Origin of the sequence: Bradyrhizobium sp. SZCCHNR1002 (assembly GCF_032381435.1) — a bacterium.
Classification (GTDB): domain Bacteria; phylum Pseudomonadota; class Alphaproteobacteria; order Rhizobiales; family Xanthobacteraceae; genus Bradyrhizobium; species Bradyrhizobium aeschynomenes.
This window is the reverse complement of record NZ_JAUHIS010000006.1, coordinates 170,402-227,188: the sequence shown is the minus strand read 5'-3', so window position 1 is coordinate 227,188 and position 56,787 is coordinate 170,402. Positions and strand designations below refer to the sequence as shown.

The 56,787-nt window shown below is 66.8% G+C and carries 51 protein-coding genes (2 of these 51 only partly in view); 24 read left to right on the top strand and 27 right to left on the bottom strand.

The genetic code is table 11. The features are described from left to right. Window positions 1-987, bottom strand: the 5' portion of a protein-coding gene (locus QX108_RS26045; RefSeq protein WP_315784450.1) for an ABC transporter ATP-binding protein/permease. 774 nt of this gene lie to the left of the window's left edge; only the first 987 of its 1,761 coding nucleotides appear in the window; its start codon is at window positions 985-987; its stop codon lies off the left edge, out of view. Window positions 988-1,309: 322 nt separating this feature from the next. Here QX108_RS26045 and QX108_RS26040 point away from each other — a divergent pair, with 322 nt between their 5' ends. After that, on the top strand, window positions 1,310-2,974 hold the full coding sequence (locus tag QX108_RS26040) for an L-lactate permease (protein WP_315784452.1): 1,665 nt from the start codon (window positions 1,310-1,312) through the stop codon (window positions 2,972-2,974). Between the two features lie 146 nt (window positions 2,975-3,120). Further along, window positions 3,121-3,528 carry an META domain-containing protein gene (locus QX108_RS26035; protein WP_315721808.1) on the top strand — a complete coding sequence of 136 codons (408 nt, stop codon included), beginning with the start codon at window positions 3,121-3,123 and terminating at the stop codon, window positions 3,526-3,528. A 329-nt stretch (window positions 3,529-3,857) separates the two neighbouring features. Here the strand turns inward: QX108_RS26035 and QX108_RS26030 are convergent, their stop codons facing one another. The 3 genes from QX108_RS26030 to groES form a co-directional block, all read right to left on the bottom strand. Further along, window positions 3,858-5,048, bottom strand: coding sequence for a hypothetical protein (locus QX108_RS26030; protein WP_315784454.1), 1,191 nt, complete (start codon window positions 5,046-5,048; stop codon window positions 3,858-3,860). Between the two features lie 138 nt (window positions 5,049-5,186). Further along, a complete protein-coding gene (groL, locus tag QX108_RS26025; protein WP_315784456.1) occupies window positions 5,187-6,830 on the bottom strand; it encodes a chaperonin GroEL in 1,644 nt (547 codons plus the stop codon). A gap of 122 nt (window positions 6,831-6,952) precedes the next feature. Beyond that, window positions 6,953-7,249 (bottom strand): co-chaperone GroES, encoded by a 297-nt coding sequence (gene groES / locus QX108_RS26020; protein ID WP_008961387.1) that lies wholly within the window; start codon window positions 7,247-7,249, stop codon window positions 6,953-6,955. 330 nt (window positions 7,250-7,579) lie between these two features. On the opposite strand from groES, the gene QX108_RS26015 reads away from it, so the two are divergent. Beyond that, window positions 7,580-8,089: a hypothetical protein gene (locus QX108_RS26015; protein WP_172112485.1), complete on the top strand. Its 510-nt coding sequence runs from the start codon at window positions 7,580-7,582 to the stop codon at window positions 8,087-8,089. Between the two features lie 113 nt (window positions 8,090-8,202). On the opposite strand, the gene QX108_RS26010 is transcribed toward QX108_RS26015, so the two are convergent. After that, window positions 8,203-8,982, bottom strand: a complete 780-nt coding sequence (locus QX108_RS26010) for a protein phosphatase CheZ (protein WP_315721805.1) — start codon at window positions 8,980-8,982, stop codon at window positions 8,203-8,205. A gap of 308 nt (window positions 8,983-9,290) precedes the next feature. Here QX108_RS26010 and QX108_RS26005 point away from each other — a divergent pair, with 308 nt between their 5' ends. Continuing rightward, window positions 9,291-10,076, top strand: a complete 786-nt coding sequence (locus QX108_RS26005; RefSeq protein WP_315721804.1) for a L,D-transpeptidase — start codon at window positions 9,291-9,293, stop codon at window positions 10,074-10,076. A 93-nt stretch (window positions 10,077-10,169) separates the two neighbouring features. On the opposite strand, the gene QX108_RS26000 is transcribed toward QX108_RS26005, so the two are convergent. From QX108_RS26000 to QX108_RS25975, 6 genes are all read right to left on the bottom strand, one after another. Beyond that, window positions 10,170-10,955, bottom strand: a complete 786-nt coding sequence (locus QX108_RS26000; RefSeq protein WP_315784460.1) for a DUF2076 domain-containing protein — start codon at window positions 10,953-10,955, stop codon at window positions 10,170-10,172. Between the two features lie 188 nt (window positions 10,956-11,143). Further along, complete coding sequence (locus tag QX108_RS25995) at window positions 11,144-11,986, bottom strand: ChbG/HpnK family deacetylase (RefSeq protein WP_315784461.1); 843 nt, start codon at window positions 11,984-11,986, stop codon at window positions 11,144-11,146. Then, window positions 11,983-13,026 (bottom strand): glycosyltransferase family 2 protein, encoded by a 1,044-nt coding sequence (locus QX108_RS25990; protein ID WP_315721801.1) that lies wholly within the window; start codon window positions 13,024-13,026, stop codon window positions 11,983-11,985. The genes QX108_RS25995 and QX108_RS25990 overlap by 4 nt, the downstream gene beginning before the upstream one ends. Before the next feature lie 71 nt (window positions 13,027-13,097). After that, the gene (hisG, locus tag QX108_RS25985; protein WP_315784463.1) at window positions 13,098-14,075 is read right to left on the bottom strand and encodes an ATP phosphoribosyltransferase; all 978 of its coding nucleotides are present in this window, start codon (window positions 14,073-14,075) and stop codon (window positions 13,098-13,100) included. Next, window positions 14,072-15,232, bottom strand: coding sequence for an ATP phosphoribosyltransferase regulatory subunit (locus tag QX108_RS25980; protein ID WP_315721799.1), 1,161 nt, complete (start codon window positions 15,230-15,232; stop codon window positions 14,072-14,074). Before QX108_RS25980 ends, hisG begins: the two co-directional genes overlap by 4 nt. A gap of 120 nt (window positions 15,233-15,352) precedes the next feature. Further along, window positions 15,353-16,099 (bottom strand): 16S rRNA (uracil(1498)-N(3))-methyltransferase, encoded by a 747-nt coding sequence (locus QX108_RS25975; protein WP_315784465.1) that lies wholly within the window; start codon window positions 16,097-16,099, stop codon window positions 15,353-15,355. Between the two features lie 238 nt (window positions 16,100-16,337). On the opposite strand from QX108_RS25975, the gene QX108_RS25970 reads away from it, so the two are divergent. The 3 genes from QX108_RS25970 to ubiA all read left to right on the top strand — a co-directional run bounded on the left by QX108_RS25970 (window position 16,338) and on the right by ubiA (window position 18,678). Further along, the gene (locus QX108_RS25970; RefSeq protein ID WP_315784466.1) at window positions 16,338-16,823 is read left to right on the top strand and encodes a hypothetical protein; all 486 of its coding nucleotides are present in this window, start codon (window positions 16,338-16,340) and stop codon (window positions 16,821-16,823) included. Window positions 16,824-17,077: 254 nt separating this feature from the next. Continuing rightward, window positions 17,078-17,749 carry a hypothetical protein gene (locus tag QX108_RS25965; RefSeq protein WP_315721796.1) on the top strand — a complete coding sequence of 224 codons (672 nt, stop codon included), beginning with the start codon at window positions 17,078-17,080 and terminating at the stop codon, window positions 17,747-17,749. Further along, window positions 17,746-18,678, top strand: a complete 933-nt coding sequence (ubiA, locus tag QX108_RS25960; protein ID WP_315721795.1) for a 4-hydroxybenzoate octaprenyltransferase — start codon at window positions 17,746-17,748, stop codon at window positions 18,676-18,678. Before QX108_RS25965 ends, ubiA begins: the two co-directional genes overlap by 4 nt. Here the strand turns inward: ubiA and QX108_RS25955 are convergent, their stop codons facing one another. Next, entirely contained in the window at window positions 18,679-19,203 is a 525-nt protein-coding gene (locus QX108_RS25955) for a DUF6101 family protein (RefSeq protein WP_315721794.1), read from the bottom strand. It lies immediately after the preceding gene. Window positions 19,204-19,487: 284 nt separating this feature from the next. Between QX108_RS25955 and QX108_RS25950 the strand changes: the two genes are divergently transcribed. The 6 genes from QX108_RS25950 to lpxK are packed head-to-tail and all read left to right on the top strand — an operon-like array spanning window position 19,488 to window position 25,066. Then, window positions 19,488-20,879 (top strand): TldD/PmbA family protein, encoded by a 1,392-nt coding sequence (locus QX108_RS25950; RefSeq protein WP_315784468.1) that lies wholly within the window; start codon window positions 19,488-19,490, stop codon window positions 20,877-20,879. Further along, the gene (locus QX108_RS25945; RefSeq protein WP_315784470.1) at window positions 20,866-21,684 is read left to right on the top strand and encodes a 3'(2'),5'-bisphosphate nucleotidase CysQ; all 819 of its coding nucleotides are present in this window, start codon (window positions 20,866-20,868) and stop codon (window positions 21,682-21,684) included. Before QX108_RS25950 ends, QX108_RS25945 begins: the two co-directional genes overlap by 14 nt. A 60-nt stretch (window positions 21,685-21,744) precedes the next feature. Next, window positions 21,745-21,984, top strand: a complete 240-nt coding sequence (locus QX108_RS25940; protein ID WP_008961403.1) for a DUF4170 domain-containing protein — start codon at window positions 21,745-21,747, stop codon at window positions 21,982-21,984. 17 nt (window positions 21,985-22,001) lie between these two features. Then, window positions 22,002-22,739, top strand: coding sequence for a lysophospholipid acyltransferase family protein (locus QX108_RS25935; protein WP_315721791.1), 738 nt, complete (start codon window positions 22,002-22,004; stop codon window positions 22,737-22,739). Further along, a complete protein-coding gene (locus QX108_RS25930) occupies window positions 22,732-24,039 on the top strand; it encodes a 3-deoxy-D-manno-octulosonic acid transferase (RefSeq protein ID WP_315784472.1) in 1,308 nt (435 codons plus the stop codon). The genes QX108_RS25935 and QX108_RS25930 overlap by 8 nt, the downstream gene beginning before the upstream one ends. Next, entirely contained in the window at window positions 24,032-25,066 is a 1,035-nt protein-coding gene (lpxK, locus tag QX108_RS25925; RefSeq protein ID WP_315784474.1) for a tetraacyldisaccharide 4'-kinase, read from the top strand. The genes QX108_RS25930 and lpxK overlap by 8 nt, the downstream gene beginning before the upstream one ends. Here lpxK and QX108_RS25920 read toward each other — a convergent pair. Continuing rightward, window positions 25,036-25,263 (bottom strand): DUF2093 domain-containing protein, encoded by a 228-nt coding sequence (locus QX108_RS25920; RefSeq protein ID WP_172112467.1) that lies wholly within the window; start codon window positions 25,261-25,263, stop codon window positions 25,036-25,038. The genes lpxK and QX108_RS25920 overlap by 31 nt on opposite strands. Window positions 25,264-25,446: 183 nt before the next feature. On the opposite strand from QX108_RS25920, the gene QX108_RS25915 reads away from it, so the two are divergent. Continuing rightward, entirely contained in the window at window positions 25,447-26,277 is an 831-nt protein-coding gene (locus QX108_RS25915; RefSeq protein ID WP_315784476.1) for a dienelactone hydrolase family protein, read from the top strand. A gap of 7 nt (window positions 26,278-26,284) precedes the next feature. On the opposite strand, the gene xseA is transcribed toward QX108_RS25915, so the two are convergent. Next, window positions 26,285-27,901 (bottom strand): exodeoxyribonuclease VII large subunit, encoded by a 1,617-nt coding sequence (gene xseA / locus QX108_RS25910; RefSeq protein ID WP_315784478.1) that lies wholly within the window; start codon window positions 27,899-27,901, stop codon window positions 26,285-26,287. 198 nt (window positions 27,902-28,099) lie between these two features. On the opposite strand from xseA, the gene QX108_RS25905 reads away from it, so the two are divergent. The 7 genes from QX108_RS25905 (at window position 28,100) to QX108_RS25875 (ending at window position 37,255) form a co-directional block, all read left to right on the top strand. Beyond that, a complete protein-coding gene (locus tag QX108_RS25905; RefSeq protein ID WP_315784480.1) occupies window positions 28,100-29,023 on the top strand; it encodes an alpha/beta hydrolase in 924 nt (307 codons plus the stop codon). 13 nt (window positions 29,024-29,036) lie between these two features. Continuing rightward, window positions 29,037-29,585 carry a hypothetical protein gene (locus QX108_RS25900; protein WP_315784482.1) on the top strand — a complete coding sequence of 183 codons (549 nt, stop codon included), beginning with the start codon at window positions 29,037-29,039 and terminating at the stop codon, window positions 29,583-29,585. Between the two features lie 4 nt (window positions 29,586-29,589). Continuing rightward, entirely contained in the window at window positions 29,590-29,904 is a 315-nt protein-coding gene (locus QX108_RS25895; protein ID WP_315721785.1) for a transcriptional regulator, read from the top strand. A 71-nt stretch (window positions 29,905-29,975) separates the two neighbouring features. Then, the gene (gene purD, locus QX108_RS25890; protein WP_315784484.1) at window positions 29,976-31,259 is read left to right on the top strand and encodes a phosphoribosylamine--glycine ligase; all 1,284 of its coding nucleotides are present in this window, start codon (window positions 29,976-29,978) and stop codon (window positions 31,257-31,259) included. Between the two features lie 174 nt (window positions 31,260-31,433). Continuing rightward, on the top strand, window positions 31,434-34,664 hold the full coding sequence (locus QX108_RS25885; protein ID WP_315784486.1) for an adenylate/guanylate cyclase domain-containing protein: 3,231 nt from the start codon (window positions 31,434-31,436) through the stop codon (window positions 34,662-34,664). A gap of 48 nt (window positions 34,665-34,712) precedes the next feature. Next, window positions 34,713-35,207: a hypothetical protein gene (locus QX108_RS25880; RefSeq protein ID WP_246739239.1), complete on the top strand. Its 495-nt coding sequence runs from the start codon at window positions 34,713-34,715 to the stop codon at window positions 35,205-35,207. Next, entirely contained in the window at window positions 35,204-37,255 is a 2,052-nt protein-coding gene (locus QX108_RS25875; RefSeq protein ID WP_315784488.1) for a cytochrome P450, read from the top strand. The genes QX108_RS25880 and QX108_RS25875 overlap by 4 nt, the downstream gene beginning before the upstream one ends. On the opposite strand, the gene tadA is transcribed toward QX108_RS25875, so the two are convergent. Beyond that, the gene (gene tadA / locus QX108_RS25870; RefSeq protein ID WP_172112460.1) at window positions 37,239-37,685 is read right to left on the bottom strand and encodes a tRNA adenosine(34) deaminase TadA; all 447 of its coding nucleotides are present in this window, start codon (window positions 37,683-37,685) and stop codon (window positions 37,239-37,241) included. The two genes, QX108_RS25875 and tadA, sit on opposite strands and share 17 nt — an antisense overlap. Window positions 37,686-37,818: 133 nt before the next feature. Between tadA and QX108_RS25865 the strand changes: the two genes are divergently transcribed. Beyond that, on the top strand, window positions 37,819-39,960 hold the full coding sequence (locus QX108_RS25865) for a pseudouridine synthase (protein ID WP_315784490.1): 2,142 nt from the start codon (window positions 37,819-37,821) through the stop codon (window positions 39,958-39,960). A gap of 9 nt (window positions 39,961-39,969) precedes the next feature. After that, complete coding sequence (gene rsmD, locus QX108_RS25860) at window positions 39,970-40,524, top strand: 16S rRNA (guanine(966)-N(2))-methyltransferase RsmD (protein ID WP_315784492.1); 555 nt, start codon at window positions 39,970-39,972, stop codon at window positions 40,522-40,524. A gap of 191 nt (window positions 40,525-40,715) precedes the next feature. On the opposite strand, the gene mutL is transcribed toward rsmD, so the two are convergent. Beyond that, window positions 40,716-42,569: a DNA mismatch repair endonuclease MutL gene (gene mutL, locus QX108_RS25855; RefSeq protein ID WP_315784494.1), complete on the bottom strand. Its 1,854-nt coding sequence runs from the start codon at window positions 42,567-42,569 to the stop codon at window positions 40,716-40,718. Between the two features lie 206 nt (window positions 42,570-42,775). On the opposite strand from mutL, the gene QX108_RS25850 reads away from it, so the two are divergent. Next, the gene (locus tag QX108_RS25850; protein ID WP_315726387.1) at window positions 42,776-43,087 is read left to right on the top strand and encodes a ribbon-helix-helix domain-containing protein; all 312 of its coding nucleotides are present in this window, start codon (window positions 42,776-42,778) and stop codon (window positions 43,085-43,087) included. Between the two features lie 422 nt (window positions 43,088-43,509). On the opposite strand, the gene QX108_RS25845 is transcribed toward QX108_RS25850, so the two are convergent. The 11 genes from QX108_RS25845 to QX108_RS25795 form a co-directional block, all read right to left on the bottom strand. Continuing rightward, the gene (locus QX108_RS25845; protein WP_315721778.1) at window positions 43,510-45,078 is read right to left on the bottom strand and encodes a GMC family oxidoreductase; all 1,569 of its coding nucleotides are present in this window, start codon (window positions 45,076-45,078) and stop codon (window positions 43,510-43,512) included. Window positions 45,079-45,114: 36 nt separating this feature from the next. Continuing rightward, on the bottom strand, window positions 45,115-45,663 hold the full coding sequence (locus QX108_RS25840; RefSeq protein WP_172112454.1) for a gluconate 2-dehydrogenase subunit 3 family protein: 549 nt from the start codon (window positions 45,661-45,663) through the stop codon (window positions 45,115-45,117). Between the two features lie 49 nt (window positions 45,664-45,712). Continuing rightward, window positions 45,713-46,108, bottom strand: a complete 396-nt coding sequence (locus QX108_RS25835; RefSeq protein WP_006610406.1) for a VOC family protein — start codon at window positions 46,106-46,108, stop codon at window positions 45,713-45,715. A gap of 1 nt (window position 46,109) precedes the next feature. Continuing rightward, complete coding sequence (locus QX108_RS25830) at window positions 46,110-46,427, bottom strand: c-type cytochrome (RefSeq protein ID WP_315784600.1); 318 nt, start codon at window positions 46,425-46,427, stop codon at window positions 46,110-46,112. Window positions 46,428-46,882: 455 nt separating this feature from the next. After that, on the bottom strand, window positions 46,883-47,302 hold the full coding sequence (arfB, locus tag QX108_RS25825) for an alternative ribosome rescue aminoacyl-tRNA hydrolase ArfB (protein ID WP_006610408.1): 420 nt from the start codon (window positions 47,300-47,302) through the stop codon (window positions 46,883-46,885). A gap of 1,021 nt (window positions 47,303-48,323) precedes the next feature. Next, on the bottom strand, window positions 48,324-49,703 hold the full coding sequence (locus QX108_RS25820) for a pitrilysin family protein (RefSeq protein WP_315784497.1): 1,380 nt from the start codon (window positions 49,701-49,703) through the stop codon (window positions 48,324-48,326). After that, window positions 49,703-51,088, bottom strand: coding sequence for a pitrilysin family protein (locus QX108_RS25815; RefSeq protein ID WP_315784499.1), 1,386 nt, complete (start codon window positions 51,086-51,088; stop codon window positions 49,703-49,705). Before QX108_RS25815 ends, QX108_RS25820 begins: the two co-directional genes overlap by 1 nt. Window positions 51,089-51,264: 176 nt before the next feature. Continuing rightward, a complete protein-coding gene (locus QX108_RS25810; RefSeq protein WP_315721776.1) occupies window positions 51,265-51,963 on the bottom strand; it encodes a hypothetical protein in 699 nt (232 codons plus the stop codon). 171 nt (window positions 51,964-52,134) lie between these two features. After that, window positions 52,135-52,632, bottom strand: coding sequence for a signal peptidase II (lspA, locus tag QX108_RS25805; protein WP_172112452.1), 498 nt, complete (start codon window positions 52,630-52,632; stop codon window positions 52,135-52,137). 191 nt (window positions 52,633-52,823) lie between these two features. After that, window positions 52,824-55,823: an isoleucine--tRNA ligase gene (ileS, locus tag QX108_RS25800; protein WP_315784502.1), complete on the bottom strand. Its 3,000-nt coding sequence runs from the start codon at window positions 55,821-55,823 to the stop codon at window positions 52,824-52,826. A 323-nt stretch (window positions 55,824-56,146) separates the two neighbouring features. After that, window positions 56,147-56,787, bottom strand: the 3' portion of a protein-coding gene (locus QX108_RS25795) for a bifunctional riboflavin kinase/FAD synthetase (protein WP_315784504.1). It continues 340 nt past the right edge of the window; the window shows 641 of its 981 coding nt (coding positions 341-981); its start codon lies off the right edge, out of view; the stop codon is at window positions 56,147-56,149.

The following is a 56,787-nucleotide window of genomic DNA, read 5'->3' as shown; positions in this document are numbered from 1 at the left end:
CAGGGTCCGGTAGGCGTTCACGAAAAAGGACAGCGCCCGCTGCACGCTCGAGAACGCGGACGCCGTCTGCATCATGCCGCCCAATTGCACCTTCTTGGCGAAATAGGCGGGGGCGACGATGACATAGGGAAAGATCGTGGCCACCTGCGCGTAGCCGCTCGTGACCGCCGTCAGCCGCTTGGTGCGGCTCATGATCTGGTAGAAATTGGCGACCACGCGGCCGTAGCGGCTCGCCAGCAGGGTCTGCTCGGCGGCCTCGCCGCGCAGCACCGCGATCTGCTCGGAGTTCTCGCGGACGCGCACCAGGTTGAAGCGGAAATCGGCCTCGAAGCGCTGCTGCTCGAAATAGAGGTTGATCAGCGGCGATCCGATCCAATGCGTCAGTGCGGTTCCGGCGATCGCATAGAGCAGAGCGGCCCAGACCAGATAGCCGGGAATATGGTACTCCATGCCGAACAGCGTGAGGGGCGCCGCTTCCGAGAGGCCCCACAGGATGACCACGAAGGATGCCAGGGTCACGACCGAACTGAGAAGATTGACGGTGATGTTGAGCGTCTGCTCGACGAACTGCTTCACATCCTCGGCAATGCGCTGGTCGGGGTTGTCGGCCGCGTCGCCCTTGAGCTGCATGCGATAGTGACTGGCGTCGCCGAGCCAGCGGTGCAGATAGGCCTCGGTCATCCATCGCCGCCAGCGGATCTGCAGCCATTGGTTGAGATAGAGCTGATAGACCGCCAGCACGATGAAGGTCGTTGCGAGCACGACGAAGACGCCGATCTCCCAGATGAAGCTGTTCCAGTCGTATTCCTGCAGCGCGTTGTAGAACCGGGCCTGCCATTGGTTCACCAGCACGTCGATCGCGACCAATGCGAGCTCGATGGCGATGACGGCGGCGAGCAGGATGCGACCGGCGACCTTGTCCTCGGAGCGGAAGTAGGGAATGGCGATCCGCCAGACGATGGCGAGGGTCGAGCGTAAATTGTTCACAGAGGGGCTGCTCCTGAGAAAGGGGCTTAACTGGCTGACATGGAAGAAGAATTCTGCAGGCTTGGATGCCTGTCTAGACGAAAGTCGTAAGGTGTCCGGCGACCACCCGCTTGTCCGTGACCTGCGTCAAACCGTAGCATGCGGTGAGGGAGAGGGATCGCCGACCCCGCCAGATGTCGCGAGAATTTGAGCATAGTTTGGCATGGCCTGCTTCGTGTTCTCGCTTTCCGTCCTTCTGCCAGGCCTCGAGGTCGTGGCGAACTGAGCTGATCCGCCCCGCCGGATCGGGTCCAACAACAAGAACGTGGGGGGAGAAGTCACGATGTGGAATCAAATCTACGACCCGTTGGGCAGCCCGGCGCTGTCGACGCTCGCCGCCGCCATCCCAGTGGTGACGCTGCTGGTGCTGATCGCCAGCGGCAAGGTGAAGGCGCATATCGCGGCGATCATCGCCGTCGTGCTGACCAACCTGATCACGATCTTCGTCTTCACCATGCCGGCCAACATGTCGCTGCGCGCCACCATGCTCGGCGTCATCACCGGCTTCTTCCCGATCGGCTGGATCGTCCTCAACGTCATCTTCCTCTATCAGGTCACGGTCTCGACCGGACGCTTCGAGCTCCTGAAGCGGGCGATCGGCGGCGTGACCGAGGACCGCCGGCTGCAGCTGCTGCTGGTCGCGTTCTCCTTCGGCGCCTTCTTCGAGGGCGCATCCGGCTTCGGCACGCCGGTCGCGATCACCGGCGCCGTGCTGATCGGCCTGGGCTTCTCGCCGCTGGCGGCCTCCGGCCTGTCGCTCATCGCCAACACCGCCCCGGTCGCCTATGGCGCGCTGGGCACGCCGATCCAGGGCCTCGCCTCGGTCACCGGGCTCGACCCCTATATCCTCGGCGCGATGGTCGGCCGGCAGCTGCCGGTGTTCTCGCTGATCGTGCCGTTCTGGGTGATCTGGGCGTTCGCGGGCTGGAAGGGCATGAAGGACGTGTGGCCGGCGATCCTGGTCACGGCCGTCTCCTTCGCTGTGCCGCAATTCCTGATCTCGAACTACATCAATCCGTGGATCGTCGACATCGGCGCCTCGCTGATCTCGATGGGCGCGTTGATCCTGTTCCTGAAGGTCTGGCAACCCCGCCAGCTGTGGCTGTCGCCGGCGCTGCGCGGCCGGGACGAATCCGCGTCCACCACGGCCGCGCAGAAGCCGCTGGACCGCACGCCGCTGACGCAAAGCGAGCTGTGGGGCGCGTTGCTGCCGTGGATCATCGTCTGCATCATCATGCTGATCTGGGGTAACGGCGCCTTCAAGACCTGGGCGAACGGCATCTTCTCCTGGAACTATCCGGTGCCCGAGCTCGACAAGTTGATCAACAAGGTTCCGCCGGTGGCCGCGAAGCCGACGCCCGAGGGCGCGGTGTTCTCGTTCACCTATCTGACCTTCACCGGCACCGGCATGCTGATTGCCGCAATCATCTCCGGCTTCCTGATGGGCGTCGGGCCGGGCAAGCTGATCGCCGAATATGGCCGTACCATCCGGCTCTGCGCGATCTCGCTGATCACGATCTCGGCGATGCTCGCCATCGGCACGCTGACCCGGCTGTCCGGCGTCGACGCGACGCTCGGTCTCGCCTTCGCCGCGACCGGGGTGCTCTATCCGTTCTTCGGCACCTTGCTCGGTTGGCTGGGCGTGGCGCTGACGGGATCGGACACCGCCTCGAACGTGCTGTTCGGCAACCTGCAGAAGATCACCTCCGAGCAGCTCGGCCTGTCGCCGGTGCTGATGGCGGCGGCCAACTCCTCCGGCGGCGTGATGGGCAAGATGATCGATGCGCAATCGATCGTGGTCGCCTCGACCGCGACCAATTGGTACGGCCACGAGAGCTCGATCCTGCGCTACGTCTTCCTGCACTCGATCGTGCTGGCCTGTCTGGTCGGCCTGTTCGTGACCCTGCAGGCCTACGTCTATCCGTTCACGGCGATGGTGCTGAAGTAGCAACACCGCCAGAGACAAAGCCCCGCGACGCCGCGGCGTCGCGGGGTTTGCTATGTTTGGAACACATTTGTGCGGGAGCCGTGCTGGCGGTGGTCACGGCCATCGCTCCCGAGGCGAGCCCCACGTGACTGGTCTGAAGAGGAACGATGCAAGTGTTGAAGCGTGGCTGCGCCGTGGCGATGGTGGCGTTGTCGATGTCGGGCCTGGCGCTCGCCGCCGCGTCGGCGGAGGAATTTCCCTTCGGCATGGAAATGACGCTCGACGCGTTGCCAATGCCCGGATCGAAACGGGTGCCGGATCTCGACATCGGCGACAATGGTGACACCGTGCTGGAGCTCTGGTGCAAGGGCGGCAAGGGGCAGTTCTCGGTCGCCGGCAACACCATCGTTTTCATCGCCGGCAAGATCGAGGACCGCAACTGCCCGGCGGCGCGCGCCCAGGCGGATGACGAGCTGATCGCAGCACTGAGCGCGGTGACCAACTGGAAGCGTCAGGGCGACCTGATCATCTTCGTCGGACCGAAGACGCTGCGGTTCCGGCTGAACACCAACTGAGACGGGATGGGCGCTTCCATAATCGCAGCTACATCGATCGAGGTGTAGGCGCCGCTGCGACCCTGCCCCTCCAGGGCAGGGCAATCGCATGCGGAAATTCCGGGCTGTCGCTACGAACGATCGTGCAAGTTAGTTACTCCGTCATGCCCGGGCTTGTCCCGGGCATCCACGTCGTTCTCAGCATGCCGGCCGACGTGGATGGCCGGGACAAGCCCGGCCATGACGACGTGGAGAGAGACGAGCACAAAACGGCGATCGCCACATGCGATTGCCCTGCGCTCCAGGGGAGGGTGAGACCGAGATCGCGGCGGCTGCGGTGATAGCTCGCCTTACTTCCAAACCGAGTTGTCCGCGTCCCAGCGCTTGGCCTTGAACACCTTGGCCAGCTCGTCGATGGCGCCGCCGTCGTCGCGGGTGTCGCCTTCCTCGTCGCCGGAGGATTCATCCGACAGGATCAGCTTGGCGGACGAGTTCTCGTCGATCGTCGTCGTCGTCGGGCTGCTGATCCATAGCATCAGCGCCTCAGTGCTGCCCGGCTTGTCGGTCGAGACCAGGCCGGTGACCTCGATGACATCGGTCAGCTCGAGCGACGGCATCAGCTGGCTAGGTCGCTTCAGGGTCAGTTTCAGCTTGCCCGTCACCGGATTCCAGACCGCGCCGGTCGGCTTGGCGTTGTAGGTCCTGGCCAGCACGTCGGAGATGGCGCCAGCCAGCTTGTCCCTGTTGATCTTGTCGCCGTCGCGCCAGTCGGCCGCTGCAAAGCGGATGGTGCGGTCCATTTCGACGGTGCCTGCGGTCCAGCCCACCGTCACGACGCCGTTCGTGGCCCGCGCCTTGGCGATCAACGCGCCGGCGCGGTCCGGGTCGACGGTCATGCTGATGGTCTGCTCGCCCGCGCGCAAGGCATCGCAGCTCACGATGAGGCTCGGCAGCGAAACCTCGACGTTCTCGCCCTTCAGGCTCTTCAGGAAGTCGGTCACCGCGTCGAGCTTGAGGCGAACGGACACCGCCTCGGGCGAGACGTCGGTGAAGTCCTTCGGCTGGGCGTTGATGCCGTCGTCGCTCGACTGGCTCTCCTGGAACTCCTTCTCGCTGACATCGGAGTTGTCGGTCGACGCCACTTCCGTCACGGTCTTGCCGATCGTGATCTGGCCGCGGAACTCGAACGTGTCGCCGGTCGGCTTGCGGTTCAGCTTCACCGTGACCGGCTCCTTGGCACCGTTGCTCTGGGTCGCGCCGGTGAGGGTCTGGCCATTGACGGTGAGGCTCACGACGAAGCGGTCCTTGCGGTCCGAATTCTTGGCCACGGGATAGCAGACGTCGAGCGTCGCGGCCGTGACGGTCTTGCCCTGGCGCGTCTCCTTCAGGATGACGTCGGCATTGCCGTCCATCAGCCCGTCGATCGCGGTAAAATAGCGAGTCTCGTTGGCGGGGGCCTTGGTCCCGCTCTTGCTCTGGGCCCAACCGAGTTCCGGCGCGGCCGCTGCAATCACGGCCAGCGCAAGCAAAATCGCGCGCATCTGAAAATCCTTGTGGGACGGAATCGGCCTTAAGCTGTAGCGCCGATTTGCAATCGCTGCACCCCCACCCGCACACTCTGCAAAAAAGAAGGCCGCCCGGAGGCGGCCTTCCTGAAGTCTTGGTGATGAACCCAGGGCTCAGAAGCCCATGCCGCCCATGCCACCCATGCCGCCGCCGGCCGGCATCGCCGGAGCCGCGTCCTTCGGCAGCTCGGCGACCATCGCCTCGGTCGTCACCAGGAGGCCGGCGACCGACGAGGCGTCCTGCAGCGCGGTGCGGACCACCTTGGCCGGGTCGATGATGCCCTTGGCGACCATGTCGACATAGTCCTCGGTCTGGGCGTCGAAGCCGAAGGTCTCGGACTTCTCGTCCAGGATCTTGCCGACCACGATCGAGCCCTCGACGCCCGCGTTCTCGGAGATCTGGCGAATCGGAGCCTCGAGCGCCTTCAGCACGATGTTGATGCCGGCCTGGACGTCCGAGTTGGCGTTGGTGATCCGGCCGACCGCCTTCTTGGCGCGCAGCAGCGCGACGCCGCCGCCGGGGACGATGCCTTCCTGCACCGCGGCGCGGGTCGCGTTGAGGGCGTCCTCGACGCGGTCCTTCTTCTCCTTGACCTCGATCTCGGTGGCGCCGCCGACGCGGATCACCGCGACGCCGCCCGCGAGCTTGGCCAGGCGCTCCTGCAGCTTCTCACGGTCGTAGTCCGAGGTGGTCTCCTCGATCTGCGCCTTGATCTGGCCGACGCGCGCCTCGATGTCGGCCTTCTTGCCGGCGCCGTTGACGATCGTGGTGTTCTCCTTGTCGATCACGACCTTCTTGGCGCGGCCGAGCATCTTGATGGTGACGTTCTCGAGCTTCATGCCGAGGTCGTCCGAGATCAGCTGACCGCCGGTCAGGATCGCGATGTCCTCGAGCATGGCCTTGCGGCGGTCACCGAAGCCCGGCGCCTTGACGGCCGCGACCTTGAGGCCGCCGCGCAGGCGGTTCACGACCAGGGTGGCCAGCGCCTCGCCCTCGACGTCCTCGGCGATGATCAAGAGCGGACGGCCCGACTGCACCACGGCTTCGAGCACCGGCAGCATGGCCTGCAGGCCCGACAGCTTCTTCTCGTGCAGCAGCACGTAGACGTCATCGAGCTCGGCGGTCATCTTCTCGGCGTTGGTGACGAAGTACGGCGAGAGATAGCCGCGGTCGAACTTCATGCCTTCGACGATGTCGACCTCGGTCTCGAGCGACTTGTTTTCCTCGACCGTGATCACGCCCTCGTTGCCGACCTTCTGCATCGCCTGGGCGATCATCTTGCCGATGGCGGCATCGCCGTTGGCGGAGATGGTGCCGACCTGGGCGACCTCGGCGGAGGAGGCGACCGGCTTGGCGCGCTTCTCGATGTCCTTGATGACGGCGGCCACCGCGATGTCGATGCCGCGCTTGAGGTCCATCGGGTTCATGCCGGCGGCAACCGCCTTGGCACCCTCGCGGACGATGGCCTGGGCCAGCACGGTCGCGGTGGTGGTGCCGTCACCGGCGGTGTCGTTGGTCTTGGAGGCGACCTCGCGCAGCATCTGCGCGCCCATGTTCTCGAACTTGTCCTCCAGCTCGATCTCCTTGGCGACGGTGACGCCGTCCTTGGTGATGCGCGGAGCGCCGAAGCTCTTCTCGATGACGACGTTGCGGCCCTTCGGGCCGAGCGTCACCTTGACGGCGTTGGCGAGAATGTCGACGCCGCGCAGCATGCGGTCGCGTGCGTCGCCGGCGAATTTGACGTCCTTGGCTGCCATTTGAAATCTCTCCTCGAGTGGACCTCGACGGCCAGGGGCGTGATCGCCCGACTGTTGCCTGAACGAGGTTGCAAAGCGCTAGTGGCCCGGGGCGGCGGCGAGGCCGCCCCAGGCGGTTCTGATCAGGCGACCACGCCCATGATGTCGGACTCCTTCATGATCAGGAGCTCCTCGCCGTCCAGCTTGACCTCGGTACCGGACCACTTGCCGAACAGCACGCGGTCGCCGACCTTGACGTCGATCGGGATCAGCTTGCCGCTCTCGTCGCGGCCGCCCGGGCCGACGGCGACGACTTCGCCCTGCGAGGGCTTTTCCTTGGCGGAATCGGGAATGATGATGCCGCCCTTGGTCTTCTCTTCGGCGTCGATGCGCTTAACCACGACGCGATCATGCAGGGGACGAAACTTCGATTTGGCCATGACGGATCCCTTTGCGGGTGCTTTGGTAGGTTGCTGTCGGAGGAAATCTGAATGCGGCCACAATTGGCGCCCAACTGGGCCACCAACCGGCGCGCAGCTTTAGCAATCGTGCCCTCCGAGTGCTAAAGACCGCTCGGGGAAATATGGCTTGCCGCTGTTCCTGTCAAGCAAAGGCCGGCGGTTAAGCCCTTCTTGAGGCTGTTAGGGGATGTTGAACCGGGCCAGACATGTTAGTGGAGCGGCGTCGTCATCCGACGTCGTTGCTCTGACGCGCGTTTTGCGCTTGGTTGCCGGACGGGGCAGCCATGATCTTGTTCCTAAGGGGATGCCATGACGAGTTCACGGTGCGCGCGGCCGATTGCCACTCTCGGTATCGCGTCGGCGCTCACGATCTTCCTGGCGGGGTGCGGCGGTGGCTTCAATCTGTCGCCGAGCCGCCCGATGGAGACCGAGGCGCCGGTCGAGCCGGAGGTGCCGGCAACGATTCGGGCCGAGGATCTCGTGGGCAAATGGGGTCTCGCGGCCTACAACAATCCCAATGACCGCGCGCGCACCGAGAAGATGGCGCTGGCGCAGTGCAAGCAGCCCTATACGATCGGGGCCGGAACGTCCGGCGGCGTCGTGATGCATCTGGCCGACCAGGCCACTCCGCAGGAACTCCGGCTGAAAGGCTCGGCCAGCGGCAAGAACTACATCGGTCCGGCCGGACCGCCCGGCGGCGAGCAGGACCGCGAGGTGGTCTCCTTCGACGGCCGGGTGCTGATCACCCGCTTCATCGACAAGGACGCGGCTACCCGTTACCAGACGATGGTCTATGTCCGCTGCGGACCACGGGCCTGAGATCCAGGCAGGGATCCCGCAACGGTCGACAAACGAAAAACGCCGGCGGTTCCGCCGGCGTTTTTGTCGGGTGCCATCTCCTGCCGGATCGCTGCCCGGCGCAGGGAATGAGCTCAGTTGAACAACGCGTCGATGTCGTCCTGCGAGGCGTGGCCGACATCACCCTCCGCCTTCGGGCCGTTCAGCAGCCTGGCGTCTCCCTCGCGGGTGTCGACGATCGGCGGCACATGCGCCTTGATGGCGTCGACGCCGCCCCAGATGTCCATCATCACCACGATGTGGTGCTCGATGAACTTCATCGTGGTCATGACCTTGTTGATGCGCTGGCCGGTCAGGTCCTGGAAGTTGCAGGCCTCGAAGATCGAGACCACGCGCTCTTGGATCTCTTCGCTCAGGATCCTCTGCTGATCGGCCGAGTCCACCTTGGCGAGCGCGCTCGCGGCCTGGTCGATCGCTTCGGCGGCTTCGAGGATCTGCTGGGTGGCCTGCTCCGTGCCGCCGACGACCGCGCCGAGCTCACCGTTGACCTTGGCCATCTCCTCGCCGTTGAAGCTCTTGGCGTGGAGCGTCGCGATCTCGCCCTTCGTGCGGTTGATCGCGTCATGGATCAGGTCGAGCTCGACCTTGAGCTTCTCGCACTGCTCGATCTGCGCGCGATAGGTCTCGAGCAGAGCGCGCGCCTCGGCGACCTCGCGTGCGGCAGACTCTTCGATGGCGGCGTTCGCCGTGCCGTTCCCACCGCCGCGCATGGCGTTGGCCATCTGCGCGCGGATTGCACGCAGCTCGTCCATGATTTCCTTGTGATTGGGGCCGATCTCACCACCCACGAAGTCGGGCTCCGGCATATGGCCGACGATTGCTTCTTCGATACGGAAACGCTTGCGAACAGCCATGACAATATCCCTGACCTCTTGCTCGGATCAGTTCTACGCGGAGCCTATTTAACATCACGTTCACGCCAGGAACCGGGGCACGCGCAACGCTCGCGCACACCGTGCATCGGCCATTAACCATGCACGTCCGGCCTTCACGCAAAATAAACGCTAGCGATCGAAACCGCCGCCGCCTGCAGCGATGGTGAATCCCGGCGGGCTCTGCGTTTACCAAAGCGATCGGGTTTTGCTCTTTATTGACGATACGCGACGGCATTGCCGCCTCGCGCGACGAACAGTCTTCAGACGAAACAGTACAGAGTACGTCGATGTTCAGATCATTCCCCACAGCGCTGCTGGCCGGCGCATGCGTCCTTTATGCAGGTCTGGATCGGGCCGCGGCCCAGGGATTTCAGCAGCCGACCGTCATCTATAGCGGACCGCCGCAGCAGAGCGCGCCGGTGCGCACGGCCTATGTCGAGCGCTCCCGGATGGGCGGTGGCTTCATCGAATTCCTGTTCGGTGATCCGCAAGGCGGCCGCGGTGCGCCGCCGCAGCCGATGTATCAGCAGCAGCCGTCATATTACGGGGCGCAGCCGTCGATGCCCGGCGTCGCGCCTCAGCAGGGATCGCCGGACGAGGAGGCGTATGAGCAGACACAGCGTCCGCTCGATCCGAAATACGAGAAACAGATCGTTGACTATGACGGCAAAGAACGGCCGGGCACGATCGTGATCGATACGCCCAACAAGTTCCTCTATCTGGTGCAGGGCCAGGGCACCGCGATGCGCTACGGCATCGGCGTCGGTCGTCCCGGCTTCACCTGGTCGGGCGTGAAGACGATCTCCGCCAAGCGCGAATGGCCGGACTGGACGCCGCCGCCGGAGATGCTGGCGCGCCGCCCGGATTTGCCCCGCCACATGGAGGGAGGCCCGCAGAACCCGCTCGGCGCCCGCGCGATGTATCTGGGCTCGTCGCTGTATCGCATCCACGGCTCCAACGAGCCCTGGACGATCGGGACCAACGTCTCCTCGGGCTGTATCCGGATGCGCAACGAGGACGTGATCGACCTCTATGGGCGGGTGAATGTCGGGACCAGGGTCATCGTGCTCTGACGCGCACGGCGTCCGGACACTGATCATGATGCAACAAGGCCGCCCCACGGGGCGGCCTTCTCGATCCGTTGCGGTGTGTGCGAGGGCGAGGCGTCAGGCGTAGTCGCTGCCGCCGTCGTCATCGTTGCCGTAGCCGTCATCGGCGTCGAAATCGGCCGCGTCGGCGTCATTGCCGCTGTCATCGTAGCTCGCCTGATCGAACAGGCCGGCGCGGCCGCCGCCGTCGCCGGAGCGGCCGATGTCGTCGAGGCCGGCATCTCGCGCCAGCGACCCGCTGGACTGGTCGCTCCACGGGCTGCCGCCGCCGGCGAGCGAGGTGTCGCCGAAGGCCTGGTGCTGGCCGCCGCCCATCATCGAGCGGATGCCGCCGAGCAGCAGCGACCCGCCGACCATGCCGGCCGCGGCAGCCGCCGCAGTCCCGAGAAACGAGCCGCCCCCGCCGCCGAACATGCCGCCGCGGGGCTGGCCCGAGCCGCCCTGGTCGTAAGGACCGGGCTGCGGGGGATATCCCGGCTGTCCCTGCGGAAGCGCCTGGCCGCTGTTCCAGACCGGCCGGCCGGAGGAGGGCGGCGGCACGTTGGGAACCGATCCGCGACCACCGCCGGAGCCGAAGATGCTGTCACGCATCGTATCGAGGAAGCTGCCCGACTGGCCCTGCTGCGGCTCCTGGGCGTGCTGGAGCTCCTCGATGCGGGCGTTGGCGCGCTTCAGCGCTTCGTCCTGCACCAGCACGGTCTGCACCAGCGCATAGACGGCGTTGGGGGCCTGCTGCAGCCCCTGGGAGATGGCGGCGGCAGCCTGGGCATCACGCGGCGCACTCTCCAACTTGGCGAGCCGGTCGAACAGATCGTCGATGAGTTGGCGTTCTTGCGGTGTCATGTGGTTCTCCTGCCGCTTGCCTTGTTCCAGCGAAGCGCGGCCAAGATCTAGGGGGACTTTGCGGTCCGGCCAGTCGGGCCGCGGATTAAATTTCGGTATGCGACAAAGCGCCGTTGGACTTGCGAGGCGCTCTCGCGGTGAAAACGTCGCCAGATGGCATTTGTTCGTCGCCGGCGAGCCGGATCCGTTCAGGCGAGCGTCACGCCGCGGCGCGAGAGCAAAGCGGGGAAATGTTCGCCGGCGAGATAGGCGTGCTCCTGCTCGCGCTGTTTGGTGAGCGGATCGAGCGCGATCAGCACGTCATCGACGAAGCCGGGATGGCACATCACCAGGCCATGCTCGGGCAGCGCGTCGAGGAAGCCATCCATCAACGCCCCGAAATCGGAGGCCTTGGTGAAGTCGTAGGCGCCGGCAAAAGCGGGGTTGAAGGCAATGTCGGCCCGCTTTGCATGCTTGCGGAATTGCGCGCTCAGCGCGTCGAGCAGCAGCGCCTTCGGCGCCGCCAGCCGCCGGGTCAGCGGCGCATGGCGGCCGCCCTGGCGCACCCAGGCCGCCGGCGCGGCGTCCTTGACGGCGGCGAGGAAGCCCTCGCGCACCTGCGGATAGAGCTGGGCATGCTGGTGGCCGTCGACGAAATCCGGCGCGCGGCCGAACAACTCGCCGAACGCCGCCAGCTGCACCATGACCTCGGCGCGGATCATCTCGGGGTCGAGCCGGCGCGTCAGGCCGGCGCGCAGCAGCTTGGGAAAGGGAGGGAACATGCCGCCTTCCGACGGCCGGAAATGCATCGTCAGCGGCCGGAACGGCGCGGTGAGCGTGACGTGCAGGCCGATGGCGCAGCGCGGGCTGTCGGCGGCGACGCTGACCAGCTCCTTCACCTCGTCGCGCCCGATCGCCGCACCCACCGTCATCACCGAGGTCGCGTTCAGCCGCCCGCGCGCGATCAGGTCGCGGATGGCGCGGTTGACGCCGGGGCTGATGCCGTAATCGTCGGCGCACAGCCAGATGCGCCGGTGCGGCGCCTCGCTCATTCGGCGGCAGTCCTTTCGCCGCCGTCGCTGCGCGCCTCGAGCGTGGCGCGCTTCTCGCTGTGCTCGGCGACGAAGTAGATCGGCCGCGCCTTCAGCTCAGACAGAATCTTGCCGATATACTCGCCCATGATGCCGATCATGATCAGCTGCACGCCGCCGATCGTCATCAGGCCGACCATCAGCGAGGGATAGCCGGGCACCGATTTGCCACTGACGAAGGTCTCCCACAGGATGGAGAGCCCGAACAGGAAGGCCGCCGAGGCCAGCAGGATTCCGAGCAGGCTGGCAAAGCGCAGCGGCGCCACGGAGAACGAGGTCAGGCCTTCGATCGACAGGCCGAGCAGGCTGGTCAGATTGAAGGTGGTGACGCCATGCGCGCGCGCCGCGGGTTCGTAGTCGACGCGGATCTGGCGGAAGCCGATCCAGCTCGCCAGGCCCTTGAAGAAGCGGTTGCGCTCCGGCAGCTGGCGCAGCGCCGCGACCGCCCGCGGCGACAGCAGGCGGAAGTCGCCGGCATCCTCGGGAATCTTCTGGCGCGCTCCCCAGTTGATGAGGGAATAGAAGCCGTGCACCGCCACGCGCCGCAGGAACGGCTCGTTGTCGCGGTGCGCCTTGGCCGTATAGACGACGTCGTAGCCGTCCTTGATCCAGTGTGCGACGAGCTGCTCGACCAGCGCCGGCGGATGCTGGCCGTCGCCATCCATGAACAGCACGGCGCCGCGGCGGGCATGATCGAGGCCGGCCATCAGCGCCGCCTCCTTGCCGAAATTGCGCGACAGCGACACCACCTGCACGTCGAGCGCATCGGCCTGCAAGGTGCGGGCGATCGCGAGCGTGTTGTCGCGGCTGCCGTCGTCGACATAGACGAGCTCGCAGGCGAGACCAAAGCGCTGGCGCAAAATGCGGGCAAGGCCGTTCAGCCGCTCGTGCAGCGCCGTCAGTCCCGCGCCCTCGTTGTAGACGGGGATAACGATCGACAGTCCCTGCGACGCGGCGTCGGCCGCAGTCGTGGTCAGATCCGATACGTCAGTACCCAGCATCGCTTTGGAGTCCTCGTTCGCCGACCAACATATGGTAGCCGCGCTCACCTGTCGCTACGATGAACGGCGATTTATGATCGCAGGAAGGCCTCGAGGCGGGCAAACAGCGGATTCTCGCGGTCGAGCACGTAGTCGAGCGACGCCACCGATACCGTCTCGGCGCCATGCGCGCGCAGGAAGCTGCCGAGTGCGTAGATCTGCGCCGGCGGGCAGTGCAGGGTCAGCATGCCCGACGAGGTCGGGCCGCCGAACGGCGCCACCACGCCGAAGCGATTGTGCGCCTCGGTCAGCATTGCTGCGTCGCACCCTTTGAAGCGGGTGCGGACCTCGCGGTATTTGCTGGCGCGGGCGCGGGCATGGATGTGGTCGAGAATGATCCGGGCGCTCTCGCGCGGGCCGTCCGACCAGTCGGCGTCGCGGGAGGCGACGAGGTTGGCCTGGCTGCGCAGGATGACGCCGTCGTCCAGCACCTTCAATCCATTCGCGGCGAGCGTGGAGCCTGTGCTGGTGATGTCGACGATCAGCTCGGCGGTGCCGACGGCCGGTGCGCCCTCGGTGGCGCCGGCGCTCTCGACGATGCGGTAATCGACGATGCCGTGAGACGCGAAGAAGCTGCGCGTCAGGTTGATGTATTTGGTCGCGACCCGCATGCGGCGATTGTGCTGGGCGCGGAAGCCGGTGGTGACGTCGTCGAGGTCGGCCATGGTGCGGACGTCGATCCAGGCCTGCGGCACGGCGACGACGACATTGGCGCCGCCGAAGCCGAGCGTGTCGATCAGCAGCACGCGCTTGTCGGCGTCCGTGATGCTCTCGCGCACGAGGTCCTCACCGGTGACGCCGAGATGCACGGTGCCGCGCGCCAGTTGCGAGGCAATCTCACTCGCCGACAGATAGGCGATCTCGACATTGTCGAGGCCTGAGATGGTGCCGCGATAGTCGCGGGCGCCGCCCGGCTTGGACAGGTTCAGCCCGGCGCGGCCGAAGAAGGCTTCCGCATTCTCCTGCAGGCGGCCCTTCGAGGGAACGGCGAGGACGAGGGGGCCGCTCATGATGCTCTCCCGCGCGCGGCATGGCCCGCGGCGCTGATCTGGGCCAGCCGCTCGATCCAGATCGAGAAGCCGACGGCCGGAATGAACGAGGCGGCGCCGAGCTGGTTGAGCAGGCCGTCATAGCGGCCGCCGGCGACCAGAGGCTCGTCGCCATTGCCGGGATGATGCAGCTCGAACTCGAAGCCGGTGTAGTAGTCGAGGCCGCGGCCGAATGCCGTGGCGAAGCGCACCTTGCCGACGTCGATGCCGCGCTGGGCCATGAAGCCGGTGCGCGCCTCCAGCGCATCGATCGCCGCCGAAATGTCGAGCTTGGCGTCGGAGGCGAGCGCGCGAAGCTGCTTCACGGCCTCGGTGGGGCTGCCGCTGATGACGAGGAAACGCTTGATCAGGTCGAGCGCATGGCGCGGCAGGGCGCCGCTCTTCAGGGTGGATTGCTCGAGGAATCGATCGGCGATCTCGGCCACCGTGCGGCCGCCGACGGCGGTCGCGCCGGCGATCGACATCAGGTCGGTGACGAGCGCGAGCGCCGCCTTGCGGTCGGAGCCGGCGAGCGCCGCGAGCACGCCTTCGTACTCGTTGCGCGGCGCCACCTCGGCGAGCGCCAGCCGCTCCAGATCCTGGGCCAGCGTGCGCTTGCGGTTGAAGTCCTTGACCAGCCGGCGCCGCCATACCGGATAGAGGTCGAGCGCGTCGATCAGGGCGGTGAACAGAGCGACGTCGCCGGTGCGGATGTCGACCTCGGCGAGCCCGGCCGCTGCGGTGGCTTCGATGGCCAACGCCAGCATCTCGGCGTCGGCGGCAGGATGATCCTTGCGGCCGAACGATTCGATGCCGGCCTGCAGGAATTCGCTCGGGCGACCTCCGCGGTAACGAAACACCGGGCCGAGATAGCTGAATCCGGCCGGCTGGCCGGCGCGGGCGGACGCGAGATAGTCGCGGGCGACGGGAATGGTGAGGTCGGGCCGCAGGCAGAGCTCCTCGCCGCCGGCATCCGTCGTCAGATACAGGCTCTTGCGGATGTCCTCGCCGGAAAGGTCCAGGAAAGGCTCGGCCGGCTGCAGGATCGCCGGCTCGGCGCGGGTATAGCCGGCCTCCGCGAAGGATTGCAGCAGCGTGTCCGCCCACGCGGCGGGTCCGGTCGGAGCGGGTCCGGTCATGTCGGTCTTGGTTCCAATCAGGGATGCGTGCCGCCTGTGTGCGGCGGCAGCCCCTTAGCATGCTCATCCGGCGGTTTCGACACTGAATGGGAGCGTCGGGCGATACAATCGAGGGCGGGCTTAACGGCTCCGCCAATCCCCCAGGGTTGCCTGGACCAGGGCCAGCGCCGCGACGCCGGCCGTGTCGGCCCGCAGGATGCGCGGCCCGAGCGCCAGCCGGACCACGCGCGGCTGCCGCAGCAGCAGCTCGCGCTCGTCGGCAGCAAAGCCTCCCTCGGGACCGATCAGCAGATCGATGCCAACGTGCTCGCCGGCCTGCTGCAGGGCCTGCAGCGGGTCGGCGACCTCGGCAGCCTCGTCGCAGAACACGAGCAGGCGCGAGGCCGGGCGCTCGCGCAGGAAGCGCTCCAGCGGCGCCGGGTCCTTCACCTCGGCGAGGCTGAGAATGCCGCATTGCTCGGCCGCCTCGATCACGTTGGCGCGCATGCGCTCGGCGTTGAGCCGCGACACCTGGGTGTGCCGCGTGAGCACCGGTACGAGCCGGGCGGCGCCCATCTCGACGGCCTTCTGTGCGATGTAATCGAGCCGCGCGTGCTTGAGCGGTGCGAAGACGTAGGAGACGTCCGGGAGCTGATCCTGCGGCCGGGTCCGCTGCAGGATCGTCAGGATGTCCGGCCGCTTGCGGCCCTGGATCGCCGCCTGCCACTCGCCGTCGCGGCCGTTGAAGACCAGCACGTGATCGCCGGCGCCGAGCCGCAGCACGTTGCCGAGATAGTTGCTCTGATTGCGCTCCAGCGCGACGGCGCCACCCTCCTGCAGGGGGGCATCGACGAACAGGCGCGGGGCGGTGAAGTCGTACTGGGGCATGGCACGGGCGTGACGAGAGGACGGAGACGGCTTACCGGACCGGGCGCCGGCCGCATAGCCGGCACCCGGTTCGCAGGGTGCACCGGCGATGGCCCGTTTTGGCCGTGCTGTCGACAGATTTTACCGTTTGGATGCCCGCAGGACTGGTGATCGTTCGACCCGCGCAGGTTCGGGACGATGCCGAGAGCCGCGGCTCCGACCCCCGCCGCGGGTCTGAGCCCGGCGAGGAGAGACAGCCGTGATCAGCCGACATTCCACCTGGGTTCTCTGGATTCTCGCCGCGGCCATCATGTTATCCGCCGCGCCGTCCCGGGCCGACGACAAGAGCGTTGCGGCTCCGCAGCCGACCACCCCGGCGGCTCCCGGCGGGGCCACGGCGGGCGGGTTCCGCCCTCCGGAGGGCTGCCTGAAGGAGTTCACGCCGCTGCGCGACGAGGCCGCCCGCCGGGCCAAGCTGCTCAAGGCGGCGACCGAGCGCCGCATCGCGCCGGGCGAGGCCTGCCGGCTGGTGCATGATTACGAGCTCGCCCAGACCAAGATGATCGCTTTCGCGGTCGCCCATGCCTCGATGTGCGGAATCCCCGCCAAGATCACCGATCAGCTGAAGGCGAATCACGAGAGCACCCTGACCGTGATGCGCAAGGTCTGTACGGTCACCTGGAACTTCGCGCCCGATGCCGGCGCCGGGTCTCCGTCGACCGGGGGATCAGCGGGGCCGTCCTGAGCGCGGGCGCGGGCGTTTTTCGGCCACCGCAATCGATCGAGGTGTTGAATGAAGGATGTCCCGGCCTGAAGCTGGGGACGGCAAACCCGGAGCTGGGCGGCTCACCGTTACGGAACCTCTGGCTGCGGCCCTCCGTCGCGGAGGCGGTCAACTCCGCGGTTGTGCTGGACGGGCGAGAATCGTAAAAGCCCCGGATCGGATCGCGCTTTCATCCGGAAGTGTTGAGGATTCTTGGTCTTGCCGGAGAACCAGCCTTGATCGTCCGCCATCCCCTCGTGCCGTTCGTCGCCGCCGCTGTCCTGCTCTCAGCCGGGACCGCCTCGGCGCAGAGCTCGTTTCCCGCGCCGTTGCCGGGACAGTCGCCGGCCCAGAGCAGCGCTTCACCGTTTCCGCCCATCAACGGCAACGCGGCCGCTCCGGCGGCCGCGCCCGCTGGCGCCTTCCCCAGCGCCGGTCCTGCTGCCTTCGGTGGCGGCGGAGGCGGTTTCGCACCGCCGCAGCAGCAGGCCGGTCCGTCGGACAGCTGCATGAAGGATTTCGTGCCGCTGCGTGAGGAGGCCGAACGCCGCGGCAAGCTGATCCAGGAGGCGAGCAAGCGCAAGGCCACGCCGGTCGAGGCCTGCAAGCTGTTCCGGAGCTTCAGCCAGGCCGAGGTCAAGATGATCAAATACGTCGAGGCCAATTCGGCGCGATGCGGCATCCCCGGCCAGATCGCCGATCAGCTGAAGACCAACCACAAGGGCACCGAAGGCATTCAGCAGAAGGTCTGCACCGTTGCGGAGCAGATGCAGAAGGGCGGCGGCCCGGCCCCCGCGCCCGGCCTCAGCGACGTCCTCGGCTCGTCGGCCGCACTGCCCGAAGCGAACACGAGCAAGAAGGGCGGCTCGGCCTTCGATACGCTGACCGGCAACGTTCTCACCCGATGAGCGACACCGCCGTCCGCGTAGCTGACGCGACCGGCAACTGGGTCGATACGCTGGCGCCGGCCTGGAGCCGGCCCTATCTGCGGCTCGCCCGCTTCGACCGTCCGATCGGATCCTGGTTGCTGCTGATGCCGTGCTGGTGGTCGGCCGCGCTGGCCGCTGGAATCTCGGGCAGCCTGGCGATGTTGCCGGCGTGGATCGGGCTGTATTTCGTCGGCGCTTTCGTGATGCGCGGCGCCGGCTGCACCTGGAACGACATCACCGACCGCGATCTCGACGCCAAGGTGGAGCGTACGCGCTCCCGCCCGATTCCGGCCGGTCAGGTCGGCGTCAAGCAGGCGCTCGCCTTCCTGGTGGCCCAGGCCCTGATCGGCCTTGCGGTGTTGCTGCAGTTCAACCGGTTTGCGATTCTGACCGGCATCGCCTCGCTTTTGATCGTCGCGATCTATCCCTTCATGAAGCGCGTCACCTGGTGGCCGCAGGTGGTTCTCGGACTGGCCTTCTCCTGGGGCGCGCTGATGGGCTTCGCCGTCGCCTTCGGCCGGCTCGATGCCACGGCGCTGCTGCTCTATGCGGGATCGATCTCGTGGGTGATCGCCTACGACACGATCTATGCGCATCAGGATGCCGAGGATGACGCGCTGATCGGCATCAAGTCGACGGCGCGACTGTTCGCCGAGCGCACGCATCTGGCGCTCGTGATCTTCTATTCGCTGGCCGTCGTGCTGATCGGAGCCGCGTTCGTCACGGCCGATGTCCATGTCGCGGCGTGGCTCGGCCTCGCCGGTTTCGCCGCACATCTCGGCTGGCAGATCCAACGGCTCGACACCGCTGATCCCGCACTGTGCCTGCGCCTGTTCAAATCGAACCGCGATGCCGGACTGCTGCTGTTTGCCGGCCTGCTGGTCGATGCCGTGCTGCGCGCGACCTGATCAGTCCCGCGCGATGATCTCGCGCTCGCCACGATGGATCGACACCGGATTGAGCGGGGCTCCGACGCGGCGACGCATCAGGAAACGCGGGCGGCGCGAACGGATGGCGTTGCGGCGCCGACGCCGGGGCGCGGCGTCCCGCTTCGGCTCCTGGAGTTGCGGGAGCGCGAAGGTCTCGCTCCACATCGCCCAGGCAGCAACGATCTCCTCGTCGTCCTCGCTGACGCAGAGCGGGATGCTCAGCGACGGATCCCGGTGAAGCAGGATCAGCATCAGCTGCGTGTCGTCGACCTCGCGCAGCGCGATGCCGAGGAAGTCGCTGACCCGCAGATTCAGGGCCATGCGCATGCCGCTGACGGCACGGCGCAGGACCACGCGCTCGCGGTGCAATTCGATCTGCCGGATCCCGCCATCGGCACGGGTGTCGTGCGCGCTGTACGAGACGGGCAGGGAAAGAGGGTCGAGCCGCAGGGCGCGGCCCGACCCAGCGGAATTGCTTCCGCCTGTTGCTGTTTGACGCCTCACGGCCTGGTCTCCCCGCCGGGATTATGTTCCCGGTCGATGCGTGAGACCTTGCCACGCGCCTCGCCCGTATCAGCTTAAGAAGCCTGGTTAATCAGACCTCACGCATGACCCTCTTACCGTCATGATTGACAAGCGCTTGCCCCGCATGATTGACGAGACCTTGCCGACTTGCCGACAATCCGATGTGATGTCTGCCGTGCTGCTTGAAGTCGGCGTGAACAGGCCACATTTCGTTTGGATTGAGCCGTCTTCGCCGCCCACCTGACATCGATCGGATTGTGTTCGTGACCTCTTCCCCTTCAGCCGCATCATCGACCTCCGCCCAATCAGATCTGCTCGATCAGTCTGCCCTGAGAACGCTTGCCGAGCGGCTCGTGGAGGCCGCGCGCAAGGCCGGCGCCGATGCCGCCGACGCGATCGCGGTGCGTGGCGTCTCGCAAGGCGTCGAGGTGCGGGACGGACGCGTGGAGGAATCCGAACGTTCCGAAGGCGACGATGTCGGCCTGCGGGTGCTCGTCGGCAGGCGCCAGGCCGTGGTGTCGACCAACGATGTCAGCGGCGACGGCGTGGCGCGGCTCGCCGAGCGAGCGGTGGCGATGGCGCGCGTTGCGCCTGACGACAAATTTGTCGGGCTCGCCGATCCCGCGCTGCTGGCGCGCGATATTCCCGAGCTCGATCTGCTCGACCCCACAATTCCCTCGACCGCGGAGCTGGAGCGGCGTGCGCAGGAGGCCGAGGCCGCGGCGGTCGCGGTCAAGGGCGTCACCAAGTCCGGCGGCGCGTCCGCCTCGGCCGGCATCGGCGGCATGGTGCTGGTCACGAGCGACGGTTTTCACGGCGCCTATCTGCGCTCGAGCCAGAGCATTTCGACGACGGCGATCTCGGGCGAAGGCACCGGGATGGAGCGCGACTACGACTACACGGCCGCACCCCATGGCGCCGACCTGCTGGCGCCCGCGGCCGTCGGGCGCAGCGCCGGCGAGCGCGCGGTGGCACGCGCCAATCCGCGCAAGGTCGCCACCTGCCAGGTGCCCGTGGTGTTCGATCCCCGCGTCTCCGGCTCGCTGGTCGGCCATCTCGTCGGCGCCATCAACGGCGCGTCGATCGCGCGCAAGACCAGCTTCCTCAAGGATAAGCTCGGCGCGCAGCTGTTCGCCAAGGGCATCCGCATCATCGACGATCCGCTGCGCCGGCGCGGCCTGCGCTCGCAGCCGTTCGACGCCGAAGGCGTGAAGGTGAAGCAGACGGCGCTGGTCGATGACGGCGTGCTGACGACCTGGCTGTTGGATTCCGGCACCGCCCGCGAGCTCGGCCTGGTGACCACCGGCCATGCGCATCGCGGCGTGTCGTCGTCGCCGTCGCCGGGTCCGTTCAATCTGCATCTCGAGGCCGGAGTCGTGACCGCCAAGGAGCTCATCTCCGACATCAAGCAGGGCTTCTACGTCACCGACCTGATCGGCTCCGGCGTCAACGGCGTGACCGGCGACTACAGCCGCGGCGCCTCCGGCTTCTGGATCGAGAATGGCGAGATCGGCTATGCCGTGAGCGAGGTGACGATCGCAGGTCACCTGTTCGAGATCTTCAAGTCGATGACCCCGGCCAGCGATCTGGAATTCCGCTATGGCGTCAATGCGCCGACGGTGCGCATCGAAGGGTTGACGCTTGGCGGACGGTGAGATCGAGACATCCGGTGAGACCAGCCTTTCGGCAGATGCCGGGCTGCTGAGGCAGGCGGTGCGCGAAGCCGGCGAGTTGGCGCACGCGATGTTCGGCACAGAGCTGCGCAAATGGACCAAGGGGGCCTCGTCCCCCGTCTCGGAAGCCGACATGGCGGTCAATGAGCTGCTCGAGCGCAGACTGCGATCGGCAACACCCGACTATGGCTGGCTGTCCGAGGAGAGCGCCGACGACCGCGCCCGGCTCGGTCACCGCCGGGTCTGGATCGTCGATCCGATCGATGGCACGCGGTCCTATCTCGGCAGCCGCAACGATTGGTGCGTGAGCGTCGCCTTGGTCGAGGACAATGCTCCGGTACTGGCCGCGGTCTATGCCCCGGTGACCCAGGAATTTTTCTTCGCGGAGCAGGGGCAGGGCACCACGCTCAATGATCGGTGCGTTCGCGCCAGCCAGGGCACCGCGCTCGATTTCTCCCGCGTGGCCGGTCCCAAACCGCTGGTCGAAAGGCTGGCACCAGGTTCGACCCGGCTTGAGCTTCACCCGCGAATCGGCTCGCTGGCGCTTCGCCTGTGCCGGGTCTCGCATGGCGCTCTCGATGCCGCTTTTGCAGGCGGACAAAGCCGCGATTGGGATCTTGCGGCGGCTCATCTGATCGTGCAGGAAGCGGGAGGTAAAATGACCGCGTTGTCCGGCGAGACGATCCTCTATAATCGTCCGGAAGTGGTGCACGGGGTGCTGGTGGCAGCGGGCTGCGATCGACATGCTGATATCGTCGCGCAATACCGCAGGTTACCACCGGACTGAATGCCCTCTGGGATTGCACCCTCCACGTCGCCTGCAAGGCGCTGATTAGGAACGGACCCGATGACAGATAGCGCCTCGCAGCAGCTCCTTCACCTCGTGATCGGCGGCGAGCTCGTCAACCTCGACAAGAACGAGTTCAAGGATCTCGACAAGGTGGACATCGTCGGCGTCTACCCCAACTACGCGGCGGCCCACGCCGCCTGGCGAGCCAAGGCGCAGATGACGGTCGACAACGCCCACATGCGCTATTTCATCGTTCACCTGCACCGGCTGCTCGATCCCGGTCAGGATGCGAAGTAAGACGCAAAGCGCGCCACTTGAAACATCTGATCCGCAATACGCTGCGCAGCGGCTGGTTCCAGCGCGCCGTCGGGTTCCTCGCGGCCGAGTACCTGCGGCTCGTGTGGCTCACCAACCGCTTCACCTATGAGCCGGGCGATGTCTACGACATCGTCGAGCCGCAGATGCCGGCGATCTTCGCGTTCTGGCACGGTCAGCATCTGCTGACTCCTTTCATCAAGAACAAGCCGAGCTATCGCGCCAAGGTGCTGATCTCCAGGCATCGCGACGGTGAGTTCAATGCGATCGCGGCCGAGCGCCTCGGCATTGGAACCATCCGCGGCTCCGGGGATCATGGCGGCTCCTTCCACCGGAAAGGCGGGGTGGGGGCGTTCAAGGAGATGGTGCGGGCGCTGGAAGACAACTATAACGTGGCATCGACCGCCGATGTGCCGAAGCGCGCGCGGATTGCGGGTCTCGGCATCATCATGCTCGCGCGTGAGTCAGGACGTCCGATCATGCCCTTCGCGATGGTCACGAGCCGCTTCATCCGCTTGAAGAACTGGGACAGCACCACCATCAATTTGCCATTCGGCCGCGGCGCATTGGTGGGAATCAAGGAAATCAACGTGCCGCGTGATGCCGACGCCGCGATGATGGAACAGGCGCGTCTCGACCTCGAGGCGACGCTGAACGAATGCATGCGCCGCGCCTACGAGATCGTCGGCCGTCCCGAGGCCTGTCCGCCGCCGGTGTCGGGAGCGTCCAGTGGCTAGCCCGTTGCCGATGGCCCTGCGCGTCTACCGCGGGTTGTCCTCGGCTGCGGTCCCGCTTGCGCCGGCCTTGATCAGGCAGCGGCTCAAGCATGGCAAGGAGGATCCGGAGCGGACCGACGAGCGGCGTGGCCTCAGCCATGATACCCGCCCGCACGGACCTCTGGTCTGGATCCATGGCGCCAGCGTCGGCGAGGTGCTGGCGGCGGCGGCCCTCATCGAGCGGCTGCGCGCGCTGAACATCCGCATCCTTCTCACGTCCGGCACGGTGACGTCGGCCGCGATCGTCGCCAAGCGATTTCCGCCCGACGTGATCCACCAATACGTGCCCTACGACACGCCGCGCTTCGTGGAGCGGTTTCTCGATCACTGGCGTCCCTCGATCGGGCTCTTCATCGAGTCCGACCTCTGGCCCAACCTGATCCTGGCTGGTGCCTCCCGGCGGGTTCCGATGGTCGTCATCAACGGGCGCATGTCGCCGAGCTCGTTCGCGCGCTGGCGCCGCATGGCCGGCACGATCTCCGCCCTGCTGGGCCGCTTCGACATCTGCCTCGCGCAGTCGCAGGCCGATGCCGAGCGGTTTTCAGCGCTCGGCGCGCGCAACGTGGTCGCCACCGGCAATCTCAAGCTCGACGTGCCGGCCCCGCCTGCCGATCCGGCCAAGCTGGACCGGCTCACCGCGATGACGCGGGGCCGCCCGGTGGTCGTTGCGGCGTCGACCCATCCCGGCGAGGACGAGATCCTGATTGCGGCCCACAAGGCCTTGCGTCGATCGCATCCGTCGCTGCTCTCCGTGATCGTGCCGCGTCATCCGCATCGCGGTCCCGGCATCGCCGAGCTCGTCGCCGGCGCGGGCTTGCAGGGCGCCTTGCGCTCGCGGGAAGAGCAGCCGCTCGCCGGAACGGATGTCTACGTCGCCGATACGATGGGCGAGCTCGGCCTGTTCTATCGGCTCGCACCTGTCGTCTTCATGGGCGGCTCGCTGGTCGAGCATGGCGGCCAGAATCCGATCGAGGCCGTGAAGCTCGGCGCCGCCATCGTGCATGGACCGCACGTCTTCAACTTCACGGACGTCTACGAGGCGCTGGACAAGGCGGCCGGTGCGCGGCTCGCGCATGATCCGGACGCGCTGGTGCGGCAGCTCAGGCAGCTGCTCGCCGAGCCCGAGGCCTGCAACGACCTCGTCGCCGCAGGCGCCGGCGTCGTCGATCAGCTCGGCGGCGCGCTGGAGCGGACGATGTCCGCGCTGGAGCCGTATCTGCTGCAGATCAGGCTGGAGATGGGAGCCGCCGGCGATGCGTGAGCCGGCCTTCTGGCATCGGCCCCGATCCTGGCAATCGCGTCTGCTGTCTCCGATCTCGCTGCTCTACGGCGCCGTGGCTGCGCGGCGTATGACGCAGGCGGGCGTCAACGCCGGCGTGCCTGTGATCTGCGTCGGCAACTACCATGTCGGCGGCGCCGGCAAGACACCGACCGTGCTGGCGCTGACCGATCTGCTGCGCGAGCTCGGCGAGCAGCCGGTGGTGCTGAGCCGCGGCTATGGCGGCCGGCTGCGTGGGCCGGTGCTGGTCGATCCGGCCGCTCATGACGCCGGCGATGTCGGTGACGAGCCGCTGATGATGGCAGCCCGCGTGCCCGTGGTGGTGTCGCGCAATCGCGCCGAAGGCATCGGGCTGGTCAAGGCGCAGGGCGCCTCCGTCGTCCTGATGGACGACGGCTTTCAGAATCCTTCAATCGCCAAGGATCTCGCGCTGATCATGCTCGACGGCGTCCGCGGGCTCGGCAATGGCCGCGTGTTTCCCGGCGGGCCCCTGAGGGCGCCGCTGCCGCCGCAGCTCTCGCGCACCGACGCGCTCGTCGTGGTCGGCGAGGGCGACGCAAGCGAGGCCGTTGCTTCACGCGTCGCGGCAGCCGGAAAGCCGGTGTTCAGGGCTCGGCTGCAGCCCGATCCGCAGGTCGTGGCGGCACTGATAGGGCGGCCGATCCTGGCCTTTGCCGGCATCGGCGATCCCCAACGCTTCTTCCGGACGCTGCGTGCCAGCGGGCTCGACATCAAGGCGGAGCAGGCGTTTGCCGATCATCATCCGTTCACGGCGGACGATATCGGGGCCCTGGTCAAGGCCGCGAAGCGCGATGGGCTCAGCCTCGTGACGACGGAGAAGGATTTCGCGCGGCTGCGCGTCAGCGGGGCGAAGCAACGCGACTTGGCGATCACGGCATTCCCGGTCACGCTGGAGTTCAGCGACCTGCCGGCGCTGCGCAGCTTGGTCACGCAGCGGCTTTCCACCGCACGGATGTCTCAGCCACCCGCCTTCAGGGCGCCCGGATAATGCCGCTGCAGCACCGCACTCGGCAGCGCGTAGGCTTCCTGCAGGTCGACGCTCCAATATTTCAGCTCGTCGAGCGGGATGCGTGCATCGGTCACGGCGCAGCGCACGTAGCTTCCTGGCGAGATCACGCGGAAATCACCGTCCAGATACTGCACCTGCGCTTCCCCCTGACCCGAGGGACCGAACTTGTTGAGCACGTCCGCAATCTCCAATCCACGCGCGCCAACAGACGCACGACACCGCCATTTCGGAGCGGTTTCCTAGCATAGATGGGGCCCCCTGTCGCTTCCGCAAACCCACTGATTTGTGATGCTTCGGCGAGATGCTCCGTGCTAGCTAGATTTCATTCTGTCCGCCGCTCGTCCCGCCCGGCTGGTTTGATGCGCTCCCTCGTCGCCGTCGTCGTCTCCCTGCTCTGCGCCACGGCATTCCCGGCCTCTGCCGGGTCGCTGCCGGCACCGATTGCCATCGAGATTCCGTCCGGAGGCTATGTGCTGCATGCGCAGCTCTACAGGCCGAACGGGCCGGGACCGTTCCCGACGGTGATCGCGCTGCATGGGTGCGGTGGCCTGGCCGGACGCTCCGACCCCGTGCAGCCCCGCTATCGGGACTGGGCCGCGGACCTGGTCAAGGATGGCAAGGCGGTGCTGCTGCCGGACAGCTACGCCTCGCGCGGGCTGGGACCGCAGTGCCGCGTCAAGGACCGGCGCATCAGCGGACGCCGGGAGCGGGTCGCCGATATCGTGATCGCGCAGAAATGGCTGACCCAGCAGTCCTGGGCCATGCCGGACCGCATCAGCCTGGTCGGCTGGGCCAGCGGCGCCAGCGCGCTGCTATGGGCCGTGCGGCCGCAATTGCCGGAGCACGTCTCGCCGGACTTTCGTTCGGCTGTCGCCTTCTATCCGGATTGCCGCGCCTCATCGGGACTCGGCTGGAGCGCACGCGTCCCGACCTTGATCCTGATCGGCGGTCTGGATGACGTCTATTCGCCGCCGGCTTGCCGGCAGATGATCGACGGCGCGCGCGGCCGCAGCGCGCTGACGCGCATCGTCGTCTATCCCGGCGCCTATCACGATTTCGACCGCATCAATCTGCCGTTTCATCAGGTGGCCGGCGCCGATGCGGCCGCGCCGGAGCGTGGCCATGTCGGCTCCGATCCCGAAGCGCGCGCCGATGCGCGGAAGCTGGTGTCGGACTGGCTGGCGCGCTGACGCGTCCTCAGAACAGGCTGCCCTGATCGGCGGGATCGGGCGTGCGCTTCGAGCTCGCCGGTTTGCCTTCGCGCGCCGGCTTCGGTGCCGCCGGCGCTGCTGATGGCGCAGGGCGTTCGGCACCGGCTGTCGCTGCGACGACGCCATCGGCGAACTCGATCAACAGTGCGGCGTTCGGCCCGATGCTCGCCGCCTGATGCAGCGGGTGACCGGCCTCGTCGCGCACCAGTGCAAAGCCCCGCGCGAGCACGCTGCGATAGGACAACGCGGTCAGCAGCTGGCCGGCATGGTCGACGCGCGCCGAGAGCCGCGAGATCGACGTCGTCAGCGCACGGCTGGCACGGTCGGCCAGCCGCTCGGTGCGGTCGCGCTCGCGCGCGATCGCCTGCCGCTTGGCCTGTGCATAGGCAAGACGCGAGGCCTTGAAGCGGGCATCGAGGGCGTCGAAGCGTTCGCGCCGCCGATGCAACAAGGCCCGTGCGGACAGCGACAGCCGCTCGGAGGACACGACGAGGCGGTGATCGGCCTGTGCGATCTGCCCGTGCAGCACGCGCAAGGTGAGCTTGGCGCTGGCCGCCGCGAACTGGCGGAAATGGACATGCGTGTTGGTCTTGAGCGCGCGCGGCAGGCTTGCGGCCGCCGAGTCCAGCCGCTGCCTCGGGATCGCGAGCAGCTCGGCCGCGCCGGGCAGCGCTCGCGCTGCGGCGCGCAGCTCGTTGCGGCGGCTCTCCTGGCTGCGCTGCCAGCAGACGCCGACGCGGCGCGCCAGACTCGCGACCGCCTGCATCAGCTCGCTGCGGACGGGGACGGCCATTTCTGCAGCAGCCGTCGGCGTCGGCGCGCGCTTGTCGGCCGCGAAGTCGATCAGCGTCACGTCGGTCTCGTGGCCGACCGCCGAGATCAGCGGGATCATGCTGTCCGCCGCGGCGCGGACCACGATCTCCTCGTTGAACGACCAGAGATCCTCCAGCGAGCCGCCGCCGCGCGCGACGATCAGCACGTCGGGGCGAGGGATGGGACCGTCCTCCGGCAGGTCATTGAAGCCGCGGATCGCGGCCGCGACCTGCTCGGCCGAGCCATCGCCCTGCACCTTGACGGGCCACACCAGCACGCGGCGGGGAAAGCGGTCCTCGAGCCGGTGCAGGATGTCGCGGATGACCGCGCCGGTCGGCGAGGTGACGACGCCGATCACCTCGGGAAGCCACGGCAGCAGCTGCTTGCGCGCCGGATCGAACAGCCCCTCGGCCCCGAGCTTGCGCTTGCGCTCCTCCATCAGCGCCATCAGCGCGCCGATGCCGGCCGGCTCCAGCGCCTCGATGACGATCTGATACTTCGACGAGTTCGGGTAGGTGGTGAGCTTGCCGGTCGCGATGACCTCGAGCCCCTCCTGGGGCTTGAAGCGCATGCGGCCGTGCACGCCCTTCCAGATCACCGCCTCGATCTTGGCGCTCTCGTCCTTGAGCGCGAAATAGCAATGGCCCGACGAATGCGGCCCGCGAAAACCGGTGATCTCGCCGCGCACCCGGACGTGGCCGAACTGGTCCTCGACCGTGCGTTTCAGCGCGGAGGACAGCTCGGAGACGGTGAATTCGGGCGCGTTGGGCAGGGCTTCCGCAGGCGGCATCGCTGGCTGATTCGGTTGGGGGAGCAGCCGCCAAGGTAGGGGCTTTCCGCGCTCACCGCCAATCGAGCGGTTGCCTTTTCGATAACTCTGTTCTACAGAGTACTCTAATGAATTGAGCTTAGGGGAGCGGAAGCGATGTGGAGAGGCGTCAAGATCGTGCGTCGGCTCTTGGGTTGGGGGATTGGTCTGACTGGGGCGATGGCTTTGGTTCTGGCCGCGATGATCGGCACGCCTCTGGTGCATCCGCCCGAGCTCAAGTCGATCTCGGAGACCGTCGCCCGGGTCGACCGCAGCACCATGCCGGCCTTGCAGCGCTTCAGCGCCCGCGACGGCACCGAGCTGGCCTATCGACATTACCCGGCTCGGGCGTCGGCGGTGGGCAAGGTTGCGATCCTGGTGCACGGCTCCTCCGGCTCCAGCGTGGCCGTGCATGCCCTGGCCGACGGATTGGCGGCGCGGGGCGTCGAGACCTTCGCGCCCGACATTCGCGGCCATGGCGGCTCCGGCACCCGCGGCGACATCGGCTATTTCGGCCAGCTCGAGGATGATCTCGCGGATCTCTTCGCGGAGGTCCGGAGGTCGGTGCCGGCCCAGCCGATCGTGCTGCTCGGGCATTCGGCGGGCGGCGGCTTCGCGTTGCGTGCCGCCGGCGCACCGATCCAGGATCTGTTCGCGCGCACCGTGCTGCTGGCGCCGTATCTCGGCTACGATGCGCCGACCAATCGCGACAATTCGGGCGGCTGGGCCAGCCCCGACATTCCGCGCATTCTCGCTTTGGCATTTCTGAGCCGCGTCGGTCTGCCGTGCTGCGAGGCGCTGCCCGCGCTGGCCTTTGCGGTCAGGCCGAACGCGGAAAAATACGTCGCCTCGACCTACAGCTACCGCCTGCTGCGCAATTTCGCGACCGCCGGCTACAAGGCCGATCTCACCGCCGCGAAGCACCCGGTGAGCGTAATCGCCGGCGCTGCCGACGAACTGATGCTGGCCGACAAATATGCCGACGCCGTGCATGCGGTCGCGCCCGCGGTTGACGTCAAGCTGATCGCTGGCGTCAATCACATGGAGATAGTGTCGGCGCCGCAGGCCGTCAGTGCGATCGCCGAGGATGTGGCCACGCGCTAGAGGTTCAATCCGCATGATCGACAGCCTGGAAGCGGCGCGTGCGCTGAGCGAGATCGAGGACGTCACCCGGCGCGTGCGCCAGTCGCAGATCTACAGGCTCGCCAGCCTGCTGATGATCCTGTGGGGCGCTTTGGTCTTTGCCGGCAATCTCGTCACCTATCTGACGCCGGTCTACGCCGAGAAGGCCTGGCTCGCGGTCTATCTGCTGGGCATCGGCGGATCGGTCCTGCTGGGTGCAATGGAGAAGGCCCGCTCCGGCGTGCGTAGCTTCGATCTGCGCGCGCTGCTCGCCTTCGTCATGTTCTTTGCGTTCGGCTTCTTCGTCGAGACCATTGGCCATTTCGGACCGCGGGAGATGGGCGCGTTCTGGCCGGTCTATTTCATGCTGTTCTACGGCCTCGCCGGCCTGTGGTTCGGCATCGCATTCACGGTGTTCGGGCTGTGCGTCACCGCGCTGACACTGATCGGCTACCTCTATGTCGGCGTCGCGTTTCCGCTGTGGATGGCTGTCGTCAACGGCGTCGGGCTGATCGTCGGCGGGCTCTGGATGCGGCGGAGCTGACGCGTTGGCCGAGCTCGACGAGATCATCCATCAGCCGCTGCGGCTCAAGATCATGGCCGCCCTGAATGCGCTGCCTGCCGGCACGGGCCTCGAATTCGTCCGGCTGAAGAAGCTGACGGGGGCGACCGACGGCAATCTCGGCGCTCATATCGAGACGCTGGCCCGCGCCGGCTACGTCACCGTGGACAAGGCCTTCGTCGGCAAGAAGCCGCAGACCACGGTGGTGCTGGCCGCTTCCGGCAGGGCCGCCTTTGCCCGCCATGTGGCGGGCCTGCAGGAGATCATCGCCGGAGCCGCCGCAAAGCCGCCCGAGCCATGATTTGACTCTGTTGCGAGGGCCGGGCAATTGGGGCCTCCAAATCGGCCCACCCCTCTGCGACGGCATCGACCATGAACATTCTCCTCATTGGCTCCGGCGGCCGCGAGCACGCTCTCGCCTGGAAGATGGCCGGTTCCCCACTGCTCACCAAGCTGTGGTGCGCCCCGGGCAATGCGGGAATCGCCAAGGAGGCCGAGTGCGTCGCGCTCGACGTGGCCAACCATGCGGCGGTCATCGAGTTCTGCCGGGCGAACAAGGTCGATCTCGTGGTGGTCGGGCCGGAGACGCCGCTGGCCGCCGGCATCGTCGATGATGTGAGCGCCGCCGGGATCAAGATCTTCGGGCCGAGCAGGCTCGCGGCGCAGCTCGAAGGCTCCAAGGGCTTCACCAAGGATCTCTGCGCCGAATACGGCATTCCAACCGGCGCCTATAGCCGCTTCGACAACGCCCCGGAGGCGCTGGCCTATGTCCGCGAGCACGGCGCGCCGATCGTCGTGAAGGCCGACGGCCTGGCGGCGGGCAAGGGCGTCGTCGTTGCCAAGACGCTGGCCGAGGCCGAGGACGCTGTCAGGATGATGTTCGATGGCGGCTTCGGCGTCGCGGGCGCCGAGGTGGTGATCGAGGAATTTCTCGAGGGCCGCGAGGTCTCGTTCTTCGCGCTCTGCGACGGCGAGACTGCCATTCCGCTGGCCTCGGCGCAGGACCACAAGCGGGTCTTCGATCACGACCAGGGACCGAACACCGGCGGCATGGGCGCCTATTCGCCGACGCCGTTCGTGACGCAGGAGATTCATGACCAGATCATGACGCGGATCATCCTGCCGACCATCGATGGCATGAATGCGCGCGGCACGCCGTTCAAGGGCATCCTCTATGCCGGCCTGATGCTGACGGCCCAGGGACCGAAGCTGTTCGAATACAATGTCCGCTTCGGCGATCCGGAATGCCAGGTGCTCATGCTGCGCATGATGTCCGACCTGGTGCCAGCGATGCTGGCCGCCTGCGACGGGCAGCTCAAGAATTTCGACCTGCGCTGGTTCCCTGACGCCGCCGTCACCGTGGTCATGGCGGCGAAGGGCTATCCAGGCGACTATGAGAAAGGCAGCGTCATCGAAGGTCTGGACGAGGCCGCGCGAATCGACGGCGTGGAGATATTCCACGCTGGCACCGTGGCGAAGGACGGTGCGATTCTTGCCAATGGCGGTCGTGTGCTGAATGTTTGCGCCTCCGGAAAGACTGTCGCCGAAGCCCAGGAGCGCGCCTACCAGGCGGTCGATCGCATCCGTTGGCCCGATGGTTTTTGTCGCCGCGATATCGCCTGGCAGGCGCTGGAGCAACAGCGGGGCCAGGGCTGAAAGGCGGCATGAAGGGCGCGCAATGAGAGTTGCCGATGTCGATCCGGTCTCAGTGCCATCTCGAGACCATCTTGGGCCCATCCTTCAGGCTATGTTTCCCGCGAAAATTGTGGCAGTTCCATAGTCCCCCTGTTGTGATGGGATGAGTCAGTTCCGCTGGGGAACGGAGTGGCCATGGAATGCGCGCGATGCGGGAAGCAGAATTTGCCAGGGAGAGCCGCGTGCGAACTCTGCGGCGAGCCGCTCGGCCTCAAATGTGAGGCGTGCAGTCAGACGAACAGCCCGTCGAATCGCTTCTGCGGCCAATGCGGCTCACCGCTGCCGGGCCGGCTGGCTCCGCCCGACCAGGCCGCGCAACGCGTCCTGAGGACGCTGAGCAGCAAGGGCGGTGAACGCAAGCGTCTCACCATCCTGTTTGCGGACATTCGCGATTCGACCCAGCTGATCGACAGCCTGGGCGATCCCGAACTGGCCATGCAGCAGCTCGACCCGGTGCTCAACCTCATGAAGGAGGCGGTTCACCGTTACGACGGCGTCGTCAACAAGACCCAGGGCGACGGCGTCATGGCGCTGTTCGGGGCCCCGGTGCCGCATGAGGATCATGCGGTCCGCGGCTGTCTCGGTGCCCTGGCGATGCAGGATTCGATCGCGCGCCTCGCCGACCCGCGGCTGCAGGTCCGCGTCGGGCTGCACACCGGCGAGGTGATCGTCCAGGTCGTCGAAAACAGCATGTACCAGACCTACGATGCCGCCGGTGCCAACGTCCATCTGGCCAACCGCCTCGAGCACATGGCCGAGCCGGGCACCATCCTGATCAGCAAGGAGACCTACGCAGGCGCCAGGCAATTCGTGGAAGCCGAGCCGCTCGGCACCCACACGGTGCGCGGAATAGCCTCTCCCGTCTCGATCTACAAACTGATCGGCCGCCTCAACGCGCCGGCCAGCGATGTCTTCCGCAGCGGGCAGCGCCTGCTGCCGCTCATCGGCCGCAATGCCCAGCTCGACGTCCTCGAACGCGAGCTCGACAACGTGCTGGCGGCGCGCGGCTCCGTCGTCGGGATCGTCGGCGAGGCTGGCATCGGCAAGAGCCGTCTGTGCTTCGAGTTCGCGGAGCAGTGCCGCCGTCAGGGCATTCGCGTCTACGAGGCGCGCGTGCTCGCACACGGCCGCGCCACGCCGTTCCAGCCCGTGCTCGAGCTGCTGCGCGATTTCTTCGGTATCAGGCCGAAGGAGGCGGTCGAAGTGTCGCGACAGCGCGTCGTCGAGAAGCTGGAAGCGATCGGCGTTCCCGATACGGCGCTGGTCCTGCTGCTCGACTTCATGAGTCTGGCGGACCCAACGCGGCCGGCGCTGCGCCTCGATCCCGGCGTGTTCAGGACGCGCCTGTTGAACGTGTTCAAGACCCTGTTTCGCTCGGCGCCTGCCGACAGCGCCATGGTGATCCTGATCGAGGATCTGCATTGGATCGACGAGGCGAGCGAGGAGTTCGTCGAGGCGCTGGCCGAGGCGACGATCGGCACCAAGACGCTGCTGGTCGTCAACTACAGGCCTGGCTTTGCGTCGGCGTTCATGCAGCGGGCGCCGTTCCACGAGCTGCACATCGTTCCGCTCGCCTCTCCGGAAGCGCGCGAATTGCTGCGCGGCGTCTTCGGCGACGATCCGTCGCTGGAGGTGCTGGCCGGCGACATCGTCGAGCGCGCCCAGGGCAATCCGTTCTTCCTCGAGGAACTTGCCAGCGCCGTTTCCGAGAGCGGCGGCTTCGAGGGCGAGCGCGGCGCCTACCGCCTGAAGGGCGGCATCAGCCCGATTCCTCTGCCTCCCACGGTGCATGCCGTCGTCGCGGCGCGCATCGATCGCCTCGGCGAGGCGGCCAAGAGTGTGCTGGAGACGGCCGCGGTGATCGGCCGTTCGGTAGCGCTGGCGGTGCTCAAGCCGGTGATGGGCTTGGGCGACGCTGAGCTTTTCGACGCGCTCGCGCAGCTGCGGCAGGCCGATCTCCTCTACGACTTGCCTCCGTTCGACATGGGCGTGCTCGCCTTCCGCCACCCGCTGATCCAGGAGGTGGCCTATGCGATGCAGCTGCGTTCGCGGCTGAGCAACGTGCATGTCGCGGTGGCCAAGGCGATCGAGGCGCTCGATTGGGGCAGTCAGGACGAGTTCGCAGCCCTGATCGCTTCGCATTACGAGTTTGCCGGACAGACTATGCAGGCTGTCGAGCATCTGCAGCGCGCCGCGCGCTGGATCGGGCGCACCAACACTGCCGAGGCGCTGCGGCTGTGGAAGAAGATTCGCGCCATGCTTCAGGCGTTGCCGCAATCGGAGCACGTCGACCGCCTGCGTGCTCTGGCCAGCGCACAGATCCTCAACGTCGGCTGGCGCGAGGGCATTTCCGCCGAGGAGGTCAAGCCATTCGCAGAGGAGGCGCTGCGCTATGCGCGTTCCTCAGACAAGATGCATGAGCCGCTGGTGATCGGCGCCTATGGCCGGGTGCTGGCGTCGACCGGCGCCGCCGATGATTACGTCAACCTGATGCAGAACGCCGTCAAGCTGACCTCGGAGGAAGGGGACGTCGGCCGCTACGCCACCGTCAATGCCATGCTGGCGCAAGCCTATTTGTTGTCGGGGCGGGTTCGTGAGGCACTTGCGGCGGCCGAGACGGCGCAGGAGGCCATCACGCAGCAAAGCGGCTTCGACAGCGATGTGACCCTGGGCCTTAACCCCAATCAGATCATGGGCTTCGACGTCGGATATTGGATCCGGTGCCTCAAGGCCCGGATCCTGTTTCAACTCGGGCGACTTGAAGAGCTCGAAATTCATCTTTCTGAACTGCTGGAGGCTCCTGCCGAACAGCTCGCTCCCGTCGTGCGCTTCATTCCCCACTTTGCCGCCATCGAGTTCGCCAGATCTGGCGGCCGGGCCGAGGATGCCGCGGTGCATTCCGCCGAGTTGCATCAGATCGCTGAAACATCGGGGATACCATATCTTCGGGTGCAGGCATTGGCGGGGGCCGGCATCGCTCGGGTCGCGGCCGGCGACGTGACACATGCGGCCTATGATTTTCGCGAGGCCATCGAGTATTCGAGGCGAGCCAAAGCTGGCCTGGAGTTCGAAGCCCGCATGTTGGGCTACCTGGCTGAAGCATTGTACCGTGCGGGAGACATGCAAGCCGCATTCGATATTTCGAGCGAAGCGATCAGCGTTTCCCGGCGCCGGACTGATCGCGTCGGCGAGCTTCATGCCGTGTTGCTGCGCTGTATGATCCGCGCGTCGGACTCTGATTTGCGGAATGATGCCGAGGCATTCCAATCGCTTCTCGACGCCGAGCGCTTGCTGGAGGTCTCCGGCGCCGAGATCTACAAACCCATGTTGATAGAGTGCCGATCATACCTTGAAGGTACTAGATGACCCGTGCAGTATGACCACTTTCCATGAATCATTTTGGGAGGCGGGCACATGGGGATGATGATCAAGGACAGTACGACCCTCGATATTCTCGTACAGTTGAACAGGCGTTTCGAAGCTGAAGCTTTGCACGAAATGGTCGAACTGCAACGTGAGTTCGGCGTCTTCTCGCTTCAACATGGTTTGCAGCAATCATTCGCACTGCTCGGAATCGTGCCGCAGGATTGGACGGAGCGTCGCCGCTGGTACCGGTTCCTGGAACACCTCCGGACCTATCCGTCGGATCTCGCCGGAGTGAATGGTCACGACCGCGTCATCAGGGCGTTCAAGGACGACTTGGAATGCGAGAAGCCCTTGCCGGTTTCGATCGTCTGCCACTCGGCCGCTCAGGATCCGAGAGTGACGGTCGCGCATGGCCGCCCGGTGGTGTTCTCGCTCGAAACCCATGTCATCGTTTCGATTCCGACCACGCCGGGCCGGGAGGCGCGTCAGAATCTGGCTGAGGAAGCGCGCAATCGGCGCGTCCAGAAGCGCGGCAAGAAATGAAGGAGGCCGCGGGCAGCGGCATCGAGCCTGATCAACCCTCGCTCGAGGCCATCTGCTCCGATGTCGATGCCTATTACAGTGCCTGCGTCGCGCGTCATGGCGCGACGCCGCGTGGCGTCGACTGGTCGTGCGAGGCGACGCAGAGCTTGCGCTTCGTGCAGTTGATGAAGCTGTGCGATGCGTCGGCGCCGTTCAGCCTCAACGACATCGGCTGCGGCTACGGGGCGCTGGTGCCGTTTCTGGCCGCGCGTTTCGCGTCCTGTGAGATCGATTATCTCGGCATCGACCTGTCCCATGCGATGATCAGCCGGGCGCGGCGGCGCTTTGCCGGCCCGTTGCGACGTTTCTCCGTCGCCGCCGAGAGCCCGCGCGTCGCCGATTATTCGGTCGCCTCGGGCATCATGAACGTCAATGTCGGCTATTCGCGCGCGGCCTGGGAAAGCTACGTCAGGGCGATGTTGCAGCGGATGTTCGCGACCAGCCGACGCGGCTTTGCGGTCAATTTCCTCCAGGCCGCCGCCCACGAGACGTTGGAAGGCGATCCGATCGACACGCGCCTGTATCGTACCACGCCGGATGATTGGGCGGCCTATTGCGAGCAGGCGTTTGCGGCCGACGTCGAGCTCATCGCCGACTATGGCATGAAGGAGTTTACGCTCCTGGTGCGCCGTGCGCCCGACGCCGCCGCGGTCGGCGGCGACTCCATTCCCCGGACATCTGTCGTTCGGTCGTTCCCCTCGCAAGCCGCGCGGCACGGCGCGGCGGTCGAGCGTGCCGTCGACGTGCTGATCTCCTCGCGCGGCCACGCCAGCCCGGCGCGACTGGAGCGCGCCTGCGCGCTGCTCCGCCAGCATGCGCCGCTGCACTGGGTCGAGCGTCCGGGCGTGCGCCCGTTCTGGGCCGTCACGCGCTACGCGGATATCGTTGCGATGGAGACGCGCAGTGGAGAATTCGCCGCCGGCCCGCGGACCTATCTCGCCAGCGAGGCCTCCGAGGCAGTGCTGCAGCGGGTGACCGGCAAGCCGCAACTCGTGCGCAGCCTGACCGAGATGGATCCGCCCGATCATGGCGTCTACCGGGCGATCCTTCAGGGGGCCTTTGCGCCGCCCGCCTTGCGCGAGATCGAGGTCTGGCTGTCGCAATGGGCTGCCGAGATCATCGATCGCCTGGCTGCGCGCGGCGGGCGAAGCGATTTCGCCGCCGACGTGGCGATGCCGTTCACCTTCCGCGTCATCGGCCGCATGCTGGGGACGCCCGAAGCCGATGACATACGGCTGGCACGGCTCGCCCAAGCCTTCGTCGGGGCCGAGGATTCGCAGCGGCGTCTTGCGGAAACGCCCGGGGATACGATGCGCATGGCGATGCTGGCGCTGCGCGACTATTTCGAGGCACTCGCCGCCGATCGTCGCGCCCGTCCGCGCGACGATCTCGCTACTTCGATCGCCAATGCCATGCCGCATGGCGAGGCGATGCCGCATTATGAGCTGATCTCCTACTTCATCCTGCTGGTCACCGCGGGCCACGACACCACCGCGCTCGCGCTCGCCGGCGGCCTGGAGGCGCTGCTGGCCGAGCCCGAGCAGATGGCGCGATTGCGCGGCCAGCCTGAGCTGCTCGATGCAGCCATCGAGGAGATGCTGCGCTGGACCACGCCGGTGCGGCACTTCATGCGGACGGCGATCTGCGACACCGAAGTCGGGGGACGGCCCATTCGCGCCGGTGACGCATTGGCGCTGTTCTTCCATTCCGCCAATCGCGACGAAGCGGTGTTCGCGGACGCGGGCGCGTTCCGGATCGATCGCAGCCCGAACCCGCACATCGCCTTCGGCCGCGGTCCGCACATCTGCATGGGGCTGCAGCTGGCGCGGATGCAGATGCGGACGTTGTTCGCCGAGCTGCTGCGGCGAACCGAGCGGATCGAGCTCGCGGGGCGCGTTCGCCGCGTGCAGTCGCAATTCATGAGCGGCGTGAGCGCGCTGCCGGTCCGGATCGTGTTCCAAGGCTCGCACAACGCGGCGGCTGAGTCGGGCCTCAGCGCCTCGCCTTGAAGAACGCCTTCAGCATGGTCGCAGCCTGCTGCTCGCCGACCGCCGAATAGACCTCCGGCGCGTGATGGCAGGTCGGTGATGCGAAGAAGCGCACGCCGGACTCGACTGCGCCGCCCTTGGGATCGGCGGCCCCATAATACAGCCGGCGGATGCGGGCGAAGGAAATGGCGCCGGCGCACATCGTGCAGGGCTCCAGCGTCACATACAGGTCGCAATCCACCAGCCGCTCGCTGCCGATCGCCTGCGCGGCCTGCCGCAGCGCCAGGATTTCGGCATGGGCGGTCGGATCCCGGTCGGTCAGGGTGCGGTTGGCGGCGGTGGCAATGACGGCATTGTCGCGGACCACGACGCAGCCGATCGGCACCTCGCCGGAAATTGCGGCCGATTCGGCCGCTTTCAGGGCCAAATCCATGAAAGAAGGGCTGTTCATGGCTCGTCATACCCGCCCAAGTCTGCTACTGCATCGCCCTTCAGCAAAACCGGACCCCGATTTCCCGCGTGACATGCGCTGCTCGAGAAGCGCGCGTATCACCCCGCGTCCTGCACCTCGAAGTGAGACCTTCATGCCCCGCGATACCGACAAAGACAATGATTCCCGCGGCCGCCGCGGTGGCGCCCCGCGGGGGCGGTCCGAGGGCGGCAAGGGACGCTCGGGCGCCGCGCGCGGGCCGGAGAAGAAGTTCGCCAAGCGCGGCTTCGGCGACAAGGAAGGTGGCGGCAAGAGCTTTGCCAAGCGCGACGGCGGCAAGCGCTCGTTCGACGAGGGCCGCGCGCCGCGCCGCCGTGACGAGAGCGATGCGCCGCGAAAATCCTATGGCGACAAGCCGCGCTTCAACCGCGACGAGCGTCCGCGCGGCGACCGGCCGTATGCGGCACGTTCGGGCGAGGGCGAGAAGCGCGCCTTCAAGCCGCGCGGCGATCGGCCGAAATTCGACCGCGACGAGCGCGGCGGCGAGAAGCGGCCCTACACGCCGCGCGCCGGTCGCGACGAGGCTCGTCCGGCCGGGCGGTCGTCCGAGCGCAAGTTCGGTGAGCGCAAGCCCTACGCTCCGCGGGAGCGCGATGGTGACAAGCGGCCCTATACGCCACGCGGCGAAGGCGCGCGCGATCGCGGCGAACGGCCGCGGACCGAGCGCAGCTTCGGCGATCGGCCGTCGCGCAGCGGCGACCGGCCGGAGCGGAAGTTCGGCGGAGAGCGCAAGTTTTCTCGCGGCGCCGAAGGCGATCGAGGCGAGCGCAAGTTCGGTGCCGGTGCGCGCGGGCCGCGCAAGGAGTTCGGCGACCGTCCGCCGCGCGGCGAGACCAAGCCGTGGCAGAAGCGCAGCGCCGATGGAGATCGTCCGGAGCGCGGTGCGCGTCCGCCGCGCGAAGGCGGCCGGAGCTTCGATCGCCCGCGCAGCGAGCGCAGCAGCGAGGATCGTCCGAGATTCGACAGGCCCAAATTCGACAAGCCCAAATTCGATAGGCCGAAGTTCGATCGTCCGCGCGGTGATGACGACCGTGGCTTCGACCGGCCGCGTCGCCGTCCCGAAGGGCGCACCGATTGGCAGGAGCACCCGCGCAGCGAACGTCGGGGAGGCGACAGCTTCTCCGCCCGCCCGCGCCGCGACAATGAGGACGACAGCAAGGTCTTCGCCAAGCGTCCGGCCTTTGGCGGCCGCGGCGCCTATCGCGAGCGCAAGCCCGAGACCGACAAGCGCAGTGCCCGCACCAGCGCCGCCGCCGAGCCGGCCAAGCCGAAGAAGCCGGGCGAGCGCATCGCCAAGGTGCTGGCGCGTGCCGGCCTCGCCTCGCGGCGCGATGCCGAGGAGATGGTGACGCAGGGCCGCGTCAGCGTGAACGGCCGCGTCATCAACTCGCCCGCTCTCGACGTCACCGAGAACGATGAGATCAAGGTCGACGGCGCGCCGTTGCCCGAGCGCGAGCGCACGCGGCTGTTCCTCTATCATAAGCCGCGCGGGCTGATGACGACGCACAGCGACCCCGAGGGGCGCCCGACCGTGTTCGACAATCTGCCCGAAGGCCTGCCGCGGCTGATCTCGATCGGCCGGCTCGACTTCAACACCGAGGGCCTGTTGCTGCTCACCAATGACGGCGGCTTGGCGCGCGTGCTCGAACTGCCGGATACCGGCTGGACGCGGCGCTACCGCGTCCGCGCCCATGGCGAGATTACGCAAGGACAGCTCGATCAGCTTGCCGCAGGCGTCGAGGTCGATGGCGTGAAATACGGCCCGATCGAAGCCACGCTGGAGCGCGACCAGGGCGCCAATGTCTGGCTGGTCGTTGCGATCCGCGAGGGCAAGAACCGCGAGGTGCGCAACGTGCTGGCGCATCTCGGCCTCGAGGTGAACCGCCTGATCCGCGTCTCCTACGGTCCGTTCCAACTGCTGGAGCTGCCTGAAGGCGAGGTGCAGGAGGTCAAGACGCGGGTGCTGCGCGAGCAGCTCGGCGAGAAGGTCATCGCGCAATCCGGCGCCGATCTCGGCCCGGCGGGCAAGGGCAATCGCGAGCCGCTGCCGGACCCGAAGCCCAAGCCGAAGCGGGAGGTCGTGGCCGACCGCAAGGGCCGCCGCGTGCTGGTTCAGCGCACCGGCAGCGAAGAGGCCCGCGAGCGCCACGAGGCGGAAGCCCGCTTTCCCGGTCCGCCGCGGCGGCCGAAGCGCGGTTATCACGGCAAGCGCGATATCACGCCGCAGGACGAGTAGGGTGGTGCGATGCGTGTCGTCGGTGGACGGCTGAAGGGCCGCAACATCGCTTCGCCCGCCTCGCGCGACATCCGGCCCACCCAGGACCGGCTGCGCGAGGCGCTGTTCAACATCCTCGTGCACGCCTACGACGATCCGATCGACGGCGCGCGGGTGCTCGATTTGTTTGCCGGCACCGGCGCGCTCGGCATCGAGGCGGTATCGCGCGGCGCGGCGTTCACCTTGTTCGTCGACAACGGCGCCGAAGCGCGGGCGTTGTTGCGCAACAATGTCGAGGCGCTCGGGCTGGGCGGCGTGACGAAGGTGTATCGCCGTGATGCGACCGATCTCGGTCCGGCGCACCCGGTCGAGCCGTTCGCGCTGGTGTTCCTCGATCCTCCCTACGGCAAGGGCCTGGCCGAGAAGGCGCTGGCCTCGTTGCGCGACGGCGGCTGGCTGGTGCCATCGGCGCTGCTGGTGGTCGAGGAGTCCAAGGCCGCCGCGTTCAAGGCACCCGAGGGCTTTGAAGAACTCGAGCGGCGCGCTTACGACGACACCGAGTTCGTGTTCCTGCGCGCCGTCTGAGGTGTGCCGAAGTGTTTCATCTTTCTCCTCCGTCATCGTCCGCCACCCGGTCCGGCCTTCGGCCGGCCGGATGACAAGCTCCGGCGGACGATCCAGTACGCCGCGCCGTTCGTGAGCATCACCAGCGCCTCGGAGTACTGGATGCCCCGCCTGCGCGGGGCATGACGGCTGAGTGAATTGTGGCAGCGTCGCTATCTCCTCCCGAACAGCTTCTCGACATCGGCCAGCTTCAGCTCGACATAGGTCGGGCGGCCGTGGTTGCACTGGCCGGAGTTCGGCGTGTCCTCCATCTCGCGCAGCAGCGCGTTCATCTCCTCCGGCTTGAGGCGGCGGCCGGCGCGGACCGAGCCGTGGCAGGCCATGGTGGCGGCGACGTGCATCAGGCGGCGCTCCAAGGGCAGCGCCTCGCCCCATTCCTCCATGTGCTCGGCGAGGTCGCGGAGCAGGCCTGCGGCATTGATCTTGCCGAGCAGCGACGGTGTCTCGCGTACGGCGACGGCGCCGGGGCCGAACGACTCGATCGCGAGGCCGAACGAGGCGAGCTCATCGGTTCGCGCCAGCAGCGACTCGACCGTGGCTTCGTCGAGCTCGACGATGTCCGGGATCAGCAGGATCTGCCGCTGCACGCCGTGCGCCGATAGCGAGGCCTTGAGCCGCTCATAGACGATGCGCTCATGCGCGGCGTGCTGGTCGACGATGACGAGCCCGTCGCGGGTCTGCGCCACGATGTAGGTGTCGTGGATCTGCGTGCGCGCGGCGCCGAGCGGACGGTCGAGCAGATCGGGCGCTGCCGGCTGCTCGTGCAGCCGGACGTCGGCGCGGGGCGTGCCGACGTCGAACGCCGCTTGAGAGGATTCCGCCAGTCCGAAGGATTCGAGATCAGGTGAGGCGGCAGCCGCGGGGAAGGAGCCGCCGAAATGCGGCATCACCGGCGCCGACGGCGAGCGCTGCCAGTCCCAATTCATCGGTCCCGGGTTGGGCCGCGGCGGCGCGAAGGCGGGGCGGAAGGCGGCGATTGTCGCGCCGCCGTCATTGGCCGCGGTACGTCGCCCCTCCCGCGCGAGGCCTTCCTTCAGCGCGTGGATGATCAGCGCGCGCACCAGGCCGGCATTGCGGAAGCGCACCTCGGTCTTGGCGGGATGAACGTTGGCATCGACCTCGCGCGGATCGAGCGTGACGAACAGTGCCACCATCGGATGGCGGTCGCGCGGCAGATAGTCCGCGTACGCCGCGCGCACCGCGCCCAGGATCAGCTTGTCGCGCACCGGGCGGCCATTGACGAACAGATACTGCCCGAGCGCATTGGCCCGCGTCAGCGCCGGCGCGGCGGCGAAGCCTTCGACGACGACATGATCACGCTCGCTGCGCACGGCGATCGCATGGCTGCGGAAGTCGGCGCCCAGGATGTCGCCGAGCCGCGTCAGCTGTCCCGGCGCGCCGGGCAGTGCGGCGGCCCAGGTCACCGGCGCGCGCTCCTCGCCGGCAAGCGTGAAGGCGATGTCGGGCCGCGCCATCGCCAGCCGCCGCACCACCTCGCGGATCGCCTCGGCCTCGGTGCGGTCGGTCTTGAGAAACTTGAGCCGTGCCGGCGTCGCGTGAAAGAGATCGGCGACCTCGACGCGGGTGCCCTGGTTGAGCGCGGCCGGCGCGATGTCGGACTTGTCGCCGCAATCGACGGTGATCCCCCACGCATGCGGCTCGCTCTTGTGCCGCGTCGTGATCGACAGCCGCGCGACCGAGCCGATCGACGGCAGCGCCTCGCCGCGGAACCCGAGCGTGCGGATCTGCAAGAGGTCCTCGTCGTCCAGCTTCGACGTCGCGTGGCGCTCGATCGCGAGCGCGAGGTCGGCCGCGGTCATGCCGCCGCCATCGTCCGATATCGCGATCTTCCGCCGGCCACCGCCGTCGGTGAAGACGTCGATGCGGCTGGCGCCGGCATCGATCGCGTTCTCGACCAGCTCCTTGACCACGCTCGCGGGCCGCTCGACCACCTCGCCGGCGGCGATGCGGTTGATGACCTGTTCGGGGAGCTGGCGGACGGGCATGGGGCGGAGCTGTCGTCGGATTGGGATGCGCTGGTGTGGTCGCCGCAGCGGCGCGGAGCCAAGCTGCCGCGGCGCCACATCTGTGGCCGGACAATAGCCTTTTTCATGCAGCGCGGCAGGCGAAAGCCACGTTCTCCAACGGGATTGTGAGGCGGGCGGGGCCGGTATATCGTTTCGCGAAAATGACAATCTGCCGGAGGAAGCCCATGTGCCGTCTGTTCGCACACCAGCCTCAGCGCGATTATGAGTCGCAGACCCGCAGTTTGCGGATCGGCGGCCATAGCACGTCGATCCGGCTCGAAATGGCATTCTGGGACACGCTCGAGGAGATCGCGGCCAAGGAAGGCATGAGCGTCGCCAAGTTCGTGACGACGCTGTACGCCGAGGTGCTCGATCATCACGGCGAGGTGAAGAATTTCGCGTCGCTGCTGCGGTGTTCCTGTTTGATCTACCGGGCGAAGGCGAGTGCGGCGATGCCGGAGTTCACCGCGGCCGCGATCATGGACGCGGCCGAGTAGCCACCCGACCGCTCTCTCGTCTCCCTCCCCCGCCTGCGGGGGAGGGGAATCGCACATGGAGAGGCGGAGCCGTCGCGGCGAGCGAACCTGCAACTTAGTTACTCCGTCATGCCCGGGCTTGTCCCGGGCATCCACGTCGGTCTCAGCATGCCGGACGACGTGGATGGCCGGGACAAGCCCGGCCATGACGACGTGGAGAGAGATGAGCGCATAACCTCGTTTGTCATATGCGATAACCCTGCGGGCGAGGGTGGGGTGGGGCGTCGCACGGGCGGTCTTTGCTGTAGAAGCTTCATCAGCAGTCTTTGCTGAGCTTTCCCCCACCCGCATCGCATCTTCGATGCGATGCGACCTCCCCCGCAAGCGGGGGAGGCGCTGACCGTCGTCGCGGTGACGGCGATGCCTCCGATGACTAAGCAGACTCAAATCTCCTTCTTCTGCATCGCGCCGGCGATGTAGTCGGCCTGGCGGATCGCCAGCGCCACGATCGTCAGCGTCGGATTGCACGCAGCTCCCGTGGTGAACTGGCTGCCATCCGACACGAACAGGTTCTTGACGTCATGCGTCTGGCCGAACTTGTTGACGACGCCATCCTTGGCCTTGTCGCTCATCCGGTTGGTGCCGAGATTGTGCGTCGAGGGATAAGGTGTGGTCGGATAGGTCACGGTGGCGCCCACCGCTTCATAGATCGCCGAGCCCTGCTTGTAGGCGTGGGCGCGCATCGCGACGTCGTTGGCATGATCGTCGAAATGCACTGAGGCCACGGGCATGCCGAACTTGTCCTTGGCGACCGGATCGAGCGTGATCCGGTTGGTCTCCTGCGGCATGTCCTCGCCGACCAGCCACATGCCGGCCATGCGCGGATAGGTCTCCATCGCCGCGGTGAAGCTGCGGCCCCAGGCGCCGGGATTGAGGAACGCCGCCATGAAGGGGAGGCCGAGCGACAAGGTCTCCATCTCATAGCCGCCGACGAAGCCGCGCTTCGGATTGAACGCCGCCTCGTCACGGACGATGCCGGCCATCGTAGTGCCGCGATACATGTGCACGGGGTTCTCGAACGTCGCATAGACACTGCCGGTCATGTGCCGCATGTAGTTGCGCCCGACCTGCCCTGACGAATTGGCGAGACCATCCGGGAACATGCTCGACGCGCTGTTGAGCAGGAGCCGCGGGCTCTCGATCGAGTTGCCGGCAACCGCGACGATGCGCGCCTTCTGCAACTGCATCTTGCCCTGGCTGTCGGCATAGACCACGCCGGTCACCTTGCCCGATGCATCATGCTCGATCTTGATCGCCATGCTGCCGGACCGCACCTCGAGATTCCCGGTGGCCTCGCCCTTCGGAATCTCGGTGTACAAGGTCGACCACTTCGCACCGGACTTGCAGCCCTGGAAGCAGAAGCCGATCTGCTGGCAGGCACCGCGGCCGTCGCGCGGCTGCGAGTTGATCGCCATGTTGCCGGTGTGGACGGTCTTGTAGCCGAGCTTGCGGGCGCCGGCCTCGAGCACCTTGAAATTGTTGTTGCCCGGAAGGCCGGGGATGTCGTTGGTGCGCGTCACGCCCATCTTGAACTCGGCCTTGGCGTACCAGGGCTCCATCTCGGCGAGCGTCACCGGCCAGTCGAGCAGGCTCGCGCCGGGCACGCCGCCATAGGTGGTCCGGGCCTTGAACTCGTGTTCCTCGAATCGCAGCGAGGCGCCGGCCCAATGCACCGTGGACCCGCCGACCGCCTTGACGATCCAGGCCGGCAGATTGGCGAAGTCCTTCGCCACGCGCCAGCTGCCGGATGTCGTGCGCATGTCGGTCCAGGCAAGCTGGGTGAAGCTCTCCCATTCGTCATTGATGAAGTCGGGAATCTCGTAGCGATTGCCGGCTTCGAGAATGACGACCTTGATGCCCTTCTGCGCGAGCTCGTTGCCCAAGGTGCCGCCGCCGGCGCCCGAGCCGATGATGACGACGACGCTCGAATCGTTCTGATCGAATTTGGCCATGGTGGTTTCCTCCGTGTTTTCTGTTGTTCGCCGGCGTCAGGCTTTTGGCAGCCAGTCGATGTCGGAGAAGCCACGGTTGATGTAGCCGCCATGCTCGGCGGAGGAGCCCTCGTAGCCGAACTTCGGCCAGAGCTCCTTCTGATTGTAGAGCGACACCACGAGGTCGCCGCGCAGCGTCTTGAAGAAGGTGGTCTGCTCGATACCCACAAGCAGTGCGACGCGATCGACCTCCCACGGCACCTGCGCATACGGCACCTTGTGGCGATCTTTCGCATCCTGGTCGAGGCGGGCAATGCCGTCGGTGATCATCGCCTTGACGGCGGCGTCTTCGGCGGCCTTGCCGTCCCACGGCTTGACCGCGACGATGTAGTAGCGGTCGGCGAGGAAGTCGTGCGGATAGATGTCGCGCGCGACCTTCACCAGGGTCTTCAGGGTCGCCGGCGTCAGCGCTTTCGCATCCTCGGCCCAGGCGTCGGTGATCCCCAGACCCGTCGCAGAGGCGACGGCTGCGGCGGGCACGGTCGAGGCCGCGCCCTTGAGAAAGACGCGGCGGTCGTATTTGTTGCGGCGGTCGACTTCTCTCATTGGACTTTCCTCCGTGATTTCTGATTTTGTATCGTCGTCGTTCAGCGGCTCAGCCGAAGCGGCCGCCGCGCTGGATCACCTCGATCTTGTAGCCGTCGGGATCGCTGACGAAGAAGAAGCGCGCCAGCGTCGCGCCATTGTGCTTGAAGTCGCGCAGCGGACCGGGCGCGAGGTTCTCGCGCTCGAAGCGGGCGTGCTCGGCATCGACATCGTCGACCACGACCGCGAGATGGCCGTAGCCGTCGCCGAGCGTATAGGGCTCCTTGCGGTCGAAGTTGACGGTGAGCTCGACCTCGAACGGCGAGGAGGGATGGCGCAGATAGATCAGTGCGAAGCCGTCGAAGCGAAGGTTGTCGGCGATCTCGAGCCCAAAGGCGCGCTTGTAGAAGTCCAGCGCCTTGGCCTCGTCGAAGACGCGGATCATGGAATGTACGGGCTTTGCCATCTCAATTGTCCTTCAGGTAGTTGATGATCGCGGCGCGGACGTCGGGCTTGGCCTGGCGGTAGGCCATGACGGCGCCGGGGATCAGCTCTTGCGGATTGGTCAGCCAGGCGTCGAGCTTGGCCTCGTCCCAGGTGAAGTCGGCTTTCGCGAAGCCGGCGGAATAGCGGAAGCCTTCGACGGAACCGGCGCGGCGACCGACGATCTTCGACAGCGGCGGTCCCTGTCGCATCGGCTCGGTGCTGCTCAGCGTGTGGCAGACACCGCATTGCTGCTTGAACAAGGTGGCGCCATCGGCGGGCTTGGGCGAGGGCAGTGCCATCTGCGCGGAGGCGATCGTGGTGCCGAGCACCGCGCTGCAAAAAAGCCCGACAAAAACAGGCGCAAGCCGCGCCGCACGCCATCCCGACATCGATCCTCGCTCTCGTTTTTTCTGAGAGTAGGTCGCAGCCGATGTGGTGTGGTAGTAGCCGGCTGTTTCAGCGAGAACAAAGCAGGCGCGGGTCGTTGCAGCGCGGGAGGTGAGTCAGCAATGCAGACTCATTGTTCTGTCATCAGTCGTGCGACGTGTTACGGGCGGCTCTGTACGAACCTATCTTCAGCGCCACACCCATCGTCATTCCGGGGCAAGGCCGCAGGCCTTGAACCCGGAATCCCGGGCTTGGCTTGCTTTCGTTTTCAATAAGATCGAGATTCCGGGTTCAATCGCCGATGCGCAACGCGCATCGACGATTGCCCCGGAATGACGGGGTGGGTGACAAGCAGGCGGCCGGCCAACTAATCGTCGAAACGCCGTGCGCCGCGGCCGGCCTTGACATCGCTGCGGAGCTTCTTGCCTTCGAGGCGGCGCTGCTTGGAGCCGAAGGTCGGCTTGGTCGGCCGCCGCACCTTTGGCCGCACCATCGCCTCCCTCAACAACGTGACGAGCCGCTCGATCGCATCGGCCTTGTTGCGCTCCTGGGTCCGGAAGCGCTCGGCCTGGATCACGATGACGCCGTTCTTGGTCATGCGCTGACCGGCGAGCCGCGCCAGCCTTGCGGCTGCGTCCTCCGGCAAGGTGATGCGGCTGGTGTCGAAGCGCAGCTGCGCCGAGGTCGACAGCTTGTTGACGTTCTGGCCACCAGGCCCGGAGGCGCGGACGAACGAGATCTCGATGTCGTTCTCGTCGATGGCAAGGTCGCGGGAAATCCGCAGCATGGGGGCACCAGGTGGAATCGAAGGATGTCGTGGGCACCATAGCGGGTTTAGCGGCGGTGCGCGCGGGGTGACACCGAGAGTGCGGTTGGCCCGGGACGGCTCGCAAAATCTCCGCCGTCATCCCGGCGAACGCCGGGATCCATAACCCCAGGGAGCGGTTTGGGGCAGGCTGGTCGTTGACACCGTCCGCATCATTTCGGCTGCGGGCCATGGGTCCTTGATCGGCGCCACGCCGCGCTCCGCGCGTCGCGGCTTGTCCGGGACGACAGCGGTGGGGGTGGCGGACTTCACGGTTCAAACAGCTGGTGGATGGGCCAAGGACACGGCTGAGCTGGGGACACAGCTTCGCTCTCTCGCGGCACGCATGCCCGAGGCTTGCATCGTCGTGGCCCTCGCAAGCATGCAGAGGGCGCGGGGAATGCCGGGCGCTGGCCGCACCCATGGCCCGCCTGCGAAAAAAATGCAGGCGGCAGGAACCACAGGTTCAGCCGAGACATCCCGGCATTCCCCGCGCGATGGTCTTCACGCTTATACGCAGTCTCCCTGGTGCCCGGCTCGTTGGCCACCATGCCGCAACAATGCTCGCGCATTGCGCTGTCGACACCAGCTTCGGGGTGTCAGGACGCTGCGACTTCACGTCCGCGAGCGATCGTTCGTCCGCGCCCTCGTTGCCGAGGGACGCTGCGATCTCTCGCGGCCATCGCATCCCCGCCTCGCGTGTCGTGACGATCGCGCGCAACGCCCCATCTGCTTGAGGCGGGATGCGGGGAGATGATCATGATTTCAGAAAAATAGCAAGCAGATTATTTTTATCAGAAGTCGTGCTCAGGCCTCCGCTGTCGTCCCGGCCTTGCGCCGGGACCCATACTCCGCGGCGGACCTGGTGGGCAAAGGGCCAACGATTGGCGTGCCTCAAACCCCTCCCTGGGGGTATGGGTCCCGGCGCGAGGCCGGGACGACACCGTTTGTGCTGTGGCAGCTGTGGTCAACCGCACCGAGGTGTGATGCGGCGCCGCCCCGCTCAGTTCGTCTTGGTCACTGGCGCCGTGACCGGGGCTTGCGCCGGCTCGGCAGCGGCCTGCGGGGTGCGGCCGACGACGGCGGTCAAGAGGCCCTGGCTCCAGAGCTGCTTGGCGGCTTTCTTCGCATCCTCCAGCGTCACCGCGTTGACGATCTCGCTGCGCTTCTCGATGTAGTCGATCGGCATCTTGTCGAGCTGATATTGCAGCATCGCCTGGGCGAGCTTGGAGGAGGTGTCGAGCGCAAGCATCTGCGAGCCGTTGATGTAGGACTTGGCCTCGTCGAGCTCCTGCTGGGTCGGGCCTTCCTCGGCGATGCGGCGGATCTCGCCCTCGACGGCTGCGATGGTCTCGCCGGCGCGGTCGAAGCGGGTCGCCGTGTTGCCGATGAACAGCGCCGAATGATCCATCCACAACAGCGCGTCATAGACGGAATAGGCCAGGCCGCGCTTCTCGCGCACCTCCTTGTACAGCCGCGACGACAGGCCGCCGCCGCCGAGGATGTGGTTGACCACATAGGCCGCCATGAAGTTCGGGTCGTGGCGGCGGATGCCGGGGCCGCCGAAGGTGATCACGGTCTGCGGCACGGCGAGCGGCACGTACACGCTGCGCGGCGGCTTGGTGGCGACGACGTCGGGCACCGGCGTCAACGTCGCCTTGGCCGGGAGGGCGCCGAACGTCTGGTCCAGCAGCTTGCCGAGCGTCGCCGGATCGACGTCGCCGACGACGGCGACCTTCAGCGTGTCCTTGGCGAGGATGCGCCGGGTGTAGTCCTTGAGGTCGTCGACCGTGATGGTCGGCACGCTCTCCAGCGTGCCGTTGGAGGGCCGGCCATAGGGATGATCGGGGAAGGCGAGCTCGAGGAATTTGCGGCCTGCCAGCGAGCTCGGATTGGTGGTCTCGCGGCGCAGGCCCGACAGCACCTGCGAGCGGATGCGCTCGACATCGGCGCTGTCGAAATGCGGCGAGGTCAGCGCCGTGCGCAGCAGCTCGAACGCCTCGTCCTTGTTGTCGCGCAACATGCGCAGCGAGCCGCGGAACTGATCGCGCGATACCTGGAACGACAGCTCGATGGCGCGGCGATCGAGCCGCTCGTGGAAGGTCTTGGAGTCGAGATCACCGGAGCCTTCGTCGAGCAGATCGGCCACGAGGTTGCCGACGCCGGGCTTGCCCTGGGGGTCCTGCGAGGCGCCGCCCTGGAAGGCGTATTCCATCGCGATCAGCGGCACGGTGGCATCCTGCACGAACCAGGCTTCGATGCCGCCGGGCGAGACCAGGCGCTGGATCTTGGTCGCGGCCTGGGCGGCCGGAGCGAGCGTCAGCGTTGCGGCGGCGACGGTGAGCGCGCAGGCGAAGCGGCGGGCGAAGGTCATTGGGTGCATCACGACCGCTTCTCCTCGCGCTTGGCGGCATTGTCCTTGATCAGATAGCCGGTGACCGATCGCTTCTTGTCGAGCCATTTTTGCGCGGCGGCGCGGACCTGCTCGGCCGTCACGGCGCGGATGCGATCCGGCCAGCTTCTGATATCCTCGATGCTCAGCCCCGTGGTGAGGCCGCCGCCGTACCAGCGCGCCATGGTGGCCTGGTTGTCCTGGGCGTAGATCGCTTCCGCAATCAGCTGCGTCTTGACGCGCTCGAGATCGGAGGCCGGCACGGGGTTCTGCGCGATCTCGGCGATGACGCTGTCGACCACGGCCTCGACCTGGGCGAACTCGACGCCCGGCCGCGGCGCGACCGCAACCGAGAACTGGCTCGGATCGAGCGAGGTGCCCTGATAGGACGCGCTGGCATTGATCGCGAGCGGCTTGTCGACGACGAGCGCGCGATAGAGATAGGAGTTGCTGCCGCTGCCCATCAGCTGCGCCAGCACGTCGAGCGCAGCGGATTCGCCGGGCGCGGCCGTCGTCGCCGAGGGCACCAGGTAGAAGCGGCGCATCGAGGGCTGCTCGACATGCGGATCGGCCAGGGTGACGGTGCGCGGCGCCACCGGCTCGGGCTCCTGCGGCCGCAGGCGGCGCGCGGGAATGTCCGGCTGCGCGGGGATCTTGGCGAAGGTCTGCTCGACCAGCGGCCGCACCTCCTTGACGTCAGTGTCGCCGGCGATCACCAGGATTGCGTTGTTGGGGGCGTAGAAGCGGCGATAGAAGGCGAGCGCGTCCTCGCGGCTGAGCTTCTCGATCTCCGGCTTCCAGCCGATCACCGGCCGGCCATAGGGATGGTTGACGTAGAGCGCCGCCATGACCTGCTCGTTGAGACGGGCTTCCGGCGAGTTGGCGACGCGCATGTTGTACTCTTCGAGCACGACGTCGCGCTCGGGCAGCACGTTCTCGTCCTTCAGCACCAGGCCGGTCATGCGGTCGGCCTCGAACTCCATCATCTTCGGCAGCTGGCTGCGCGGCACGCGCTGGAAGTATCCGGTGTAGTCGACCGAGGTGAAGGCGTTCTCGTTGCCGCCGATCTTCAGCACGGTCTTGGAGAACTCGCCGGCGGGATGCTTCTCGGTGCCCTTGAACATCAGGTGCTCGAGGAAATGCGCCAGCCCCGATTTGCCGGGCGTCTCGTCGGCCGAGCCGACCTTGTACCAGATCATCTGGGTGACCACCGGCGTGCGGTGATCCTGGATCACGACGACCTGAAGGCCGTTGGGCAGGGTGAAGCTGGCGGGGGGCTCGGAGGCGAACGTCGTTTGCGCCGAAGCGCCGGCCGTGAACGCGAGGAGGGAGACGAGTGCGGCGGCGACGGGGATGAACCGGTGCGAGGACATCATGATCCTTCTGAAGGCCCGCAAGCGCGGGGCAATCGGGTTTGAGCGCAGCATGCTACACCGCGCGGGACGGAGCCCGGCGTCACAAAACGGCGACATGGTGCCGCCGCAAGACATTAAATTTCGCTAACGCCGGCAAGGCCGGCAATTCCCGGGGTGGCGCCGGCAAGCAGATGCCGTCACCGCTCCTTGCCGGTCATGACGTCGAGCTGCTTGCCGCCGATCGGTTCCTGCGAGCCGCCGGTGCCGTACGCATAGCTCGGGGACGGAGTCTGGTAGCCGGGCGGCGGCTGGGTCAGAGTTTCGCGCTGCGGCTCGCTGGTGAACTGCTTGGTCTCGGCGTCATTGCCCTTGAACAGGCCGAACAGCGTGCCCTTGAAGCCGAGCTGCGACGGGCTCATCATCGGGTTGTTGGTGATGCCGGGCTGAACCGGCTCGGTCTGCTTCGCTGCCGCCGTCCGGCCGGCGCGCATCTCGGCCGGCGTCAGCGGACGCGCGGCGACGGCCGGATCCTTGTTTTCCTTCTTGCGCGCGGCGGCGGCCGCGCGGCGACGCTGCTCGTCGGGGTCCTTCGGCCAGTTCGGCGCAGTGGCCTGGGCGGCCGCGGCCGGCGGCGGCAGGTCGAGCTTGGGCGGCACCACCAGCGGCGAGCGCTCGCGGTAGTCGATCGTCGGCGTCTCCATGTTGGTGCCGCCAAGGCCGCGCATCAGGTTGTCGATGATCTTCTCTTCGAAGGTCTTGTCGTCCTCTTCGTCCTCCTGGGCACGGGCCGTGCCCGCGGCCATCACCAGGCCGATGCCGAGCGCGACGGCCGACAGCCGCAGGGTACGAAGGGCCGCGTGGGTCACGATCCGGCTGCTGACTTCGGTCTTGCGCATGGCTTTCCCTGTCCTCGCTTGTCCAGTGCTCGTGCTCCGGCGAACCGGCTGCGATTCCGCCGGCTTGGACCCTCGCGACGTGCGGGCCGTCCGGTCACCGTGCTGATCGCAAAAACGTGAAATACGTCAGGCTCTTGACCTAAGACCGGCATCGGTCGGTATCGACCCCGATCAGGGCGCTTTTGCGGCATGAGCCCCGAAGAAGGAGTCATACAGCAGGGCCGCCACCCCGGCAACGATGGCCACGTCGGCCAGGTTGAAGATGTACCAATTGTAAACGGTGCCGCCGATCTCGATGTGGAACAGCGCGAAATCGACCACCGCGCCATAGGCCAGCCGGTCGATGCCGTTGCCGATCGCGCCGCCGATGATCATGCCGAGGGCGGTGGTGGCGAGCTTCGTCTCCGAGCGCGCCATCCAGACCCCCAGCAGCACCACCGCCACCGCCTTCACCGCCATCAGGGCGTATTGGGCCAGCACACTCTCGTTCTGCAGCCAGCCGAAGCTGATGCCGATGTTCCAGGCGAGGTAGAGGTCGAAAAACGGGGTGACCTTCACCGTGCCGCGGTTGGCGAGGTCGAACACATACAGGAGCCACAGCTTGCAGGCCTGGTCGATGACCAGGGTGGCGAACCCCGCGATGAGGCCGAGGCGGAGGCGGGGGGTCATGCGTGAAGGCCGATCATGCCGGGATGCTCGCGCCAAACTCCGCTGTCGTCCCGGCGAAGGCCGGGACCCATACCGCGTGATGGGTGTTGGCGGAGAAGGTCTGGATCATCGTTCTTCGTTACACCAAAGCCGGTGGCTATGGGTCCCGGCCTTCGCCGGGACGACACTGGTGTGTGACACACGATCGCGGATCACACGCCCACCCCGAGCGCCTTCCATTCGCGCAGCGCCTGGGCGTCGCGCGGGGAGACGTCGGGATATTCGGCGTCCTCGCCGACGCTCTCCAGGATCTTCCAGGAGCGGGCGCACTTCTTGCCGACGGCTTTCTCCACCACGACGGCCACGCCCGGCACCGCATCGAGCCGGAAGGCATCGGCCGGGGCGTCACCCTCGCGGACCTCGTAGTTCGAGGTGATGCAGATTTCTGCGAGATCGGCATCGAACAAGGTCCCGAGCAGGGCGCGGTCGGCGACGTAGATGATCGGGGACGCCTCGAGCGAGGAGCCGATGGTCTTGGCCGCGCGGGCAAGCTCCAGCGCGCCGGTGACGACGCGACGGACGTTGCGGATCGTCTCCCACTTCGCGGCGAGCGCATCGTCGCGATAGCCATCCATCGCGTCCGGGAACAGCGTCAGGTGCACCGACGGCTCGGCGTCGGGGCGATACATCCGCCATGCCTCGTCGGTGGTGAAGGACAGCACCGGCGCCAGCCATTTCAGGATGGCGTCGCAGATCAGGTCGATCGCGGTCAGCGCCGCCTTGCGCGCCACCGAGGACGGCGGGTCGCAATACAGCGTATCCTTGCGGATGTCGAAATAGAACGCCGACAGCTCGGTGTTCATGAAGGCGGCGAGGCTCGCGATGACAGTCTTGTAGTCGAAGGCGGCATAGGCGCGGCGGATCACCTCGGCCTGCTGCGAGAGCTGATGCAGCATCAGCCGCTCCAGCTCCGGCATGTCGGCGAAGGCGACGGCGTCGCTGCGCTTGTAGTGGTGCAGGGTGCCGAGCATCCAGCGGATGCTGTTGCGCAGCTTGCGGTAGGTCTCGATGGTGTTCTTCAGGATCTCCGGGCCGATGCGCTGGTCGTCGGCGTAGTCGGTGGCGCAGACCCAGAGGCGCAGGATGTCGGCGCCGGAATCCTTGATCACCTTCTGCGGCTCGACGGTGTTGCCGAGCGACTTCGACATCTTGCGGCCGTTCTCGTCGAGCGTGAAGCCGTGCGTCAGCACGACGTCATACGGCGCGCGGCCGCGCGTGCCGCAGCTCTCCAGCAGCGACGAATGGAACCAGCCGCGATGCTGATCGCTGCCTTCGAGATACATCACCGTATCCTGGCCGCCATCGACCTTGCGCCTGATGCCGGCAAGGCCGGGGAAGTGCACGGGGTCTTCGAGCACGAAGGCGTGGGTCGAGCCGGAGTCGAACCAGACGTCGCAGATGTCGTCGACCTTCTTCCAGTCCTCGTTGGCGCGGGACCCGAGGAAGCGCTCGCGCGCGCCGTCGGCGTACCAGGCGTCGGCGCCTTCCTTGGCAAAGGCGTCGGCGATGCGATTGTTGACCGCCTCGTCTTGCAGGATCTCGGCGGAGCCGTCGCCGGTCTCGCGCACGAACACGGCGATCGGCACGCCCCAGGCGCGCTGGCGCGAGATCACCCAGTCCGGGCGGTTGGCGATCATGCCGTTGATGCGGTTCTGGCCGGCGGCCGGCACCCATTGCGTGACCGAGATGGCGCGCAGCGCGCGGGCGCGCAGGGTGTCGCCGGACTTGGACTTGCCGTCGTCGACAATATCCTTGTCCATCGCGATGAACCATTGCGGCGTGTTGCGGAAGATCACCGGCTTCTTGGAGCGCCAGGAATGCGGGTATTGATGCTTGAGGCGGCCGCGCGCGAGCAGCATGCCGTTGTCCGTCAGCGCCTTGATGACGGCCTCGTTGGCGTCGCCCTTCTCGCCCTTGTCGTTGATGACGCGCTTGCCGGTGAAGCCGGGGGCATGATCGGTCAGCGCGCCGTTCTCGTCGACGGTGTAGGGGATCGTGGTCGCGATGCCCCGGCCGTCGAGCTCGCGGGCATTCGCCATCCAGACATCAAAGTCCTCGCGGCCGTGGCCGGGGGCGGTGTGCACGAAGCCGGTGCCGGTGTCGTCGGTGACATGCTCGCCCGAGAGCAGCGGCACGACGAAATTGTAGCCGCCGGCGAGGCCCTTGAACGGATGCGCGCATTCGACCGCATCCAGCGTGTCGCCGGGGATGTCGCGCAGCTTGGTGTAGGACGTCACGCGCGCCTGCTTGAACACGCTCTCGGCGAGCGCGTCGGCGAGGATCAGCTTGTCGCCGGTCTTCGCCCAATTGTCGGCGGGGGCGTCGGTGACCTCATAGAGGCCGTAGGCGATCTTGGGCGAGAACGAGATCGCGCGGTTGCCGGGCAGGGTCCACGGCGTGGTGGTCCAGATCACGACGGAAGCACCCGCGAGCGCGCCGTGCGCCGGCGAGGTCACCGGGAATTTCACCCACACCGTGTCGGACTGATAGTCCTCGTACTCGACCTCGGCCTCGGCCAGCGCGGTCTTCTCGACCACGCTCCACATCACCGGCTTGGAGCCGCGATACAGCGTGCCGTTGGCGGCGAACTTCATCAGCTCGCGCGCGATCTGCGCCTCGGCCGGATAGGTCATGGTGGCGTAGGGATGGTCCCAGTCGCCGATCACGCCGAGACGCTTGAACTCCTCGCGCTGCACGTTGAGCCAATGCTCGGCATAGGCGCGGCACTCCCTGCGGAAGGCGACCATGGCGGCGCTGTCGCGGAAGTCGGGCTTGGCTTTGCCCTTCTTGCGATAGTTCTCCTCCTCGATCTTCCATTCGATCGGCAGGCCGTGGCAGTCCCAGCCGGGGACGTAGTTGGAATCGTGGCCGAGCATCTGCTGGCTCTTGGTCACGACGTCCTTGAGGATCTTGTTGAGCGAATGCCCGATATGGATGTTGCCATTGGCATAGGGCGGGCCGTCATGCAGGACGAATTTCGGTCGTCCCTTGGCGGTCTCGCGCAGCTTGCCGTAGAGGTCGATGTCACCCCAATATTTCAGGATCTCCGGCTCGCGCTGCGGCAGGCCGGCGCGCATCGGGAATTCCGTTTGCGGCAGATAGAGGGTTTTGGAATAATCGGCGGCGTCGGACTTTTGCGGCTTCTCGGACATCGTGATCTGGCTTGATGAGCTGAACGGCTGAAAGGCGCGATTTCGATCGCGGGCGGCGGAACGAGCAGAGACATCCCGGTCTTGCGCCGAGCTCGAAAAGCTCAGGCGGAAGCCGGGCCGCTAATGCCGATGATGCGCCGTATCAACATGGGACTTCCTCTTAGCAGCCGGACCACGGAATCGCAAAGCGATCCTGCGGCAGCAACGCTGCGGGGCAGTCTTTCAGCGTCATTCCGGGGCGATGCGAAGCATCGAACCCGGAATCTCGAGATTCCGGGTTCAGCCCTGGCGGGCTGCCCCGGAATGACGGCGGCGGTGGAGGATCAGCCGATGTCGCCAAGGCGGGGGAAGAGGCCGGGGTTCGCCGCCAGCAGGGCGCGCGCCTTGGCGCTGTCGTCGTCCATCTGCCGGATCAGGGCCTCGATGGAGGTGAACTTGGCCTCCTCGCGGATGAAGCCGATGAAGGCGACATCCAGGACCTCGCCATAGAGGCTGTCCTTGAAGTCGAACAGGAAGGTTTCGAGCAGCGGCGCGCCGTTGTCGAAGGTCGGGCGCCGGCCGAAATTGGCGACACCGTCGATCAGCACCCGCTGAGCGCCGCGGCCGCGGCCGACCCGGACGGCATAGATGCCGTGGCGCAGCCCGCAATCGCGGTCGAGCCGCATGTTGGCGGTGGGGTAGCCGAGGTCGCGGCCGCGCTTTTCGCCGTGGATGACCTCCGAGGTGACGAACCAGGGGCCGCCGAGCATGGCGGTGGCTTCGGTGACCTGGCCTTCGGCCAGCGCCTCGCGGATCGCGGTCGACGACACCGGCCGCTCGTCGATGTCGACATGGGCTTGGACGTCGACCTCGATGCCGAGCTTGGGCGCCTGACTGGCGAGCAGGCTGGGCGAGCCCACCCGGCCCTTGCCGAAATGGAAGTCGTAGCCGACCGCGATGCCGGAGACGCCGAGCCGGCCGATCA

What these genes read in the sequence shown, in the direction of transcription:
- QX108_RS26040 (WP_315784452.1), top strand. Translation starts at nt 1,310, where the DNA reads ATGTGGAATCAAATCTACGACCCGTTGGGCAGCCCGGCGCTGTCGACG.
- QX108_RS26035 (WP_315721808.1), top strand. Translation starts at nt 3,121, where the DNA reads ATGCAAGTGTTGAAGCGTGGCTGCGCCGTGGCGATGGTGGCGTTGTCG.
- QX108_RS26030 (WP_315784454.1), bottom strand. Translation starts at nt 5,048, where the DNA reads ATGCGCGCGATTTTGCTTGCGCTGGCCGTGATTGCAGCGGCCGCGCCG.
- groL (WP_315784456.1), bottom strand. Translation starts at nt 6,830, where the DNA reads ATGGCAGCCAAGGACGTCAAATTCGCCGGCGACGCACGCGACCGCATG.
- groES (WP_008961387.1), bottom strand. Translation starts at nt 7,249, where the DNA reads ATGGCCAAATCGAAGTTTCGTCCCCTGCATGATCGCGTCGTGGTTAAG.
- QX108_RS26015 (WP_172112485.1), top strand. Translation starts at nt 7,580, where the DNA reads ATGACGAGTTCACGGTGCGCGCGGCCGATTGCCACTCTCGGTATCGCG.
- QX108_RS26010 (WP_315721805.1), bottom strand. Translation starts at nt 8,982, where the DNA reads ATGGCTGTTCGCAAGCGTTTCCGTATCGAAGAAGCAATCGTCGGCCAT.
- QX108_RS26005 (WP_315721804.1), top strand. Translation starts at nt 9,291, where the DNA reads ATGTTCAGATCATTCCCCACAGCGCTGCTGGCCGGCGCATGCGTCCTT.
- QX108_RS26000 (WP_315784460.1), bottom strand. Translation starts at nt 10,955, where the DNA reads ATGACACCGCAAGAACGCCAACTCATCGACGATCTGTTCGACCGGCTC.
- QX108_RS25995 (WP_315784461.1), bottom strand. Translation starts at nt 11,986, where the DNA reads ATGAGCGAGGCGCCGCACCGGCGCATCTGGCTGTGCGCCGACGATTAC.
- QX108_RS25990 (WP_315721801.1), bottom strand. Translation starts at nt 13,026, where the DNA reads ATGCTGGGTACTGACGTATCGGATCTGACCACGACTGCGGCCGACGCC.
- hisG (WP_315784463.1), bottom strand. Translation starts at nt 14,075, where the DNA reads ATGAGCGGCCCCCTCGTCCTCGCCGTTCCCTCGAAGGGCCGCCTGCAG.
- QX108_RS25980 (WP_315721799.1), bottom strand. Translation starts at nt 15,232, where the DNA reads ATGACCGGACCCGCTCCGACCGGACCCGCCGCGTGGGCGGACACGCTG.
- QX108_RS25975 (WP_315784465.1), bottom strand. Translation starts at nt 16,099, where the DNA reads ATGCCCCAGTACGACTTCACCGCCCCGCGCCTGTTCGTCGATGCCCCC.
- ubiA (WP_315721795.1), top strand. Translation starts at nt 17,746, where the DNA reads ATGAGCGACACCGCCGTCCGCGTAGCTGACGCGACCGGCAACTGGGTC.
- QX108_RS25940 (WP_008961403.1), top strand. Translation starts at nt 21,745, where the DNA reads ATGACAGATAGCGCCTCGCAGCAGCTCCTTCACCTCGTGATCGGCGGC.
- lpxK (WP_315784474.1), top strand. Translation starts at nt 24,032, where the DNA reads ATGCGTGAGCCGGCCTTCTGGCATCGGCCCCGATCCTGGCAATCGCGT.
- QX108_RS25915 (WP_315784476.1), top strand. Translation starts at nt 25,447, where the DNA reads ATGCGCTCCCTCGTCGCCGTCGTCGTCTCCCTGCTCTGCGCCACGGCA.
- xseA (WP_315784478.1), bottom strand. Translation starts at nt 27,901, where the DNA reads ATGCCGCCTGCGGAAGCCCTGCCCAACGCGCCCGAATTCACCGTCTCC.
- QX108_RS25905 (WP_315784480.1), top strand. Translation starts at nt 28,100, where the DNA reads ATGGCTTTGGTTCTGGCCGCGATGATCGGCACGCCTCTGGTGCATCCG.
- QX108_RS25900 (WP_315784482.1), top strand. Translation starts at nt 29,037, where the DNA reads ATGATCGACAGCCTGGAAGCGGCGCGTGCGCTGAGCGAGATCGAGGAC.
- purD (WP_315784484.1), top strand. Translation starts at nt 29,976, where the DNA reads ATGAACATTCTCCTCATTGGCTCCGGCGGCCGCGAGCACGCTCTCGCC.
- QX108_RS25885 (WP_315784486.1), top strand. Translation starts at nt 31,434, where the DNA reads ATGGAATGCGCGCGATGCGGGAAGCAGAATTTGCCAGGGAGAGCCGCG.
- QX108_RS25880 (WP_246739239.1), top strand. Translation starts at nt 34,713, where the DNA reads ATGGGGATGATGATCAAGGACAGTACGACCCTCGATATTCTCGTACAG.
- QX108_RS25875 (WP_315784488.1), top strand. Translation starts at nt 35,204, where the DNA reads ATGAAGGAGGCCGCGGGCAGCGGCATCGAGCCTGATCAACCCTCGCTC.
- tadA (WP_172112460.1), bottom strand. Translation starts at nt 37,685, where the DNA reads ATGAACAGCCCTTCTTTCATGGATTTGGCCCTGAAAGCGGCCGAATCG.
- QX108_RS25865 (WP_315784490.1), top strand. Translation starts at nt 37,819, where the DNA reads ATGCCCCGCGATACCGACAAAGACAATGATTCCCGCGGCCGCCGCGGT.
- rsmD (WP_315784492.1), top strand. Translation starts at nt 39,970, where the DNA reads ATGCGTGTCGTCGGTGGACGGCTGAAGGGCCGCAACATCGCTTCGCCC.
- mutL (WP_315784494.1), bottom strand. Translation starts at nt 42,569, where the DNA reads ATGCCCGTCCGCCAGCTCCCCGAACAGGTCATCAACCGCATCGCCGCC.
- QX108_RS25850 (WP_315726387.1), top strand. Translation starts at nt 42,776, where the DNA reads ATGTGCCGTCTGTTCGCACACCAGCCTCAGCGCGATTATGAGTCGCAG.
- QX108_RS25845 (WP_315721778.1), bottom strand. Translation starts at nt 45,078, where the DNA reads ATGGCCAAATTCGATCAGAACGATTCGAGCGTCGTCGTCATCATCGGC.
- QX108_RS25840 (WP_172112454.1), bottom strand. Translation starts at nt 45,663, where the DNA reads ATGAGAGAAGTCGACCGCCGCAACAAATACGACCGCCGCGTCTTTCTC.
- QX108_RS25835 (WP_006610406.1), bottom strand. Translation starts at nt 46,108, where the DNA reads ATGGCAAAGCCCGTACATTCCATGATCCGCGTCTTCGACGAGGCCAAG.
- QX108_RS25830 (WP_315784600.1), bottom strand. Translation starts at nt 46,427, where the DNA reads ATGGCACTGCCCTCGCCCAAGCCCGCCGATGGCGCCACCTTGTTCAAG.
- arfB (WP_006610408.1), bottom strand. Translation starts at nt 47,302, where the DNA reads ATGCTGCGGATTTCCCGCGACCTTGCCATCGACGAGAACGACATCGAG.
- QX108_RS25820 (WP_315784497.1), bottom strand. Translation starts at nt 49,703, where the DNA reads ATGCACCCAATGACCTTCGCCCGCCGCTTCGCCTGCGCGCTCACCGTC.
- QX108_RS25815 (WP_315784499.1), bottom strand. Translation starts at nt 51,088, where the DNA reads ATGATGTCCTCGCACCGGTTCATCCCCGTCGCCGCCGCACTCGTCTCC.
- QX108_RS25810 (WP_315721776.1), bottom strand. Translation starts at nt 51,963, where the DNA reads ATGCGCAAGACCGAAGTCAGCAGCCGGATCGTGACCCACGCGGCCCTT.
- lspA (WP_172112452.1), bottom strand. Translation starts at nt 52,632, where the DNA reads ATGACCCCCCGCCTCCGCCTCGGCCTCATCGCGGGGTTCGCCACCCTG.
- ileS (WP_315784502.1), bottom strand. Translation starts at nt 55,823, where the DNA reads ATGTCCGAGAAGCCGCAAAAGTCCGACGCCGCCGATTATTCCAAAACC.